Origin of the sequence: Methanothermobacter wolfeii (assembly GCF_025397995.1) — an archaeon.
Classification (GTDB): Archaea; Methanobacteriota; Methanobacteria; order Methanobacteriales; family Methanothermobacteraceae; genus Methanothermobacter; species Methanothermobacter wolfei.
The window spans coordinates 967214-1023758 of sequence record NZ_CP104550.1 but is presented as its reverse complement, the minus strand read 5'-3'; the positions used below and the strand labels follow the sequence as shown (position 1 = coordinate 1023758).

Sequence of the window (56545 nt, the reverse complement as noted above, 5' to 3'; positions counted from 1 at the left end):
ATTTCCATCCAAAGATCATCCAGACCCTCAGTAACGCTATGGGGACCTGTTTCAGGAGCCTTAATCAACCCGAGTCTTCCTAAAAATTGTATTAACCTGTATACGCTGCCTTTGAAGGTCACAATGAGAACGTAATTTACCAGTGTGGGGAATGCTGCCTGCAGAGTCAGTACTATGGCGATTAATGTGATCAGACTCAGTGTAACGGGTTCCTTTGTGGGGTCAATGCGCGTGGCAGGGATGAACCATCCATACAGGTTGATGATGATGAAGATTAGAAGTGCGCTTATCGCCCCGGTACTCCTCCCGTACTTTTCCCGGGCTATCATGGTTTCGATGAACCCTGCAAGAAGAGGGGATATGATGTACATGATGTTGAATCCAAAGATAACAAGGCCCCAGATGATGCAGAGGTAGGCTGAGATGAACCCTGCAAGAAATCCGAGGATAACAGCTGCAAGCCCCCATCTCTTTTCAATCAAGACCCCTAAACTGGCCATGGAGTCACCCCTGCATCAGTCCCTGTGGGAAACCGCCGTCCCTGTGATGGTTACGAGTATAGTGTTCCCCATGGTACCCCCAAGGTTATGATAGGTCACGCGGGTCCCGATGACCGCAGTGGCACCCATATCCTCAGCCTTCCTGGCCATGCTCTCCATTGCAATTCTCCTGGCGGCTGCAAGTTCCTCCTCATACCTGGAGGTCCTCCCACCCACAACGTCCCTCACCCCGGAGAACATGTCCTTGTAGAGGTTTGCACCTATGAGGGCGTCTCCGGTTACAAGGCCATGATATCGGGTTATCTTTTTACCCTCTATGGTGGGTGTTGTCAGTATCAGCATATGATCCTCCCTTTACTCTAGTCCCCTGGAGATGAAAGTATCCTCCTGCGAGTATCAGCATATGATCCTCCCTTTACTCAGAATAAATGTTTATATTCTATCATGGTCCCTATATAAGAATTTTATACTTTTCTGACAAAATATAAATATTACCATGATTATATAATTAATATAGGACATCATTATATCATGGGGGTGGTGGATGATACGAGGGATGGATCCTTCTGGTGGTATACTGGAGTTGATTTTCCTATCTGAATTGAAGGGGGTGTAGGTTTTGCAGAAGAATGCTGCTGCACTGTTAATGGTGCTTCTGGGTCTCATAATACTGGCTTTCCCACTGCTCGGTATTGTTCCATTCAGTCTGATAAGTGGATTCATAGTACTCATGGTTGGTATCGGTCTCATGCTGGCCGGAATAGCTGAGATGGGTGAAAGTGCAGGTTTAGGTATACTGGAGCTTGCCCTGGGCCTCATAGCCCTTATAATCGGTCTTGGCTTCATATTCAACCCTGCCCTGTTCAGCTGGCTCATCGGATTCCTTGTCTGGATTGTGGGGCTTCTCATCATAGTTGCGGGTGTAGGTGCTGCTGTCACAGGATCCGCAGGTAGCAGATGGAATGGGGTTATAGCCATAGTAATAGGTCTCATATACATAATTGCAGGGACTTTCCTTGCCAACCCGCTTGTTCTGGGGACCCTTATAGGTTTATGGCTTATAATCAATGGTGCAGTCATGTTCATGGCCCGGGACTGAACCATGAACCTTTTTTATATTTTTTTAGAGTAACCGGTTTTCAGAGGAGGATGATCCCTTCCCGGCATCAATGGAAGTATTGTTGTGGAGTATCCTTTTATTTGGTTGTATGAGGATATCAAGCATAATGAATTGCTATATCACAATGGAAATATGATAATGAGGGGTGCTTTCACTTGTATTCGAAGAGGATGGAGAGGAATGTCCAGAGGATAGGTTACGCTGTAAACAGATTCAGGGGGAACCTTCTTCTTATAAGGGGAGGTACGGATCCTGAGGAAGTCAGGGATGAGTTTGCTGAGGTTGAACGCATCCTGAGGGATGTTTATGTGGATATAATGAATGAAACACCTGACCCTGGACTTGAAGGTATCCATAGAAAGATCCTTGAAGCTGCAGGGACCTATGTTGAGGCTGTTGAGGAGTTCATGAAGTTCTATGATGAACATGATGATGATCACTTCGTATACTCTGGCCTGAAAATAAATGAGGCGAATGAGCTCCTGAATCAGGCGGCTGCAATGTTCTAATCCTTTATAAGTTTTAAGTAGATTACCTCTATGAGCCTGCCGTAGATCCATGGTACGAGGATAAAGAGCAGTATCCCCACGGCCCCTGTAACCACGCCGGCGAACCATTCAGGGCGGAGTCCTGAACTGTAATTTCCGGTTATTGATGTCAGGGTGTTCACGGTCCCCGTTATTATGGCGAATACCAGTCCAGCCACCCAGTACCTTCCAAAGTGTTCTCCAGGTCCCATTTAAATCACGGATTTCATTTTTTTTCATTTTACAGGCCTTTCAGTGCACCTGGTTTCTTGGAATGAACTTCAGGGCCGCGGAGTTCATGCAGTACCTCTTCCCTGTGGGTTCAGGTCCATCATCAAAGACGTGCCCGAGGTGAGCACCGCACCTGGCACAGAGGACCTCGCAGCGCACCATCCCCAGGCTGAGGTCCTTCCTGAGTTCAACATTGTGAGGGGATATCACATCATAGAAACTCGGCCAGCCGGTCCCTGAATCAAACTTGGTCTCTGAGTCAAAGAGGTCCGTGCCGCAGCATATGCACCTGTAGATACCATCACCATGGAAGTCATGGTACTCACCTGTGAATGGTGGTTCTGTGCCGCCGCACCTTGCAACACGGAAGGCTTCAGGGTCGAGGATCTCACGCCACTCATCCACTGGGAGTTCAATCCTTTCAACCATCTCAACCCTGTTCCTGGCTGCAGAGAATATCGGGATTTTTTCTTGCATATATTAATTTAGGCCCTCAAAGTATATAATTTAATAAGCAGTGCCTGCGGGTTGATGGCAGTTAAACTTAACCACCATCCTTCAAGGTAAAACCGGGACTTCGGCCATAATAAAATAAATTATGGATTAAGATATAAGAGCCGCGAGCTCTTCAGGCAAATTCAATGGTGCTCGGTGGCTTATCACTTACAGAGAGCGCCACATGGGTTACCTCCGGTATCTCGGCGGTTATACGTTTTGAGATTGTTTTTATAAGGTCCCAGGGGAGTTCAGGGACGCTTGCAGTCATGGCGTCAAGGGATTCAACCATCCTTATAACCACAAGGTATCCGAAGTCCCTCACATCCCCCTTAACACCTGTGACCATCGTATCGGTGAGGACGGCGAAGTACTGCCACAGGCTCTCATGGAGGCCGCTACCTACAACCTCCTCCTCAACGATGGCATTGGCCCTCCGGCATATCTCGATCTTCTCCCGGGTTATCTCACCCACTATCCTCACTGCAAGTCCCGGACCTGGGAAGGGTTGCCTCCGGATCATCTCCTCTGGAAGTCCAAGTTCAAGTCCTATCTCCCTGACCTCATCCTTGTAGAGCTCCCTTATGGGCTCCACAATCTCAAGGACCAGTCCATGGGGGAGGGCAACGTTGTGGTGCGACTTTATCTGACCCTCACTCTCAATCCAGTCAGGGGCTATGGTGCCCTGGACAAGGTACTTTGCCCCTATCTCCTCGGCGACCCTCTCAAAGACCTCTATGAACACCCTCCCGATTATCTTACGCTTCTCCTCGGGGTCCGCGACTCCTTCAAGCTCCCTGAGGAACTCATCGGAGGCGTCAATGTAGCGGAAGTTGAGGCGCTCACTGAAGGTCCTCTTCACGTAATCTGCCTCACCTTCACGTAGCAGTCCGTGGTCAACGAATACTGCTGTCAGGTTGTCTCCAATGGCCTTACCTGCAAGTACTGAGGCCACCGAACTGTCAACCCCTCCTGACAGGGCTATTATAGCCTTTTCATTACCAACTGTTTTCCTTATCTCTTCTACCGCTTCCTCAATAAAATCAGACGGATTCAGCATGAATATCACCGATAAAAATGATTTATATAATATTGGATCTGGTGATATTTATATTATGAATGTTTTTCCATGATCCGGAATTCAATAAAAAATGAGGTGTCTGCAGGTAAGTGGGTTCATTCACCTTTAAGGGAGCTGCAGACTTCATGGAAGTTCTCAAAGACCATGTGGCCGTTCTCTGTATGGTGGACCTCGGGATGGAACTGTATACCATATACAGGCTTTTCATGGTGCTTCATGGCCTCAACATTACATATACTGGACCTTGCAAGGACATCGAATTCCAGGGGGAGCCTTCTGACCTCATCCCTGTGGGATGCCCATACATTCATCCTCGGGCCGAGACCCCTGAAGATGTCATCCTCGTCAAGTATCTCGATTTCTATGCGGGCATAGCTCTCTGCCTCGGCCGTTGCAACCTCTCCCCCGTAGGCCTTTGCAATGAGCTGGTGTCCAAGGCATATACCCAGGATGGGGATTTCAAGTTCCTGGATGTACTCCACACAGTTACCTGACCTTTCAAGGGACGGACCCCCACCCAGTATCAGGCCCACTGGATCCCTTGAAATGATCTCATCAAGGGGGGTTGTGTTGGGTACAAGCTCCGAGGGTATGCCCAGGTATCTCAGTGTCCGGTGTATCCTGTGATTGTACTGGCCATGGTTATTGATGATGAGTATCATGCATATTCTCCTAATTAATGGTTTTAGAGTTCTTAACCTGAAAATTATTTATAATGAATCATCTAATTAAGTATTATGGAGTCTGCTGATATAATCTACATCGTGGTGGCGGTGGTACTTGCTGTTGTGGCTTTCTATGTACTTATATGGATCCTCCCTGTTATAGTCATCCTGATAATTGCATATATCATCTACCTCTTTCTCAGGGACCGTGATTAGTGCTGATAGGTGCTGAGGGCGTTTGAGGGGGCTCTGTTCAGTACTTCTGTATCTCCCTGTAGGCATAGGTTGCTGCAACTGCACCCTCTGCACAGGCCGTGATCCACTGGTTGAGGCCGCCGGTTATGTCGCCTGCGGCGTAGACCCGTGGAATGCTGGTCCTCTGGAATTTATCCGTTATGATGTAGCCGGCGTCATCCACCTTAACCCCCATGTCCACTGCAAGCTGGTTGATGGGTTCCTCACCTATCGCTATGAATATCCCGTCAACCTCCAGCACAGTATCCTCGCCGGTGACCCTGTTGTGGATTACAACCTCCTCAACCCTGTCATGGCCCCTTATCTCCTTTACAACGGAGTTCCAGATTACAGGTATTTCTATTTCCTTCAGCTTTTCCTGCAGGTACCTGTCAGCCCTTAACTCATCCCTTCTGTGGACTATGCTGACGTCGCAGCCTATGTTCTTTAGAAAAACAGCTTCCTGGGCTGCGCTGTTACCCCCACCGACCATCAGCACCTTCCTGTCCTTGTAAAGGGGGCCGTCACATGTTGCACAGTAAGAGACTCCCCTCCCGAGGAGGTCGTTCTCACCAGGAACCCCCAGCTGCCTGTGTTTGCTTCCAGTTGCAAATATCACTGCATCTGCAGTGTATTTCTCCCTTGATGTCTCCACACTGAAGACATCATCCCGGTCCACCCTGTAGACTTCCTCCATCTCCCTGAGCTCAGCGACCTTCGTTGCCTGTTTTTTCATTTTGGTAACGAGGCTCATACCGGCTATCATCTCAAAGCCAGGGTAGTTCTCCATCATGTGGACCTCAAGGCCAAGTCCACCTGCGGGTCCCTTATCAAGCATCAGCACACTGCTGCCCTGCCTTCCACCGTATATCCCTGCGGTAAGACCTGCAGGTCCAGCACCAATAACGATTATATCATAGTGGGTCATGGGATTCACCTTATATCAGTATCTCTCTTTCATGTTTTCTGTATGTCTGCCAGTATCCTTTCCGTTAATTTACCCATATCAGTATCTCTCTTTTAGGGTATAAAATAAATTGGGGGGATGGTTCAGAGCCTCTCCTGGATCTTCTCCCGGAGTATCCTGTTAACCATCTGCCCGTCGGCCCTTCCACGGAGCCGGCCCATGGCCTGCCCCATGAGTGGCCCCATGGCACCCATACCCCTCTCGGAGATCATATCATGGTTGGCCTCGATGATCTCATCTATAACTGACTCAACCTCCTCCTGACTGAGGAGTAGCAGGTTCAGCCTCCCTGCAGCCTCCTCTGCAGCGGTTCCTTCATCTGCCATTGAGGCTATTATGTCCCTGAGGGCGTCCTTTGATACCTTACCGTCCTCCAGGAGTTTAAGGGCGTCCTCCAGGTCCACGGAGTCAACGTCATGCCCTTCCCTCCTGAGCTCCCTGAGGGTGTAGGCGAGCAGGGATGCGATGACGGTCCTGTCAACCCTGAACCGGCAGAGGGACTCGAAGTCCTCCACAAGGTTTCGTCTGACGAGCTGGGATGCGAGGTCATCACTTAACCCGTATTCCCTCATTATACGCTCCTTCTTCTCTGATGGCAGCTCGGGAAGGTTATCCCTCACCCTTTCAACGAATTCCGGTTCTATCCTGAATAGGGGTATGTCTGTTTCAAGGTACATCCTGCTTGATGTGGGAAGCGGCCTGAGGTACTGGGTGTTCCCATCGGAGAGGGCCTTCCTTGTCTCCTCAGGGACTCCCTTAATGGCAATCTCAGCACGCCTTATAACCTCCCTGAGGGCCTCCTCGGCCTTGTCACGGTCATGGGCAACCAGGACCACTGCGTCATCATCGGAGGCTTTCAGTTCTCTCCGGAGCTCCTTAACTTCATCCTCGCCTATCCCGTAGGCAGGGAGTTCATCGGTGTGGAATATGCCGCTAACACCCCTCTTTTTGGCATAGTCCGCCATCTCGGTTCCGAGGCGTCTTCCAGGCTGCAGTTCGGTTCCTATGATACCATCAAAGCCCCTGAGTTTAACAGCAAGGACAGACTCTGCTGAGGATATTATCCTTGATTCGGTGTCCCTGAATACTCCTGAAACATCATGGATTTCATCCAGGACCTCGGCACTCCTTTCCTGGAGTTTTCTGCTTATCTCGACGAGTTTCAGCTGCCTCTGAACCTCCCTTTCAACGATTTCAGGTATGAGGTCAAGGTCCTGGACACCCTTCACCTCCACCCTTGCACCGTCCCTTATGGATATGTTGAGGTCCTGCCTTATGGTCCCCAGGCCCCTCTTGACCCTGGTGCTTCTGAGGATCTGTCCTATCTGGTAGGCGACGTCCCTTAGCTGGTTGGGGTCCCTTATTGAGGGGTCGGTTGTTATCTCAACCAGGGGTATCCCCAGGCGGTCCAGTCTGAAGACCACGCCGTCCTCTGTTTCCATGATCCTCCTTGCAGCGTCCTCCTCGAGGCAGAGGTTCTCTATCTTCACACGTCCCCTAGGGGTCTCGAGGTGGCCGTCTGTTGCAACAAGACCTGTCCTCTGGAAGCCCCCGGTGTTGCTCCCATCGATCACCTGCTTCCTCATGGTGTGGAACTCATCAACAACCCTCATTTTAAGGAGGAGGGCCACGGTGACTGCGATTTCAAGGGCCTCCCTGTTGAGGGGGTGAGGTGGTTCCTCATCAGCCTCAACGAGACATGTGCCATCATTGTAGTTTTCATAGTGGAAGTGGAGCTTCCTCATGGCCTCCTCGAAGGCTGCCCTGTCAAATTTTCCAAGTTCACTCTGGGTTGGCCTCAGGTTCCTCTCTATTATATGGTCCGGTTCGGTGTCCATGAGTTCTGTGGGGCAGGGGCAGAAGAGTTTGGATTTACTGTCAAGCTGCTGGTGGATTTCAAGGCCCATCTTGAGTCCGATTTTCTCCCAGTCCACATGATCACCCCCTGAAGTAGGCTATGGAGGATCTATCCTGGAGTTCCCCTGCCATGTTCTTCATCATCATTTCCCTTACCTCATACTGGTCGTCTGTCTGTCCGAGGACCCAGCACATCTTCACGTAGGCCACCTCCGGGAGCATGTCACCGCAGGGTATAACACCGGCACCAAGAAGCCTGCGGCCTGTACTGTAGACGTTCATGTTAACCCGCCCGTTGAGGCACTGGGAGGTCATTGCAACGGGGACTCCCCTACTCTGGGCCTCCTCAAGGACGGGTATCAGGCTGTCGGGGCAGTGGCCGAGGCCGGTGCCCTCCACTACGATCCCCCTGTAGCCGTCTTCAAGGTACCATTCAATTATCTCGGGCTGTATGCCGGGGTAGCTCTTTATGAATGCCACCCTTTCTTCAATCCTGTCCATGATTTCGGGTTCCTCCGAGCTCCTTTCACGGTAGTTTCCATCGATTACCCTGATCTCATGGGGTGATACCTCTGCAAGGGGGAGTGAGTTTATGCTCCTGAAGGTGTCCCTCCTTGATGTGTGCATCTTCCTTGCCCTGACCCCCCTGTGGAGGTGGCAGGTCCTGTCATCCATGGTTGCATGCATGCAGAGGGTTACTTCGGCAATATCTGACGCAGCGGCCCTCACAGAGCACTGTATGTTGAGGGAGGCGTCCGATGATGGCCTGTCAGAGCTCCTCTGGGCCCCTGTGAAGACCACCGGGACCGGGGTTTTGAGGATGAAGCTGAGGGCTGCTGAGGTGTAGTGCATGGTGTCTGTTCCATGGGCGACCACAACTCCATCTGCACCATCCCTGATCTCCCTGAAGACGGCCCTTGCTGTTTCAACCCAGTACTCTGGTTTCATGTTTTCACTGAGGATGTTGAAGACGGCCCTGCCCCTTATGTTGGCGGTGTCCAGGAGTTCGGGGTTTGCCCTCAGGAGGTCATCGGCGGTGAAGGCGGGGTGCACGGCACCGGTACGGTAGTCTATTATGGATGCAACGGTACCACCCGTTGATATGATTGATATGTCAGGGAGTTCCGGGTTTTCGGTCACCTCAAGGGGCGGGAGCTCGATCTTCGGCGCGGAACCCCTTTCGAGGAGTTCTATGCTGGCGTCGCTGATCTCGACTCCGATGTTGTATCCGCTCCTGAGTTTCAGGACTATGTGCCTGTCGTCGGCATCATCTGCACGGTCCAGTACCATGCCCTCGTAGGTGACATCTGGTTTCTTTATCCTTACGGTGTCTCCGACCTCCACTGAGGCCGATTCAAGGAATCTTTTCGCTTCTCCATGGTAGCCCATCAATCAGCACCCCCACTTTCAATGTTTTCCCTGGCCCATTCTGCTCCTGCTTCGAGGATTTTGAGGTTCATATCTATGATTCTGTCCTTTCCTGAGAATGTGAATCTTATGGCGTCCCTGAATGAGTCTTCATCCAGTCCTGTGAGGTCCATGGCCATCAGCACCCCGAGCATGACGGTGTTGGCGGCCCTTACGGTCCCACCATCCTTCGCTATCATCAGGGCAGGCACCCCTATGGCCCTGACGTTCTCAGGGCCGGTGAATTCCACCGTTGTGGAGTCATAGATTATCACTCCCCCCTCACGGACTTCCCCTCTGAACTCCTCGAGGGAGGGCTGGTTGAAGGCGATGAGGACGTCGGGTCTGTCGACTGCAGGTGAACCTATCCTTTCACCTGATATCACGACACCGCAGCTTGAGGTACCTCCCCTCTGTTCGGGTCCATAGGCAGGGTACCATGATACGTGTCTTCCCTGGCTGCAGGCTGCCTGTGCAAGGGTGAGGCCCATGCTGAGGACTCCCTGACCCCCGAAGCCGGCGATCTTAACCCGGACCTCAGGGAATTCAGGGTCGTCCACGGGGTCGGGCACCGAGTCCTCATGGATCTGGAATATCTCATCAAGCCTCTCCTTTGAGAAGTCACTCTCCGCCCTATGGAGGGGTTCTGTTTCCCTTGAACGGTCTCTGAAGTTTTTAACAGGGAATTCCTTTTCCATTTCCTCTTTTATGAACCTTTCAGCCCCCTCGGCGTCCTGTCTCAGGTTTGTCGGGCAGGGCGCGAGCACTTCAACGAATGCGTAGCCCTTACCATCCCTCTGGATTTCGAGGGCGCGCTTAACAGCCCTTTTAGCCTTCCTTATGCTCTTTATGTCTGCAAGGGACACCCTTTCAATGAATACCGGTGCCTGGAGGTTGTCGAGGAGTTCGCACATGTGGAGGGGGTAACCTGCATAACGGGGGTCCCGGCCACCGGGGCATGTTACCGTGACCTCACCGACCAGGGTTGTGGGTGCCATCTGGCCCCCGGTCATCCCGTAGACCGTGTTGTTGACAAAGAAGACGGCCAGTTTCTCGCCGCGGTTAGCGGCCTGTATGGTTTCATTGAGTCCTATGGATGCAAGGTCCCCGTCGCCCTGGTAGAGTATGACGACAGCATCATCCTCTGCGCGTGATATTCCTGTCCCGACGGCGGGTGCGCGTCCATGGGCTACCTGGACGTTTCCACAGTCAAAGTAGTAGTAGGCGAAGACCGCGCACCCTACGGGGCTTATCATTATGCTGCGTTCCTGTATCCCCAGTTCATCAATCGCCTCTCCTATGAGCTTGTGAAGTATGCCGTGGCCGCAGCCTGCGCAGTAGTGGGTTGCTGTCGGGGCGTTTCCACCCTTCCTTTCAAAGACTTCATGGAGTGAGTCCGGTTTCCTGATGACCCTGTCCTTCATCTTCTATCCCCCGCAACTTTTCTGATCTTCTCAAGAACGTCCTTCAGTTCAATCATGTTACCGCCCATCCTGTTCACGAGTTCAACGTCCCTGCAGCCGGAGGCCATTTTAATGTCTTCCCTCATCTGACCGCTGCTCATCTCAACGGATATGAAGCTGCAGTTTCTCTCTGCAAGTTCAGCTATCCTTTCTGATGGGAAGGGGAAGAGCGTGATGGGCCTCAGGAGCCCGGCCCTTATACCCTCTGACCTTGCAGTGTCAACTGCGGTCTGGGAGACCCTGCTGCTTATACCGTAGGATACAAGGACTATCTCTGCATCATCCAGGAGGTATTCCTCGTACCTGACCTCCTTTTCCTCTATCTCACTGTACTTCCTCTGCAGACGGAAGTTGAACTCTTCGAGTTCATCGAAGTCAAGGAATATTGATGTGACCAGGTTCTTCATGGTCTCCCTGTTACCGCAGACAGCCCAGGATGTGTCTGGTTCATGTTCAACCGCCCTCTCCGGGAAACGGAGGGGTTCGGCCATCTGGCCCAGGACAGCGTCTGCCAGGACCACGGCCGGGTTCCTGTATCGGTCTGCAAGTTCAAAGGCTTCCATTGTCAGGTCACACATCTCCTGTACACTGTTTGGGGCCAGGACTATGTTCCTGTAGTTCCCGTGTCCCCCGCCCTTCACCAGCTGGTTGTAGTCTCCCTGTTCAGGGCCGATGTTACCGAGACCTGGACCTGCACGCATCACATCAACTATCACTGCAGGAAGCTCCGCGCCTGCAAGGAATGATATTCCCTCCTGTTTGAGGCTTATACCGGGACCGGAGGATGCTGTCATGACCCTGTGGCCTGCTGCTGCGGCACCGTAGACCATGTTTATGGCGGCCTCCTCTGATTCTGCCTGGACGAATTTACGCCCGACCATGGGGAAGTACCTTGAGGCTTCATGGAGTATCTCGCTTGCGGGTGTTATGGGGTATCCGAAGTAGCAGTCGCAGCCTGCGTACATGGCACCTATGATGACTGCGGTGTTGCCCTTAACCATCTGTGTTGCCATTATCACACCTCTCTATATGCTACTGTGCTGCCATTAGCAATCTGTGTTGCTATCATCACACCTCTCTATATGGACCTCGATTGCATTGATCTCGGGGCAGGTGTAGTAGCAGTTCCCGCACCCGTTGCAGCCATCGCCCCTGTATTCAACGTAGTGGTAGCCGCGTTCATTGATCTTACTGCTCATGTAAAGGACGTTCCGTGGGCATGCGATTATGCAGCGCTCGCAGGCCTTGCATTCGAGTTTGTTTATAAGAGGGTAAGCCTTCTTCATTGGTTTCCACCGTCTCCTTCAAGGTCATGCTCCCTTATCTCAACCCGCCTTATCTTACCGCTTATGGTCTTGGGGAGTTCATCCACAAATTCAACTATCCTGGGGTACTTGTAGGGGGCCGTCACCCTCTTCACATGGTCCTGTATCTCTTTTTTGAGTTCCTCTGAGGGTTCATAGCCCTTTGCAAGGACGATTGTTGCCTTGACGACCTGTCCCCTTATGGGGTCGGGGTAACCTGTAACCGCACATTCAAGGACAGAGGGGTGTGATATTATGGCGCTTTCAACCTCGAAGGGCCCTATACGGTAACCTGAGCTTTTGATTATATCGTCGGTCCTGCCAACAAACCACATGTACCCGTCCTCATCCATCCAGGCTGTGTCACCTGTATGGTAGTAGCCGTCATGCCAGACCTCCGATGTCTTCTCGGGGTTCCTGTAGTACCCGTTGAAGAGGCCTATGGGTTTCCCACTGGAGGTGTCTATAACTATCTCTCCTTCCTCACCCACGTCAACCGGGCTGCAGTCCCTGTCAACCAGTTCTATCCTGTAACCCGGGGATGGTTTTCCCATTGACCCTGGTTTAGGTTCCATCCATGGGAAGTTTGCGATGCAGACAACGCATTCTGTCTGACCGAAGCCCTCCATGAGCTTCAGGCCCGTGTGTTCCCTGAACCTGTTAAAGACCTCGGGGTTGAGGGGTTCGCCTGCTGTTACAGCGTACTCTATCCCTGAGAGGTCGTACCTTGAGAGGTCCTCCTTTATCAGGAACCTGTAGATGGTCGGGGGGGCGCAGAATGTTGTGATATCATATTTTTCCAGCTTTTCAAGCATCTTCTCGGGGTCGAAGCGGTCATAGTCATAGACGAACACGGCGCTTCCGGCTATCCACTGGCCGTAGATCTGACCCCACATGGCCTTGGCCCATCCGGTATCTGCAACGGTGTAGTGGAGGCCGTCCTCGCGGACGTTCTGCCAGTACTTTGCTGTTATTATATGCCCCAGGGGGTATGTGTGGTCGTGTTCTATCATCTTGGGCATCCCTGTAGTCCCTGATGAGAAGTATACAAGGAGGGTGTCGCTGCCGCCGGGATACTCATCCCCCTCGGGTTTCCTGAATTCGGAGGGGACAACTTCAAGTTCAGACCTCAGGTTGAGCCAGCCATCCCTGTCTGTTTCACCAACGATGACCCTTTTAACGTCGGCTCCAAGTTCGTTGATGGCTGTATCGAAGACCTCCGGGACTCCATTCTCTGCTATGCAGACAACCATCTTTATATCGGCTTCATGTATCCTGTAGATTATGTCCTTTTCCTTGAGCATGTGTGTTGCGGGTATGGCAATGGCGCCTATCCTGTGGAGTCCAAGGAGGCAGTACCAGAAGTCGTACCTTGCCTTGAGGGTTAGCATTACGGTGTCTCCCTTCTTGATACCCTCCCTTATGAAAAAGTTCGCGGTCCGCTCTGATTTCTCCCTGAGTTCCCTGAAGGTTATCCTTTTTTCATCGCCGCTGTCGTTGCACCAGACTATGGCGGTCTTTTCAGGTTCCATCTCAGCGTAGCGGTCCACAACATCATAGGCGAAGTTGAAGTTCTCAGGCACCTTTATCCTGAAGTTCTCATGGAAGTCCTCATATGAGTCGAATTCCACGCGGTTCACGAATTCATTGATTAGTGAAGTCATTGATACACCTCTACATGATTATTGCAAGGAATCTGGCCCTTTTACCGTCAAGGGCCTCCATTGCATGCTCATATGATGAGTCAAAGAATATTGAGTCTCCCTCGTTGAGTATTATCTCATTGTCGTGTATGTAGAACCTTATACGGCCCTCAAGCACGTAGTTGAATTCCTGGCCGGGGTGGCTGTTTGTTTTTGGCTTCCCATCCCTTGGTTCAACGGTGACTATGAAGGGTTCTGCCTTTTTGTGTATGAATTTCTCTGCAAGGTTTTCATAGCGGTACTGTTTTCTCCTTTCAACCTCCACTCCTTTACCCTTCCTTGTAACCGTGAAGATGTGCATCCTTGTCTCCTCGCCTGTGAGGAGAAGGCCCATGTCAACGCCAAGTTTGTGGGCTATCTCAAAGAGTATGCTTGCGGGTATGTCCTCCTCACCGCTCTCATATTTCATGTAGCTTTCAACGTCGATTTTGAGGTAATCAGCCATTTCCTCAGGGCTGATCTCGGAGAGTTCTCTGAGCTCCTTTATGCGGGAACCGATTTCCTTACTTTTCTCTTTCATGGTTACACCTCATCAGTGTCAGGAAAAAAATAATAATGATTATTAATGATAAATGTCTTTTTCTTTAAATATATTTCCCCACGTCCCATGGAGTGTTCCGTAATAGTTAATTGAATTCCAGTAATTTATATGTGTGAGTCGCCCCTTCTAAATAATCTATCATCATCCCAGAACTTTACCGGCCATCCATCTTCTGTTAAATAGGTTAAGCTTGTTTAAACTGGATCTATGGGTTCTCTGATCTTTTCATGATATCTTAAGCTTCACCTGAGCCTTCAATCAAAAAGTCCGGTTCCAAAGAAATCATCCAGACAGAAGCCATCCCCTCCCATATGCTCCAGGCAGTAACACATACCGCATACCATGCACCTTCCAATGGCGGGTTTGCCGCAGAAATCACATCTCTCACACTCTTGCTCCATGTTTACCATTCCTTTGAAGATCTGATGCATTAATAATTTAAGCCTCTGATAATAAATAATTCTTCACAGGAGGGGTTGACTTGGAGATAAAGAAGATAGGTATAGAACCCAGAGAGGATGTTAACATAATACTTGGACAGAGCCACTTCATCAAGACGGTGGAGGACATATACGAGGCAATCGTGAACACGGTGCCCCAGGCAAGATTCGGAATAGCCTTTGCAGAGGCCTCAGGGGACTGCCTTGTCAGGCATGAGGGGAACGATGAGGAACTTGAGGAACTGGCATCAGAGACCATGCTTGAAATCGCAGCGGGACACTCATTCATAGTGTTCCTCAGGAACGCCTTCCCAATAAATGTACTGCAGCGCATAAAGGACGTCCCGGAGGTCGTGAACATATACTGTGCAACAGCAAACCCCGTTGAAGTTATAATAGCAGAGACCGAACAGGGGAGGGGTATTATAGGTGTTGTGGACGGCCAGAGCCCCGGAGGAATCGAGGGCGAGGAGGACAAGGCGGAGAGAAAGGAGTTCCTGAGGGTTATAGGCTACAAGTTCTAGTCCAGTGGGATGTGCCGGTGTCCTTTGAGGTCCGTGCCGGGTCACGGTTTCCGGTAAATCATGGAAAGATGTGCCGGCTCATGAAGTCTAAAGATATATTAAACAGAAACTCCAATATTATTATCCGGGGTTGTTAAAATGTCAGAGAATGTTGTATTTGTTAGGGAGACCGGGAACAGGGGAGAGCAGACCTTTGAGATAAACCAGAACAGGGTGAGGATGAAGGAGAAACAGAAAGGAACCTACTCAATAACCTTCGAAAGCCCTGATAAGGAGGACATTGAGAGGGCCATGGCATTCTTCGAGTCAATGACAGACATTGAGCCACTCACAATGAACATTGCAGACACAGGTGAGATAAAGGCTTACTTCAAGGGCACAGCACCCTTCAGCCAGAAAAAGGAGGAAGGGATGACGGTATACACCTATGGTGTCACCATCCAGGAGATACAGTGAACATCCTATTTTTCTTCTTTGGGGTAGGTCCATTTCTCAAAGATCTTGTAGATATGGTGGGGGTCACTGAAAACCTCGGTGTCGTCCATCCTTGAGATCCTCTTAACGTGTTCCACATCCTCCCTTGTTATCTTCAGCTCAAGCTTTTTACCGTTGGGCAGTGTTGTTACAACAACCCCCTCACTGTAGTCTGATGGCATTATATAAACGGGCACGGAGGCCTTCTGGGCCATTATCACGGCGTTTGTTATGAGGGTATCCGCGATCCTCAGGGATATCTTGGCAGTGCTGTTGGATGTGCATGGAGCCACAAGCACGAAGTCGTACTTACCCAGCTGCACCTGCCCTGCAAGGAAGGGGGAGTTTGCGTTTATCTCAACCCATTTCCTGTCAAAGCTGGTTTCAAGGTCCCTGTAGAGGCCATAGTACTTTACAACCTGATCCCCTGCCTTTGAGATGAAAACGTTTATCTCAACCCTGTCACCGTAGAGGTTCTTTATGTCCTTCATTATGGCGTATGTTTCTGTCAGTTTCTCCCCAGCCCCGGTAATGCACCAGGCAACCTTCAGTTTTTCAGTCATGTAGCATAATTATATTGGAGGTTATTAATCAAGTTTTTGGAAAATCCAGCCGTTCCATGGGAACACCCACCAAAAAAGTGAATATTCCAGAAAAATGTTTATCAGACATGGTTTATTCAAAAAAATTTAAAGATGGTAGGGGAGTATGCAGTAGGTCTTATCTTTGACTTTAATCCCAATGATGAGGGAGCATGCACTAGGCATCATCGCTGATTATAACCCCATCCAGTATCCTGACTATCCTTGAGGCCATTGAGGCAACATCAGGGTCATGGGTAACCACAATGAGGGTCACGCCCTCATCCTCCTGAAGCTCCCTTAGACCCTCCAGTATACGCTTGCCTGTCCTTGAGTCAAGGGAGCCTGTTGGTTCATCTGCAAGGATTATTGATGGATCGTTTGCAAGGGCCCTTGCAATGGCAACCCTCTGCCTCTCACCACCCGAGAGCTCTGTTGGTTTCCTGTCAGCCTTATCTGCAAGACCAACATAGTCAAGGAGTTCCATGGCCCTCCCCTCCATATCATCCCATTTAACTGCAAACATGGGTATCTCAACGTTCTCAAGGGCCGTCAGGTTGGGTATGAGGTTGTGGAGCTGGAAAACAAATCCTATCTCCTCAGCCCTTAAACGGCTTAGATCCCTTTCATCCTTAAGGTCCCTTCCAGCAACCTTCACCGTCCCTGAGTCGGGCACGTCAAGTGCGCCTATCATGTTAAGGAGTGTTGATTTCCCTGACCCTGAGGGACCCATGATTGAGACGAACTCACCATGGTCAACGTCGAGGTCAACACCGTTAAGGGCTTTTATCCTCCCACCGTCAAAGCTCTTCCTGAGGCTCCTTATCTCGATGATCCTTTCCATGATATCACCTACTCGTATCTGAGGGCCTCTGTGGGGGCGAGCCTGGATGCCCTGTATGCAGGGTAAAGTCCTCCAAGGATGCCCACACTGAAGGCAACCCCGAAGGCCCTTATGAATATCTCAGGGGTATAGACGGGTTCAATGAACCCCTTCATCCCCAGTTCAAGGAGTACCTGTATCGCTGCAACACCAAGGACGGATCCTGCAATGGCTGCGATGACGGTGATAACTACAGATTCACCGAGTATCATGGCCAGTATGCGTCTGTCCTTCCAGCCAACTGCCTTGAGCACCCCTATCTCACGGGTCCTCTCGAACACGGACATTATCATGGTGTTTATAACACCTATCCCTCCGATGATTATTGCAAGGAGGGATATGGCCCAGGTGGCGGTGTCAACTGTCTGAAGCCCCTGGTCAACGCTCTGGAGGTCCTCAAGGGATGCTATGGTTGTAAGGTCACCGTATTTCTCCTCAATCCTTTCTGTAACATCATCCACATCTGCATTTTTATCTATCTTCACGTAGATCATGGTGACCTTATCCTCCTTCTCTTCAATCTCCTGAAGCTTTTTGAGGGATATGAAGGCGCCGGCGTCTTGCTGCATGTCACCGGACTCGAATATACCCACAACAGTGTAATCATGGTTCTTTATCTTTATGGTGTCCCCAACGCTCCTGTTGTGGTTCTCTGCAGCAACCTTACCCAGTATCACCTCATCAGCGTCAGGATCGGTGAGGGTCCTTCCTGAGGTCACCTTTATCTGGCTCATGTTGATCTTTGAGGGTTCAATTCCTATGAGCACGAAGTATGGGTTGTCGTCAAGGGGCTGCACCGCCATGAGGATCCCGACGGCATCCTCAACACCGCTCACGTTCCTGACCCGGTCCACGTATTCCTGGTCTATCTTACTGAAGAACATGTCCGAGACATTGGACTCCACAATGGTAAAATCAGCTCCACCAGCCTTGAGGGTGTTCTCGGTTGACGTCTTGAGCCCCTCTGTTATCACACCGAGGGTTACTATGGTTGCAATCCCTATCGCGATCCCTGTAACTGCAAGGAGAGTCCTTGCACGGTTTCTGAAGGGATTCTTGAGGATGAGTGTTATGAATCTTATGGAGTCCATTATGATGTTAAGGGGTATTAATGGTTTGCATGGAGTTTCTCTTCCTTTAATTCTCTGAAATTATTATTCACGGTATTCATGAACATGGTTCCATCATGTCTGAACTGTATATAGGTGAGAAAGAGGACACTTTATGAACTCATCATGATATAAAGAGGGCTATGGGGTTACTCTAAAAATGAAGATGGGGTTCGGGACGATATGAAGAGGGTCATGAGGTTACTTTAAAAATAAAGATGGGGTTCAGGACATTTTACCTGCCCTTAAAACCTCGAATGCATCCATTTCAACAGCTCCAAGGATACCGTAACGTTCTGGTTCATCCATCCCTTCAAGTTCGTCCCTGCTCACGTACTTCATCCTGTCAAGACCCTGAATAAAGTACTTGAATTCTGTTCCAAGCATTTCCCTGAGCCTGTAACCCCTTCCAATGTTTATGAAGTGCCTCTTCTGCACCTCATATTCGCCTGTAAGATCCTCAATCTTCTCCATCAGTTTCCTTGTAGGGTGCCTGTAGGTCCCGTTTTCCATGGCTATCACTATATCAGGGGGTACTCCGAGTTCATCGGCAAGTTCCCTCTGAGTTTTGCCGGAATGGACCCTGTAGCCCAGGATCAGGAATTTGAGGTCGTCTTCCCTCACATTTCCACCTCCATTTATTCACTGGATATACCTATGAACACCATCATATAAATATATTTTGAGATTAATTTATTACTAAATATCATTTTTACAGATAAATAATATTAAATATAAATTAAAATTTATTAAAACAGTATATCTATGTTAAGGACCAATCTATTATCAGGGAACAAAAACAAAAGTAATAATAAAGCATCTGCAGATTATTATAACAGTGGTGGGAAAATGTCGCCGGATTCATGGATTATAATAGCAGCCATCTGCCTGATAGGGGAGATGCTCACAACAGGATTCTTCCTGTTATGGTTTGCATTTGGTGCCATAGCAGCAGCGGTACTCAACTACCTTGGATTTGACACGACGGTACAGTTCACAGGCTTCATCTTGGTGTCAGTCATACTCCTCGGAGTATCAAGGCCCTTTGCAGCAAGGATAACAGGTGAACCATCAAAGAAGGCAGCATCAGACCGCCTGATAGGTAAGGAAGCAACGGTGACCCTGGAGATCACCCCGGATACATCTGGACTTGTTAAGGTTGATGGGGAAACATGGAGGGCCCGATCCAGTCAGAGGATAGCTGAGGGTGAAAGGGTCCGGGTGGCTGCCATTGAAGGCGTGAAACTGGTCGTTGAAAGGATAATGGAGGAATGTGATTGATACTTGAAATCATAATAGTACTGGTTCTTCTTGTACTCGCCTTTAAGAGTTTAAAGATACTCCGGCCCTATGAGAAGGGTGTTGTTGAGAGGCTGGGTAAATACCAGAGGACCGTTGAAAGCGGACTTGTAGTCATAATACCCTTCATTGAGGCCATAAAGAAGGTTGACATGAGGGAGCAGGTGGTTGATGTACCTCCCCAGGAGGTCATAACAAAGGACAACACGGTGGTTGTTGTTGACTGTGTAATATTCTATGAGGTCGTGGACCCCTTCAATGCAGTCTACAACGTGGTTGACTTCTACCAGGCAATAACAAAACTCGCCCAGACCAACCTCAGGAACATAATAGGTGACCTTGAACTCGACCAGACCCTCACATCAAGGGAGATGATCAACACACAGCTAAGGGAGGTCCTTGATGAAGCCACAGACAAATGGGGAACCCGCGTTGTACGTGTTGAGATACAGCGTATCGAGCCTCCAGGAGACATCGTTGAGGCCATGTCAAAGCAGATGAAGGCAGAAAGGATGAAGAGGGCCGCCATCCTCGAGGCAGAGGGATACAAGCAGTCAGAGATAAAGAGGGCTGAGGGTGACAAGCAGGCAGCCATCCTTGAGGCAGAGGGTAAGGCCGAGGCCATAAAGAAGGTTGCAGATGCAAACAAGTACCAGGAGATAGCCATAGCAGAGGGTCAGGCAAAGGCCATACTTTCAGTATTCAGGGCCATGCATGAGGGGGACCCTACCAGTGACATAATAGCCCTGAAGTACCTTGAAGCACTTGAAAAGGTTGCCGATGGAAGGGCAACGAAGATACTTCTACCTGTAGAGGCCACAGGAATCCTCGGATCAATTGCGGGTATAGCAGAGATGCTCTCCGATCCTGAAGCCCAGAAGCTTGTTCAGGAGAAACCTGAAGAAAAGACAGGTAAATCTGTTCAGAAAAAACCTTAAGGCATCATGAATTGATCAGAACCCCGGTCCAGGGGCATATATTTCCTTTTAAGTTTTTTATCTGTCTGGTTGCAGAGGATCCCTTCTAATCTCCAGTTAGCTATATAAATCATCCATGACATACATAAAGGTGGAGGTATTTATATGAAGGAAGACGTTTTCTATGGAAAGGGAATGGTCCATGTTAAGAAGGACTACCCCGACATCTATGAGGCTGTTGTTAAGCTCAACGAGGCAGCCTACACAGGGAAGGCCCTGGACTATAAGACACAGAAGCTGATAGCCCTGGGTATAACCGCTGCAAACTCCGATGACCGTGCGGTTAAAAAGCAGATACAGAGCGCCATAAACGAGTTCGGTGTTACAAGGGATGAGATAGTGGACGTGCTGAGGGTCGTGCTCCTCACATCAGGCAACCCACCCTTTGTGAAGGCAATGAGGATACTCTACGAGGTCCTTGAGGACTGAAACAGCCCCTTCATTTTTTCCTCTTAAACCCATCATTTCTGGCAGCTGACAGCAACCTTTTTAAATGATTACTCTAAAACTAATATCACCTATTTTTCCGGGATCACGATCCCATGGATGTGGCGTAAAGCTGAACAGATAGAGGTGTAATTAATGTACAAGTATGTTAGAGACGCATGGAAAAACCCTAAAAAGTCCTATGTAAGGGAACTGATGTGGGAGAGAGCCCCACAGTGGAGAAGGGATCCTGTAATCAAGAGGATCGAAAGACCAACAAGAATAGACCGTGCAAGATCACTCGGTTACAAGGCAAAACCAGGATACATCGTTGTCAGGACACGCGTAAGGCGTGGAGGCAGGAGGAAGAGCCGTTTCAAGGCAGGTAGAAGGCCTAAGAGGATGGGTGTCAACAAGATAACCCCTGCAAAGAGCATTAAAAGGATTGCAGAGGAAAGGGTTGCCAGGAAGTACCCTAACATGGAGGTACTCAACTCCTACTGGGTATGGGAGGATGGAAAACACAAATTCTACGAGGTCATCCTTGTAGACCCGCACCACCCTGCAATAAAGAACGACCCCAACATAAACTGGATCTGTGAAAAACAGCACAGGGGAAGAGTATTCAGGGGCCTCACAAGTGAAGGTAAAAAGAACAGGGGCCTCCGAAACAGGGGTAAAGGGGCTGAAAAGGTAAGATAGGCCCCCCTTATAATTATTTTTTTTATCCTTACCGTCTGCTGAAAGGGTTCATGTCATGATCCATAACATTTCATACAGACTCATTGTCTATGGAACAGAGGACGAGGAGAAGGTCCTTGAGGCCCTCAGGAACATACTGCCAGGTGCAGCGCCTGAAAGGGAGGAGGCCGAGGGTTACCATGGAAACCCCATAACCGTGCTCAGGGGCAGGATAACCAGGAGGAGAGCCCTCAGGGAATTCATGGAATCCTTCAGGGAGATCTTCAGGGGTCGGATGGATGAACTGAAGGACAGGTTTGATGATAACGGCAACCTCTTCCTGAGACTTGACAAACAGGAGGCTCTGAAGGGGAAATGGCAGCCGGTGGAGCATGGTGATGCCATACACCTCAAGATCAAGGTCGAAGCCTACCCTGCAAGGAGGGAGGTTGCAGCAGAAAACATCAAAGGCTTCCTGGAATAATTATATTCTGATGATTAGATGAAGTTCCTTGACCTCCACATTAAGGGCAGCGACCATGACAAGGACCTCAGACTCCTCCTTGAGGCCTCCAGACTGGGATATGATGGCGCAGCCCTCATTTACCCCTCCACCAAATACAGGGAACTCAGGGAAACTGCAGAGAAGCTCAGGAATAACAGTGACCTGGACCTTGAAGTAGCCACCGGTGTGATGATAGATGCAGGAAACCCCTCCGAGATGAGGAGGGCCGTGAACAGGTTCAGGGGCAGGGTCGATATAATCCATGTATCCGGAGGCGACCTCAAGATAAACCGTGCAGCCTGTGAAAACTCCCGTGTTGACGTTCTTTCAGCCCCCTACGCATCAAGGAGGGATGCAGGTATAAACCACGTCCTTGCAAGGGAGGCTGCACGTAACAGTGTCGCTGTTGAGCTCAGACTGAGGGATGTGATCGGCTCATGGCTCAAGGTCAGGGCAAGGATTCTGGAGTACTTCAGGGACATCATAAAGCTCCACAGAAAGTTCGGGTTTCCACTGGCACTTACAAGCGGAGCATCAACAATATACGACCTCAGAAGACCGCGGGACATCATAAATTTCACAGGCTGCTTTGGCCTCAGGGAGGAGGAGGCTATAGCTGCACTTACATCCACCCCGTGGTCCATCCTGGAATACAACAGGAGGCGTCCCATGATGATTGCAGAGGGCGTGGTACTTCTGGACTCTGACGGTAGAGAAGGATCCCCTGGAGGCTCCAGATGAAGATGAAGATACTCCCGCCGACACTGAGAAACCCCAGAAGGTACATTGCCTTCGAACTTATCAGTGAGAAGGAACTTGGAAGGGATGAAATAATATCCGTGATCTGGGAGAGCTGCCTGAGGCTCCACGGTGAATGTGAAACATCAAATTTCAGGCTGTGGCTCATGAAGCTCTGGAGTTTCGATTTTCCCGACGCGGTTATGACCCTGGGTGTTCTCCAGTGCCAGAGGGGATACGAGGGGAAGGTGATGGCTGCACTTACCTCTGCACACCACCATGGCGGGAAGAGGCTGGCCTTCCATGTGCTCGGCATCTCAGGGACCATACGCTCCGCAACACAAAAGTTTATTAAACCTTTGGATAAAGATAAATACTGATTATTCACCCTTCACATGATGAATGTAATCAAGTAACTCAGAATTATTTTATCAATAAAGAGAGGTTAAAAAAATGCAACCACTTCAAAGTGCAGGATATGATAGGGCCATTACAGTATTCAGCCCGGATGGCCGGCTATTCCAGGTAGAATACGCAAGAGAGGCGGTTAAGAGAGGAACAACATCTCTTGGAGTTAAATCAAAGGATGGAATAGTTCTTGTTGTGGATAAGAGACCCACAAGCAAGCTGGTTGAACCAAAATCAATAGAAAAGATATTCCAGATCGATGAACACATAGGGGCTGCAACATCAGGGCTTGTGGCGGATGCAAGGGCAATAATTGAGAAGGCGAGACTGGAGGCGCAGATAAACAGGATAACCTATAACGAGCCAATAAGGGTTGAGAGCCTCGCCAAGAAGATATGTGACATGAAACAGATGTACACCCAGCACGGCGGTGTGAGGCCCTTTGGAACAGCCCTGATAATTGGAGGCGTCAATGGTAAGGGCTGCAGACTCTTCGAAACAGACCCTAGCGGTGCGCTAATAGAGTACAAGGCCACAGCCATAGGGGCTGGAAGACCCGCTGCAATGGAAGAGTTTGAGAAGAAATACCAGGAAGGAATGGACCTGAATCAGGCGATAGAACTGGCTCTTGACGCGGTTTATGAGGCCACAGAGGGTAAAACAACACCTGAGAGTGTTGAAATAGCAATTATAGATTCAGAGGAAGGCAGATACCGCAGGCTCAACGATGATGAGATCAAGGATCATGTTGAGGAACTCCTGATAAGGAAGGAGAAGGAGGAAGAGGAGTAGAAAAATGGTTAGCCTTGAAGATGCGGTTATCGCCCGTCTTGAATCCCATGGAGAAAGATTTGAGATCCTTGTAGACCCTGACCTGGCAGCTGAATTCCGGAGGGAAGACTCGGATGTTAGTGTGGAGGATGTCCTGGCAGTCCAGGAGGTCTTCAGGGACGCCAGGAAGGGTGATAAGGCATCTGAGGAGGCAATGAGGAAGGTCTTTGAAACCTCAGACCCCCTGGAGGTAACACCAATCATCCTTCAGAAGGGGACGATACAGCTCACTGCACAGCAGAGAAGGCAGATGATAGAGGATAAGCACAAAAAGATAGTCAGTAAAATAGCCCGTGAAGGTATAAACCCCCAGACAGGGCTTCCTCACCCTCCAAAGAGGATTGAAAGGGCGATGGAAGAAGCCAAGGTTCATGTTGATCCATTCAAAACGGTTGATGAGCAGGTCAACATAATCCTGAAGGCAATAAGGACAAAGATACCCATCAAATTTGAAAAGGTCAAGGTGGCCATAAAGATACCCGGTGAAAAGGCTGGTTCAGCCTACGGTGTAATATCCAGTTTCGGGAAAATAAAGAATGAGAAGTGGCAAAGCGACGGTTCATGGATAGCGGTGGTTGAGATACCAGGCGGCCTTCAGGACAGTTTCTATCAGAAGCTCAGTGAGCTGACCGGGGGCAACCTTGAAACAAGGATCATCAAATAAAACCTTCCTCTCCTTTTTTGCCTTCAAAAAACAGGGAGGCATAATGTGATACTTGTAAAGGATAAGGACCTGGTTGTTCCAGGTCAGATACTGGCAGAAAACGATTACTACCCTGGTATGGGCACCTTCAAGGAGGATAGCAGGATATGCTCCTCCCTTGTTGGACTCGTTTCTGTGAGGAATAAAAGGATAAACGTGATACCCCTCCAGAGCAAATACATCCCCAAGAGGGGCGACGTTATTATAGGTGAAATAACAGATATAAGGTTCTCAATGTGGGGCCTTGACATAAACTCCCCCTACACAGGCATGTTGCCGGCATCAGAGGTTTTTGGTAAGGATAAGAGGGAGCTTGAAAAGGTCTTTGAGATCGGCGACGTTCTTCTTTTAAGGGTAGTGGACGTTGATGAGGTTAAGAAGGTTAAACTCGGCCTTAAGGGAAGAGGTCTTGGGAAATTCAGGGACGGCATACTGGTCTACATAACACCCACCAAGGTGCCGAGGCTCATAGGTAAACGCGGCTCAATGATAAACATGGTAAAGGAGAAAACCGGCTGTGACATCGTCGTGGGCCAGAACGGTGTTGTCTGGATCAAGGGAGACCCCCAGATGGAGAGGATAGCTGAAAAGGTTATACTCATGATAGACCGTGAGGCCCATACATCAGGGCTCACAGACAGGATAAGGGAACTCCTTGATAAACTCACAGTGTCAGAGGAGGAAACTCCCACCGAACATGAAGGAGAAACTTATCATGAATCCGGGGAGGCTCCACCTGAACCTGAAAGCACTGAAGAGAAAATGGAAGAGGAAGAATCCCCTGATCTTGAGGAAAGGGATGAGGAGGAGACCTCTGAAGGGATAGAAGAGGATAGTAAGTCTGATGAGTAGAGGTGGTTCATATCATCACACAGGATCAATCAAAAACCCCTTCCGGTGTAAGGGAGGATGGAAGGGCCTTCGATGAACTCAGACCCATTAAAATCGAGGCAGGAATCCTTGAAAGGGCTGATGGTTCATCTTACATGGAATTTGGTGGTAACAAAATACTGGTAGCAGTCTATGGGCCAAGGGAAGCCCAGATAAGGAAACTGCAGCGACCCGACAGGGCTGTGATAAGGTGCAGATACAACATGGCACCCTTCTCTGTTGATGAGAGGAAGAGACCCGGCCCTGACAGGAGGTCCGTTGAAATCTCTAAGATAACTGCAGAGGCACTCAGGCCCGCACTGCTCCTTGAAAAATTCCCCAGATCAGTTATAGACGTCTTCATAGAGGTCCTTGAGGCAGAGGGAGGTACAAGGTGTGCGGGTATAACAGCAGCATCGGTGGCCCTTGCAGATGCAGGCATACCCATGAGGGACATGGTCGCTGCCTGCGCCGCGGGTAAGATAGATGACCAGGTAGTCCTTGACCCCTCTGAGAAGGAGGATAAGGAGGGCCAGGCAGACGTCCCCGTGGCCATACTTGCCAGGTCAAAGGAGATAACACTGCTCCAGAGCGATGGAAACCTCTCTGAGGATGAATTCGAAAGGGCCCTTGACCTTGCAGTTGAAGGTTGCCTCAGGATACATGAAGTGCAGAAAGAGGCCCTGAGAAAGAGGTATGGTGAGTAAAATGAATATAATACCCGAAATAACAAGGAAAAGCATAACCAACCTTATAAACAATAAGGAGAGGGCTGATGGAAGGTCACTTCATGAATTCAGGGACATATCCATTGAAACAGGCGTCATATCAAAGGCAGAGGGGTCTTCAAGGGTTAAACTGGGCAACACACAGATAATAGTTGGTGTGAAGCCCCAGATCAGAGAGCCCTTCCCTGACACCCCCCAGATGGGTGTTATACTCACAAATTCCGAGCTACTCCCCATGGCATCACCAACCTTTGAGCCGGGGCCACCCGATGAACGCTCGGTGGAACTCTCAAGGGTGGTTGACCGCTGCATAAGGGAGAGCCAGATGATAGACCTTGAGAAGCTCTGCATAGTTGAGGGTAGCAAGGTATGGATGCTGTTCCTTGATCTCCACATAATAGATTACGACGGCAACCTCTTTGACGCTGCCGTCCTTGCAACCGTGGCAGCCCTCCTTGATGCAAGAATACCCACAGCAAGGGTTGAGGACGGAGAGGTTGTCATTGACACCGAGGAAATGCAGCCGCTGCCCATCACAAGGAAGGCCCTCATGTGCACCTTTGCAAAGATCGGTAACGAGATAATCCTTGACCCCTGCCTTGAGGAGGAGGATATACTGACGGCAAGGCTATCCATAGGTGTAACCGCAGAGGGTAACATATGCGCCATGCAGAAGGGTGGTGAAGGCCCGCTGACACGCGATGATGTCCTCAGGGCGGTTTCAATTGCAAGGGAGAAGGTGCCCCAGCTCATAGAGTACCTTGAGAATTCCATGTCCCCCTGAGTCTCAGGGCATGATCCAGGATATCCATGGGGCCCTATGGCTCCCCAAATCTTAAATACTGATCTGACAATATCTATAACATCAGATTTACTGGAGTGATACAAATGGCAAGAACAAAGAAAGTAGGTATTACAGGACGTTTCGGTCCACGTTACGGTCGTAAAGCTAAAAGAGCAGTCAAGAAAATCGAAGAGGAGATGAAGAAGAAGCACATATGCCCGCGCTGTGACCGTCCCGGTGTTAAGAGGGAGAGCAGGGGCATATGGAAATGCAGAAAGTGCGGTGCTGTCTTCACAGGCGGCGCCTATCTGCCTGTAACCCCCTGGGTAAAACAGCAGCCCGTAACATCAAGAGGATAGTTGGAGGTAAATAGATTGTATAGATGCGCCCAGTGCGGAACCCTGATAGACCCCAAAAAGTACATGGAGAACAAGTGCCCGCGCTGCAGGTACAGGATCCTCTTCAAGGAGGTGCCTCCTGTTAAGAGGACCATAAGGGCACGGTAGGATGCTTCTTACAACCTCAAGGAAGCCATCCCAGCGCACAAGGTCCTTTGCCCAGAGGCTTGCAAGGATCCTCGGATGGACCTACATAAACAGGGGGAAGATGAACCTGCGCGAGGTCCTCATCGATGCAGGGGGTCCTGCCGCAATCCTCTTTGAGAGACATGGTAACCCTGCAAGGATAACATTCCTTGATGAAAGGGGCCATGAACTGGGTTACATCCTCTTCAACGCTTCCTTTGACCTTAAACCCGTCAGTCTCAGGGGCGCTGCCAGAAGTGCAAGGTCCTGTCCTGATGATCTCCACACAATCTGCCGGCTCATGGGCCTTGAACATGACCCGTCGGTTAGGGAGGGTGCATGGGATATAAGGCCTGCCGGTGATTACAGGGGTGTGATGGAACTCATTGATTCGGAGGGCAGGCCCTCTGGCTTTAAACTTATCATAAAGGATATCAGGATGGGTGAGTGACCTTGGCATTGAGGAGCATCCAGGGTGAAATCGAAGTTTCCACAGGGGACCCTGAGACGGCCCTTGTTATTTACAGGGCGGTTAAACCTGAAGTTGAGGATTCACCCTCTGAAAGGTCCTCAATGTCCATTGACCTTGATGATGACCTGATAACCATAAGTATAAGCGCCACTGATTCGGCGTCATTCAGGGCGGCCCTTAACTCATCAATCCGATGGGTTAAACTGTCCATGGAGATGATTGATACACTTAAATCCCTGGATTTATCCGATTAAATATTTGAAGGTGATATTATGGAACTTCCACAGAATGTACAGCATCAGCTGGCTCAGTTCCAGCAGCTGCAGCAGCAGGCACAGGCAATATCTGTGCAGAAACAGACGGTTGAAATGCAGATTAATGAGACACAGAAGGCCCTTGATGAACTTTCCAAGGCTGCAGATGATGCAGAGGTATTCAAGAGCTCAGGGAACATCCTCATCAAGGTTGATAAGGATGAGATTACAGAGGAGCTCCAGGAAAAACTTGAAACCCTACAGTTAAGGGAGAAGACCATTGAGAGGCAGGAAGAACGCGTCATGAAGAAACTCCAGGAGATGCAGGTTAACATCCAGGAGGCAATGAAGGGCGCTGGAATCAACCCGGGGATGGGTAATTAATTGACTCTGAGACGGTTATCCCGGAGGGATCTGGATGAGATATCCATTTTCCTCCATAACACTGTTTCTGAATACATATTACAGAGGGTGCCGAGGAAGGAAATAGTCGACCTTGACGTCTCTGTCAGGGTTGAATATGATGATGAACTCAGTGTTGATATCAGTGCTGAGGTCTACCTGGATGAACTCTCCGATGCAGATCCCTCCATAGTTGATGAGGCGGTTGACCTGGCCTATGAGAGGCTTGAGGACATCCTTGAGGATTACAGGGAATAATAAGTTTTTTTCCTTTAATCGGGGACGCTGCTTCTGATTTATAATTACTGAATTTTACCTTACTCTATCCCGGTGAATGGTTTAATACTGAAAACCTTTTCACTTAAAATGAGTAATAATTTTTTTTCAAAAAGTATTTATATATCCTCTGCCAAGTATATCTCTGAGCATGAATTCCTCCTAGGATATCAACGGAAGCCAGCTCAAACAGGGCATCAAGCAATCCTTTCGCTCAAAAAAATGTCATCTGATGCCCTGTTCCTCCTCTTTTTATGGTAGAACAGGTTCCACTGAAATCCTGGTTTCCCATTGAACTCCTGTTAAGGGACTTTTCCATGTGGACGGTTCCAAGTTCATTGTCAGTGTCAATAACTATGCTGTAACCCTTTGAGAGCCAGAATTCAAGGGCACCCTCAACGTGTTTATGAGTGTGAAGGTAGATACGGGTATAGCCCTTCTCTGCTGCAAAGGATTCTGCAATTTCCACAAGGTATGATGCAACACCCATCTTCCTGCAGTCCTCATGCACAAAGACCCTCCAGAGGCTGGCCGTCCTTTCAGGGTCGTAATTGAGGCCCTTGAATTCACGGTCATAGGCGCGGAGGCCGAGGGTTCCAACCAGCCTGTCACCAATGCAGGCAAGGAGGAAGGTGTTCCTTTCAGGTTCCAGGTAGTATTCTTCAAGGTTGACTATGTCCCTGTGGTACTCGGGTATGTAATCAAAACCGAACTCCCTCTTTATCATCCTGAAGAGAAATGCCCTGACTGATTTAGGATCCTATTCTTCTCCCGGTGTCGTTACTCTGATAATAAACACCACCCCAAAGTAATACTTTATCACGATTTTAAGGATTATATGTAATACTACATTCCTTGTGTATAATATGTATCCATATCTCCTATAAGTACCATGGCAAAACTAATATGTGCCGGCGAATAAAGGATGCCTGTTTATGATAACATAGGGGGTCTGTTATTAATTCAGATCTGGATGGGGGATCATCCATAAACCTTGGATCCGTTTATTAATCCAATTAAAGGAGCATCGTCCACAAACTACATGGAAGTATATTCATGAGCTGTTACATCTACTGGGATAGGATCAGGTCGATAGCATCAAGACTTGAGGGTATGGATTATGGGATACATGGGATGAACGTTGAAGCCGTAATCCCCCTCCTTGATGAGATTGAGGAGATAGCCCATGATGAGTCCATTGACTTTGAATCTGCAAAGCACATCCTTGATGATCCCGGGATGAATCATGCCCTCAGGGTAATAAGGAGATTCTACGTCAACCTCGGGATGAAACTTGAAATTGAAAAGGCTGAGGAGGTCCTTGCCTCAGAGGACCCGTGGAAGACGCTAGGGTCGTTCTACTTTTACCCTCGCTACATCGAGCTCCTTAAAAATGAGGCAACCCTTGGCAGGTACAGGGAGGGTGAAAGAATAGTCTTTATTGGGGGAGGGCCCCTCCCCTCACAGGGATTCTCCTGGCAAGTGTCCATGGCATGGGGGTGTCGGTTGTTGAAGTTGAACCCGAACTGGCGGAACTTGCAGGAAGGGTCATAGAGAAACTTGGACTTGAAGGGGATGTTAGGGTAATCAACGGTGATGAGACAGCAATAAGGGACCTTGAATTCGACATAGTGCTTGTGGCGGCCCTTGCAGAGCCAAAGGAGAGGGTTTTCAGGAACATCCACCGCTATGTTGATGGGGATACAAGGGTCATTTACAGGACCTACACCGGGATGAGGGCCATACTCTACTCACCTGTAGGTGATGAGGATGTAAGGGGTTTCAGGAGGGCAGGCATTGTTCTACCATCGGGTAAGGTTAACAATACATCTGTACTTGTATTCAAATCCCCTGATTAGGACCTTCAATCCAATCAAGCTCTCATGAGTTCAATTAAACTTCAGATGAGTTGATTATTACTGTGGAGTCCTCAGGAACCCATTAATTATTAATACAAATGAAATAGTAAGTGTTAAATACTCATCATATTTTAGATATAAGTGTAACACCAGTACGGTGTTGGATATTAAATTTTTCCCTCCAGCAATCAGTTCATGGGGTTTCCCCATGAATCCTTTTTTTATCAAGTAAAATTGAGTATTACTTTTATCCCTTCACGACAGGTAAAGGTATTAACGAAATGATTATATATGTTATTACTTCCATTATAGTTCTGTAAATTATTAATAATTAAAGATAAAAGGAGGTGAAAAGGTATGAGAAGACAGTATTTCATGGTTCTAATGGCTCTTCTCTTTGCTGTTGCACTGACGGGCTCTGCTTCAGCAGTAACGCCAGAATGTGAGGTGGGGGTGAATGTCACGTATGAATTCGCAGATGACAACACCCGCATCAATCCAGACATAAACTACATCAGTGATGAGAACGGTGAAAAGCTTAACTTCACAAAGAGGTTTGACCCGGCAAGCAACATGACAAAGATAACCTTCCAGCCCCCTGTGGTTACGGAAACAACCAGGTTCACAATAAAAATAACAGCCCCCGGCTACAAGGACATTTTACACCACTTCACACTATCCAGGAACCCCTACGATAACTCTGATCCGAACTACTATGCACACCTCTCATTCAAGATGAATGCAACCGACGCCTACAGGCTCGGAAGGGAAATAACAAAGAAGGCAGATGAGATCCTCAACTTCTCAAGTGGAAATGTCCTTGTAATCACAACAGCAGGCATTGTCAAGTACAGGGGCGACACATCAGAGGATGTGATTGAGGGCATACTGAATCAGGCACGAGGAATTGTCACCTATGGTAAGGGCAACCTCCTGATGATCAGGAAGACTCCCGTGGATCCCCTGGACACGTTCTTCATCCTCCAGAAGGGGAACACGTTAACTGGAGTGTTCTTCAAGAATGCAAGCACAACACCTGTTGTCATCAGAACAGTCAATGGGAAACCGATATACACCATCGACCTCTTAAAGAACATGACAGAGGCCAACTGGAACCTTCTTGTAAGTAAATACGGGGAACACGCATTCCCTGTTGCAAGCCTTGCCAATGCATGGATGCAGGATGCTCCAGCAGACCTCCTGAGGGCAGCGGCCTTCCACGGGCACATGTGCCTCGGTACCATAAGCGGTTACGCAATGAGCCTCACACTGCTCAAGTACTACCCACCGATCATGGACATCACATCACCGGGCTCTCCAGGTGAGATAACAAACTACATCACCATAGGTGTCCCGGGCGACTCAGACGATGACTCCCTGCTCATGTTCCTTGACACAACACCGGGTAAGGGAGGATCATACAGCGGTTTCAACACAACAGCCACAGGTGCGGACACAAACCTTGTTGGATTCATCAGATGGAACCCAAAAACCCTCAAGGGCGACCTTATAATCATGAAGTTCGACAAGGAAGCCCTGAGGCAGCAGTTCCAGCAGGAGACCGGTAAGAGGACAGAGCTTGAATTCAACGCATGGCTCATAAGTAAACTTAAACAGGACCCAACATCCCTCGTCACCATAGTAAGGGAACTTACCGACCTCAACGTAACCCACTACTACTATCTCCTTGGTTCAGCAAGCAACACAACAGTCAGGGATGCGAATGGAAATGTGTACAATATAAGCGCCCAGAGGGCCCATGGCCTTGACATGGCATACATTGACAGCCTGGGACTTCCAAATGCAACACGTGAAAACAATCCACTGCCACAGGGCACCCTGACCTACGAGCAGATAAAGAAGATCGGTGCTGATGCTGCAAACCTTGCTAAGCAGTTATTCCTTCAGGAAAAGGGTATAAACCTTGAGAAGGATGACAGGGACCTTGTTGTACTCACATCAGCAGGTTATTCAAGGCTCAACGGACAGGATACGAGCGCTGCATGGGATGGAATATTTGATGTTCTCGGATCAAGGCTCAGCAGGGCAACGCTCCTACCAATCCACAGGCCGCTCTGGAAGCCACTCTGGTTCACATTTGTACTCAGGGGCTATGATGGAGTTACAATGGATGCGGTGTACATCTACTATGACCCTGCAACAGGACAGCTAGTTGCAAGCAATGCATCAGACGGCAAATACGTGAACGACATTGGTCCAAGGACCCTTAACAGCACAGCGCTTACAGACAAGGTTTCAAAGGTCTTTGCAATGGATGGATGGTTCAATATCCAGACTATAGCAAACGCATGGAGACACGACCCGCCCTACGACCAGATACTCACATTCCTCTTCCATGACCATGCATGTCCAGGTGTATCACCGGGTTACATCATAACCGAGCACATATTCAACAACTACCCACTCAATGAGAACGAGAGCTACATCTACCTGGGTAACACCATCTACTGCAAGGACGATGCAATAGTCTACAGGCTGGGAGTCTCACCTGGACAGGGAACCTACTTCAACCTCAGGCTTCCAAGCGCAGATACCATGTCCGATGACGATGACTTTGGAGGTTCAATTGAAGGTATCCTGATCATCTGGGACAGTGTCAAAAAGGTTGGAAGGGCTGTTATCATCGGCTTCCAGTGGCCGCAGTTTGATGTGAGTGACTGCACAACCGATGAGGCCAAAAGAGAAAAACAGATAGCAGGTTTCATAAGCCTCTACAAGGGTGAAACACCATCTTACATGACAGCAGCCCCAGTCGTGAAAATAGAGGCAGAGAGATACATAACCGAATCTGAACTTCAGATGATACTTTCAGGTGCAGATGGTGGCAGTCCACTTGCCTTTGTTAAGGGCATACCTGCAGACAGGACACTTGCAGACATTCTACCTCAGGTACCTGTGGATGGCGGCAACCAGGGCGGAATTCCTGGCGGAGTTCCAGGAGGCCTTCCAGGTGGTTCAACCGGCGGTGTCCATGGGTCAACCGGAACTACAGGAAGGACAGGCGGTGTTTCACCTGGCCTTTCAGCAAGCGTGGCAGCACCTGCAGAGGTTGGCGCTGCTTCAGAATCCACAGAGGAACCAGCCCCTGCCAGGGCCTATGAGGTTGAAAACGTAACCTCCTCAGGTAGCGGCAGCGGTTCATCAGCATGGTACGTCTACGGTATCGTCGGGGTTCTTGTTGCAGCAGGTCTCGTGGCATTCGGATTCCTGAGAGGCGGAGCAGGAAAATAAAACCTCCCCTTTATTTTTTTTGTTTCAGTCCGATTATTACTTTTCTCAGGGAATTATATAAATTAAGTAATAATATGGATCTAATAATACTAATTTTTTATACATCCCTGATTCAGTAATAATAAATGTTTTTCTATGAGTACAGCATAATACCATATAAAAAAATGAAAGGAGGTGAAAAGTTATGAGAAAACATCTGATGACAGTAACAGCAGTTCTTCTCATGGCAATGCTCTGCCAGACCGTGGCAGCAGCAGACAACACTACGCAGGTTGATACAGATCCTTTGACAGTAAATGGCACGGATCAGATTAAAGACCCTGTGGTGCTTGTGATACATTCATCTACAAGTTCCAAGATGACCAATGACGCTGCAAAGAAGGTCATGGACCTCATAAATCCATCACAGCCGGGTTACGATCCAGAGAATAAATCTACATGGACGGTACGCTTTGAGGTGAGGACCACAGCGCAGATAGCCAGCATGAACCCCGAGGAACTCAGGGCGCTTATAGAATCCGCAGATATAGTGATTGCAGAGTGGCTCTTTGACTCAGGAAACTTCAGGAACGTCATGAATGCCTACCCTGAAATAGCATCCAATAGGTCAAACAAGATATTCATGGTCCTTGAAAGCGACCCTGACCTTACCAGCATGTCACAGATAAATGGAGTCAGAATATTTGACGGTATTCCATCATCAGTCATAGGAAACACCGACACGAAAAACACAATCCTGTACGACCTTAAAAACTCCAATGAATCCCGTCTAATGGCATACGTGAACACATACCCCTAGCTTGCCCCATGGGTAGCCTACGGTCTCTACTATGCAAAGAAGGGGACCATCAACTATGAAAACCAGTTCAAACTCCTTCTCAAGAACTTCACGGTGATGAATGGAGGGACCTGGCCCTCAGCATGGGAACCATCAGCACCCGTAACTCTCCCTGCAGAGATGCTCTACAGGGACGGCAGGGTCTTCACCAGCCTCGCAGAGTACCTTGCAGCATACCCCCTTAACCCATCAAGGCCCACCATTGGAATCGCGGGACTTGACAGCGTACTCCTCTTAGGGGACATGGCCCACTTTGACAGCATAATAGCAAAACTCACTGCACGTGGAATGAATGTCATACCCGTGGTGGGTGCCTATTCAGGTGTTAACGGGACACAGCCACTCAACATCTACTCAGCCATGGTCAAGTTCTTCACCTACGACCCGGCAGACCCATCAAGGGTTGTCACCGCAGCAGAATACGAGGCAAACCGTGATTACTACAGGTACAGGATAGATGCCCTTGTAAGCTTCACAACATTCACCCTTGGCTCAGGATTCGTCAATCAGACCGCTGCTCTACTTGAGAAGATGAATGTGCCTGTCTTCAGGGCCATGATATCAACCAAGAGGGAGGAGGGTGAATGGCTGCTCTCGGATGACGGGCTGCTCTGGAGCGACACCTACTACCAGATAGCGATACCCGAGACACAGGGGATCATTGAACCCATCTTCGTCGCAGCACCCGCAAAGAGCATTGACCCGGTAACAGGGGTTGAAATCGTCGCATACACTCCGATAGAGGAGCAGATGGATTACCTTGCAGACAGGATCGGTAACTGGGTCAGGCTGAAGTACCTCACCAACTCTGAGAAGAAGATAGCACTCATATACTACAACTATCCACCGGGAAAGGGTAACATAGGTGCAAGCTACCTCAACGTCCCGGAGACTATAGTTGAAATCCTTAAGGCATTGCAGAGTGCAGGGTACAGTGTTTCAGGGTTCCCTTCAACGGCTGATGACCTTGTCAGGCTCCTGGTTGAGAGGGGCATCAACGTTGCCATCTGGGCACCCGGCGAACTTGAAAGGCTTGCAGATGAACCCCAGATCATACTCTGGGACGCTGATGAGTACTATGCATGGTTCCAGACCCTCAACCCGGTTGCCCGTAAACAGGTAATCGAGGGACCCGTGGGCTACATTGAAGAGATGGTCAGACTTGCACTTGACTACATATCAAGTGACACGGCATACACCGCAGCCATCAAAACCATCGATAAATGGACCCCAGAGATGATATCCCTTGCAAACAGTTACCCTGAAAAGGCACAGCAGGCAGTTAGACTGATAGGAAATATGACAGAAGCACTTAAAGCAGTTTTGGAGAATGCAAAGACTGGTAAGAGCACTGAAGCATCATGGAACCTTTTCTATCAGTTTAAGAATGAATTCCAGAGCCTTTCAGTCCCTGGATTCAACGGATGGGGCGAGGCACCGGGAAACATCATGACTGTTGAAAGGAACGGTAAGAAGTACATCGTAATTCCAGGTATACTCTTTGGCAACGTCTTCATAGGACCGGAGCCCCAGCGTGGCTGGGAGGCGGATGTTGAGAAGCTCTACCACAGCACGGTCGTTGCACCACCACACCAGTACCTTGCATGGTACGCATGGGTTAACACGGTCTTCAATGCCGATGCACAGGTCCACATTGGAAGACACGCAACCTACGAGTGGCTCCCAAGGAAACAGGTAGCCCTGAGCAGCTTTGACTTCTCACAGATATGTGCCGGTACAAAGCCCTCAGTATACATATACATCGTGGACGGTGTGGGTGAGGGCATACAGTCCAAGAGAAGGGGATACGCCGTTATAGTTGACCATCTAACACCACCACTTAAGACAACCCAGCTCTACGGTGACCTCCTCGATCTCAGGGCACTTATAGACACCTACTCAAGAACACCGGATGCAAGCCCCCTTAAGGCTGAGTACCTTGAGTCCATAAGGAACATGGTTATAAAGCTAAACATCGCCCCGGAGATCAACATAAACCCTGAAAACTTCACAGAGGACGACGTTGAAAGGGTTGATGACTACCTTGTGATGCTCCAGCAGACCCTCATGCCTGTCGGGCTCCACACATTCGGCCTTACCTGGACCGATGAAGAGGTGGCTCTACTTGCAGCAGCCATGTATCCGCAGACGGAGGACCATCCAGTCCATCACTCCAGAGGCTTATAGCCTCCAGCATGGGCATGGACTTCGATAAACTCACGGCGATCCAGGCAGAAGAGGTTAACAACAGGACAGTGGACTGGATACTCCAGATAATAAGGGGAAGAGCACCGGAGACCCTAACAGACGATGCACAGATAATAGAACTCCTTAACAGGGCAAAGGGATACGCTTACCTTATAAATCAGAGCTTCGGTTCAGAGATGAACTCGCTTCTCGATGCCCTTAACGGGGGGTTCATAACACCACGTTCAGGTAACGACCCCATCAGGAAACCCCATGGCACTTCCAACAGGCAGTAACTTCTATGCGGTATCAGAGAACCTCATGCCGACAAGGACGGCATGGAACCTGGGTAAGAGGCTGGCTGACATGGCACTTGCACAGTTCGATGTCATACCTGAGAAGGTGGCTGCCGTTGTATGGTGTGTTGAAACTGTCCGTGATGACGGTACAATGGTATCCTTCGTACTCAGACTCATGGGTGTGGAGCCAACATGGTCATCAACGGGTTCGGCTGGAAGCATAAAGGCAACACCACTATCACAGCTACTCACGGATCTCAACACGGTACGTGCGGCTTCAGGGCTCCCTGCTCTGACAGAAAGACCCAGGGTGGACCCGATTGTAACAACCAGCGGACTCTTCAGGGACCTCTTCCCGAGGCTCCTCATAAACATGGACAGGGCCTACAGGGTTGCCCTTGCAGCCTCATACAGAAGGATTGTTGAGGAGCACCCGGAACTCAGGACATCCCTGGACTACGTGCTCCAGACCCTTGTTGATGCAAAGTACACCAACTTCAGGGGCAACGAGTCACTGGATACCAATTACATCGCAAAGCACTGGATCAACGATACCCTGAAATATATGGCCATGGGACTGAACGCCATAGAGGCCGGTGAAATAGCCATTACAAGGATCTTCGCCCCGCCTGTGGGTGACTATGGTGCGGGTGTCAGTAAGGGCGCCGAGATGTCATGGACCTGGAATGACAGGAGCGAACTTGCAGAGATCTACTTCAACAGGATGAGCCACGCCTACAGTGAACGTTCCTGGGGTGTTTCAATGCCTTATACATTTAAGGAACTGCTGAAGGGTGTTCAGACGGCTTACCACAGCAGGAGCACGAATCTGTATGGGGTGGCTGACAACGACGACTACTTCGACTACTTCGGCGGACTTTCAATGGCCATTGAAATGATGAACAATGGAAGGGCCCCTGATCTCTATGTGCTCAGATACTCCAACCCGGCAAACCCGGCAGTCATGACCCTGAAGCAGTTCATAGCGATGGAGTACAGGACAAGGTACCTCAACCCTGATTGGATAAGGAGCATCCTCAGTGAGGGCTACTCCGGACCAAGGACCATAGCGAAGTACACGTCCCACCTTGTGGGATGGGAGTACACCGTACCGGACCTACTTGACAGCGCCTTCTGGGACGCATACTTCGATGCAGTTGTTGCAGACAGGTATAACCTTGGAATCAGCGTGGCCTATTCAAGGAACCCCTACGCTGCAATGGATATCCTGGCCCACTTTGCTGAGATGGCGAACAGGGGCCAGTGGGATGCCAGTCCACAGAAACTCGCCTACATTGCAGAGGCCCTTGGATCCTATGTGGCTGAGCATGGTGTTTCATGTTCAGGGTCAATCTGTGGTGACAGGGAGCTCATGAAGTGGCTGAGCCAGTACATGTCCGCCGATGTTAAAGGGAAATTCACATCAGCACTGTATGCAGCAACCGGTGCGGCGATATTTGCCCCTGAACCTGCTTCAGATCCTGGTGAAAATCCAGTTACGGGTCCTGTCACCGGTCCTGTGAACCCATCACCTGGTGGTTCGTCAGGTGGAAGGACGGGTTCGTCGGCAGGTGCTTCAGAAGGTGGAACAGGTCCACAGAAATCCTATGAGGTTAAAGAGACTCCTGAAACACTAAATGAGAAGCAGGATTTCCCTGTTTACGGAGTCATAGGTATTGTGGCGCTCCTTGCCCTTGTAGGAGTGGGCTACTTCCTTGGACCTGGAAGGAGGTGAATACCTCCTTCACCAATTTTTTTCCGGAAAATATAAATATCAGTTTTATTTTATTTTTTATAAAAATTGATTGAATAAGGTTCCGGGTTCTTCCAGATGGGAGTATTAACTTCATCCTCTGATTCCTGGTTTGAGTAATAATTTAATTTATATACTAATTAATCATAAATGCTATGTGAAAGAGAAGGTGTGGATCATGGACATTGCAAACCTACTATGGCAGGCTGGAATACTCTCGGTTCTTCTGATATTTGGAGTTAAAATTGGGCTGGCAATGGGATTTGCCGGACTCTCAAAACGGATGGCGGCCCTTGTAACAGCAGGATACGGTCTTGGAGTTTTTGGTCTATCGGCCCTTGCAAACGCATACATCAGCTCAGTTCAGGGATTCTTCAACACCTACAGTTCACTGATAACCATAATCATGGCAGCGATCCTCATATTTGCAGGTGTACACACCCTCCGTGAATGGAAGGAACACCGGCGGGACACTGCAAGGACGGCATGCGTTGCAATGGTGGCTCCATGCCCCTGCTGCTTCGGGGCGGTGCTGGTCAGCATAATACTCATCTCACCCATAATCGGTGTTTCAGCGGTGACCCTCGGCAAATATTCAGGCGTCATACTCGCAGCATTCATAGCATTCTTCTATATCTTTGCCAATGGAATCTCCAGGGCCATAGATAAACCTTACCCTGTACTCCTAGGTAACTTCATGCTGTTTGCAGGCCTTTACTTCCTCACGGCCGCCATCGTACTTCCAAATGTCAACAGTGTCATGACAATGAAAATGACACCCCTCACGGTGCCGGGTATAGATACGATTATCTACGTTGTCCTGGGGACACTGGCACTTATAGGACTTGGAATCTACCTTAACAAGAAAAAAAGCACTTTTATAGAATGAGAGGTGAATTAGTATGGTTGCAGTACCAGGCAGTGAAATACTTAGCGGTGCCCTGCACGTTGTCTCCCAGAGCCTCCTCATACCTGTTATAGCAGGGCTTCTGGCATTCATGGTATACGCCATAGTAACACTGGGTGGCATGATCTCAGAGTACTCCGGAAGGATAAGGACAGATGTGAAGGAAATAGAATCCGCCATAAAGTCAATATCAAACCCGGGGACACCTGAAAGGATAATGGAAGTTGTTGATTCAATGAACATACCCCAGAGCCAGAAGGATGTTCTAAGGGACATTGTAAACACAGAAAATCTTGGAACAAAGTCAAGGGAGGCCCTTGCAAGGAAACTCATAGAGAATGAGGAGCTCAGGGCTGCCAAGAGCCTTGAGAAGACGGATATAGTAACAAGGCTTGGCCCGACCCTCGGGTTGATGGGTACCCTCATCCCCATGGGCCCCGGCCTTGCAGCCCTCGGGGCGGGTGACATAAACACACTGGCACAAGCCATCATAATAGCATTCGATACAACGGTCGTTGGACTCGCATCCGGTGGTATAGCCTATGTCATCTCCAAGGTCAGGAGGAGATGGTACGAGGAGTACATGTCAAACCTTGAGACCATGGCCGAAGCTGTACTGGAGGTGATGGAGAATGCCGCTGAGGCGCCGGCGAAGACTCCTGTCGGATCAAAATGAAGAGGATCCAATGGCAGGGAGCGCAAACCTTGTTGATGCAATGCTGGTACTCTCAGTCGGATTCCTCATATTCCTTGTGCTCTCCTGGAACATGCAGAACGTTGTCTTTGCAGACATGACACCACAGGAGAGGCAGGAGACCATGGAGGCCATGAAGAAGGCGGTGGAGGTCCAGAGGGGCCAGGAACTCAACGACACACCCCAGACCAGTTCGGGTTCAGGTCAGGGCTTCGTTGAGATGGGAACCGTCTACAGGGACCCAAAGACAGGTAAACTCATCATGGTGCAGGGTTAGAGATTCCCCCCTTCCTTTTTTCGCTGGAAAAGGTTTTTTTCTGGATCAAAACTATTTTTATCTCTTCAGAGCAGATAGTGTTCTGTTCATCGTCTGAGGTGATGGCGAGCATATTTTATTCCTTACCAGATTATACTATAAGTTACGGTGATACCATGGAGATCATACCCGTCCTTGACCTTATGAATGGAATGGCAGTATCCGGTAAATCAGGTGAACGTGAAAACTACAGGCCCCTTGAGACGGTCTTCTCAGACACACCGGACCCTGTGAGCATAGCCCTCTCCCTGAAGGCCATGGGTGCAGGATCGGTTTACATAGCTGACCTTGACGCCATTGAAGGTAAAGGCCACAACCTTGATGTGGTGGGGAGGGTGAACCATGTGCTCCCGGTAATCCTTGATGCGGGGGTTAAGGATTCTCAAACATTCGGATTCTTCCTTGAACACGCTTCCATGGTTGTGGCTGCAACCGAAACCCTATCATCATTTGAGGAACTTGAAGAGATAATCAGAAGGTACCCGCCTTCAAGGACCGTGATAAGCGTTGATGTGAAGGACATGGAGCTCTACTCAGCCGGCATTGACCTTGGACTTGAGGAGTTGAGGGACAGACTCCTCGGGATGGAGACCGGTGACATAATACTCCTTGATATCAGCTCGGTGGGTACGGGTGCAGGGTTTAACAGGGAACTCCTTGAGGTCTTCAGGCCGCTCATTGACAGGATCGTCCCTGGGGGAGGCGTGCTACCTGAGGAGATCCCTGAACTTGAGGCCATGGGGGTTAGAAGGGTCCTTGCTGGAAGGGCGCTCCATGAGGGGAGGTTGATGCCCGGTTGAAGGCAGGAGAGAGATACCTCCTTATCGGCCCCGTGAGCAGGGACCGGATAATAAGGGGGGAGAGGGTATCGTTAAGGACAGGTGGAGCTGTATACTATTACGCAAGGCTCCTGTCCTATCTCGGGGTGGAGCACACCGCCGTCGTGACCATTGCAGAGGAGGATCTTCACCTCCTTGAGGCTTTTCCAGAGGACACTGAAATCATCCCTGTATACAGGGAGGCAACGGTTGAATTTGAGAACATATACAGTGACGGGGACCCTGATGACAGGATCCAGAGATCAAACTTTGCTGAAAACCCTTTATATGTAGATGATATTGTGGAGATGGCGGGAGAGGGGTGGACCGCTGTCCTTGCAGGGCCACTGTTGCCATCGGACATACCCATCAGCACCCTTAAATTTCTGGGAGAAGGGCACAGCCTCTACACGGGACTGCAGGGCTACCTCAGATTCCAGGGGAACCCTGGTGTTTCACTTGGATTCAGCAGGAAAATCTGGAGTGTCCTTGACTGTTCAGATGCGGTCTTTCTTGATGTGAATGAGCTTGGAGTAATAGCAGATGAGAGGAGAAGGGCCCTTATGCTCATGGGTGAACATGTTGATGAGGCTGTGGTGACCCGAGGAAGCAGGGGTTCTTTTATATACCGCAGGGGCCGTTTAATGGAGGTAAAGGCTGTGGAGGCAGTCAGGGAACTTGAACCAACGGGCCTGGGGGATACCTACATGGCGGCTTACGTCTATATGAGGCAGCGGGCGGGGCCACTGGATGCAGGTAGATTCGCCTCAATGATGGCCACGGGAAAACTTGAAGGTAAAATTTAAAAAGAGCTGACTTTGTGCATGATAATAAACCGTTTACCCGGGATCAGATCCCGAGGATGAGGGGCAGTATGATGAATGGGAGGAGTCCCGCTGCAAAGAAGAGACCCACACCCCCAAGTAACTGTTCCCTGTTTTCATCCATGACCCCGTTACATATGAGCAGCATGCTGATGAATCCAAGGACTGCTGGGATTCCATGTGAGTAGATTACTGATCCTGTGAATGTTCCGGCAACCATTTCAACCACGCCAGTTTTTACATTTATATGTTGAGGGGTCCACTTAAATATTTTGGGATCCGCAATAGCTATTTAAAGACCGACATTCATAAATGTTAATGATTATTCTAATGGAGGAGATTGATCATGCTGCATGGTACAGAAGTACTCAAGAAAGGATTTGCAAAGATGACCAAGGGCGGCGTTATAATGGACGTTGTGAACGCTGAACAGGCAGCCATTGCAGAGGATTCCGGTGCAGTCGCTGTCATGGCCCTTGAGAAGGTCCCCGCTGATATAAGGGCCTCAGGTGGAGTTGCAAGGATGGCTGATCCCAACAAGGTCCAGGAGATAATGGACGCGGTGTCCATACCTGTCATGGCCAAGGTAAGGATAGGACACTTCGTTGAGGCCCAGGTCCTGGAGGCCCTCGGTGTTGACATGATAGACGAGAGTGAGGTTTTAACCCCTGCGGATGAACGCTTTCACATTGATAAGAAAAAATTTACCGTTCCATTTGTTTGCGGTGCAAGGAACCTCGGCGAGGCACTCCGGAGGATAGATGAGGGGGCTGCCATGATAAGGACCAAGGGCGAACCAGGGACAGGTAACATCGTTGAAGCCGTAAGGCACATGAGGATAATGATGAGTGAGATCAGGGAGATAGGGAACAAGGAGGAAGAGGAGCTCTGGGAATTCGCAAGAAAGATTGAAGCACCCCTTGAACTTGTCAGGGAAACAGCAAAGCTTGGTAAGCTTCCTGTGGTTAACTTTGCAGCAGGGGGTGTGGCAACACCTGCAGACGCGGCCCTCATGATGCAGCTTGGTGCAGACGGCGTCTTTGTGGGTTCAGGTATATTCAAGTCAGATAACCCTGAGGGTTATGCAAGGGCCATAGTTGAGGCAACAGCTCACTATGATGATCCCGAGGTTATAGCGGAGGTTTCAAGGGGCCTTGGAACCGCGATGAGGGGCCTTGAAATCAGTGAGATCCCTGATGAGGCCAGGATGCAGGACAGGGGATGGTAGTCTCCCCTAAAATTAATTTTTTTTAGATTGCCTGGTATATGATTCTGGTGCTGTATGTACCTGGATCTATGAAGGGTGGAACTGTTATATGGTAATTGATTGGTATTTCCACCTCTGTATTTCCATTTCTCTGCCAGAACAGGTAGGGTGTGGTTGTGAATGATTTTTTTTCCACCACTATCAGTCCATATGGGCTGTTATAATTTATGCTGTACTTTAGGTTTGATATGGGTATTTCCTGGTTATCTGTACTCATGAGACTGTCTGATTCTGAATAAACGTATAATCTAAGCTGGCCTCTCTGGGATGCGGTTAAAAATGTAACCTCATAGTAGCTTCTTTCGATACCATCTGGCTCCACTGTTCCAAGATCAAGGTAGGTAGGGTTTATGGTAATAGAGGCTTCAGTTGCCATTGGCTGAATCAGTGCATTGTTTCCTGTATTTTTAATGGTTACATTCTCTGCGGTGGTGTTCTCAGTTGTGTTGGCACCTGCACTGGTAAAAACTGTTATGAGAATGAATATCAGTATAAATGGTGTGATGTACCTCAAGTTATGTAATCCTTTTTGTTCATATGTCTGTATATGGATGGTAAAAAAGGTTTCTTTTTTGTCCCTGAAAAATTAAAAGAAAGAATAAGAATATAAAATACTTTTAAACAGCTTTTTTACCACTTTCACCTGTCCTTATCCTCACAACATCCTCCACACTGGATATGAATATCTTCCCGTCACCTATGTCCCCGGTCTGGGCGTTTTTGACTATTGTTTCAATCACCCTGTCGACTTCTTCATCGTTGACAACTATTTCGATCTTTGTTTTCGGGAGAAGGTCTATCCTGTAGTCCCTTCCACGGTAACTCTCTGTTACGCCGAGCTGCCTTCCCCGTCCCCTGACCTCTGTAACCGTCATTCCATGGCATCCTGCTTCTTCAAGGGCGTTTTTAACTTCTTCAAGTTTTTCAGGCCTTATGATGGCAACTATTTCCTTCATACTATCACCTAAATTCGGTAACCTGACTCCTCATGGAGGTTGGTGTCAAGACCCTCTATCTCTTCCCTGTCACTTACCCTGAGACCTACTGCAATGTCAAGGATTTTACCTATCACCAGTGTTACTATGAATGAGTATGCGGCCACCACGGCAACTGCTATTACCTGTGCTGTGAGCTGTCCTGGGTTACCGTAGAAGAGCCCTGTTCCAAGTTCATTTATGAAGGGGGCTGCGAAGAGTCCTGTTGCAACTGAACCCCATATACCTGACATTCCATGTATACCAAAGACGTCAAGGGCATCATCATATCCTACCCTTGGTTTGAGGTATGATACTGCAAGGTATGATACTATACTTGTTGCAAGCCCTATGATTATCGCTGCAGGTACTGTTACAAATCCTGCTGCAGGTGTTATTGCAACCAGACCCGCAACTGCGCCTGATATACCGCCAAGTACGGTGGCTTTACCTGTTTTAAGGTAGTCAAGAATTGCCCATGATACCATACCCGCGGCTGCAGCCGTGTTGGTCACAAGGAATGCTGATGCAGCCAGTCCTCCTGCTGTCAGGGCTGATCCTGCATTGAAACCGAACCAGCCGAACCATAGCAGTGCAGCGCCTATAACTGAGTATCCAAGGTTGTGTGGCAGCAGTCTTGTGTCCTTTCTCTTACCGAGGAGGTATACAAGTGCCAGTGCAGCCATACCTGAGTTTATATGGACAACCGTACCCCCTGCAAAGTCAAGTGCTCCCAGCTGGGCCAGAAATCCTCCACCCCACACCCAGTGGGCTACAGGGACATATACTAGGCTTACCCATAGTACTATGAAACCCAGCCATGCTGAGAATTTCATCCTTTCAACAACCGCACCTGATATCAGTGCTATTGTTATTGCAGCGAAGGTTAGCTGGAATGTTATGTAGATGAAGCTTGGGACTGTTGGTGCAAGTTCCGCGAGGTTCTCAACTCCTATTCCGTTCATGAAAAGATTCACGGGACTTCCTATGAATCCCATTATATCAGGTCCGAAGGCAAACTGGTAGCCGTAGAGGACCCATATGAGACTTGTCACTGAGAAGGCTATCAGTGACATGAACATCGTGTTTAAAACGTTTTCTTTTTTTGTTAAACCCCCATAGAAGAGAGCAACGCCTGGAACTGTCATGAGCATTACAAGGGCTGTTGATATGAGCAGCCAGGCCGTGTCCCCTGAGTTTAATACCGCGTCCATTAAATTCCTCCTTAACCAAATCAATACCGGAAAGCAGAAGCAATCTTCCGACAGTATGATGGTGGGTGATAATTCTATATAAACCTTTCGGTATTCTCTAATTATATTTTCAGAATATGATTCAATAAAAATTAATATATTCAGATAAAATAGAAGACTAATGAAATTAATTAACCTCTATTATGCTTACGTGTCAGATGGCTTTTTCTCCCCTTTCACCAGTCCTTATCCTCACAACATCCTCCACATCGGATATGAATATCTTGCCATCACCTATATCCCCTGTCCTGGCATTCTCAATTATTGTTTCAACTACCCTTTCAAGGTCCCCTGAATCTACAACGATCTCAAGTTCCACCTTGGGAAGAAGATCAACACAGTAATCCATTCCACGATAGCTCTCCCTTATCCCCATCTGCTGGCCCCTTCCCCTCACATCCGTAACCGTCATCCCCTCTATACCCTCAAGTTCAAGGGCATACTTAACATCCTCAAGTTTCTCTCGCCTGATAACAGCAGTGATCCTCTTCATGACAGTCACCTTTATGTTCCTCTATTGGATTAGATATTTAAGACTAGAGTCAGAGTCGCCTCCTAACATACCGTCTGAAGCCAACATTAAAATACAATAAAGTCAATAGAATCTTAAAGAGGTGTTAAGTTGAATTCAACAAAGAGGGGACGATTATTCGCGGTTCTCATGATTGCACTGATTGCCTATGGCTTTTCATCATCGGTATGCATGGTTCTGAAGCCATCCTTTGCGGTTGAAATCCCCACCCAGATCCTCCCGGCGGAAGAACGCATTGAAACAGCCGGTAACCCTGGCTTCCAGCCGGTAACCCTCAGGAAACACGTCATGAACATCACAAACAACACAACAGCCAATGAAACCCAGGAACTGATATACATAAACACCACTAAATCCCGCAATAACACCCGCTGGAACACGGACTAGGGTCCAACAGCAATTTTTTTAAAGGGATTATCCCAGAATATTAATTCAGATGCAAATTTTTAAGGTGATTGCGTGCCCGAGAACACGGTAGGAGAGAGAATAAAACAGCTCAGAGATAACCAGAACATCACTATCCAGGAACTCGCAGAGAGAAGTGGTGTTAACCAGGAACTCATAAGTAAAATAGAGGAGGGCGACGTTCTCCCCTCACTGACACCCCTCATAAAGATCTCAAGGACCCTCGGAGTCCGGCTTGGAACGCTCCTTGATGACAGGATACAGGATGAACCCATCATAGTCAGGAAGGGTAAGACCCGGAGGGTAATACACTTCTCAGGACGTGAAGATGAAACAGGATCAAGCAACCTCAACTTCCACTCCCTGGGAGCAGGCAAAAGTGACAGGCACATGGAACCCTTCATCATAGACGTTGAAATCCATGAGGACGACTTCAAACTATCATCCCATGAGGGTGAAGAGTTCATCTACGTCCTTGAGGGTGAAATCGAGGTAATCTACGGCCAGGACACCTACACCCTCCAGGCCGGTGACAGCATATACTACGACTCCATAGTACCGCACCACCTCCATGCAGCAGGAGAAGAAAAGGCAAGGATACTGGCAGTTGTTTACACACCATTCTAGATGGATGATAGGATGTTCAAAATAACAGTAACACCCCGCTTCGGGGATATTGATGGACTCAGGCACGTTAACAACACTGTTCTTGCAGTATGGTTTGAGAAGGGAAGGAACCCCATATTCAGGATGTTCACACCGGACCTGGACCTCAGCTATGAGAAATGGAAACTCATCCTCGTAAGGACAGAGTTCGATTTCCTTGCACAGATGTACTACGGGAGCGACGTTGAGATCAGAAGCTACATAACCCATATCGGAAACTCATCCTTCACCATCGGACATGAAGCCTGGCAGGACGGAGAGCTCAAGGCAAGGGGCAGGGCGGTCCTCGTTCACTATGACTTCATCGAGCAGAAGAAGAAACCGATACCTCCAGAGATAAGGGCTCAGCTGGAGGAACACCTTGTAGAGGAATGAAAGGGTGGATTTATGGTTTTCACAGAGGATACAATAGGAGAATTTTTTGAAAAACAGGTTGAAAGGTACGCTTATAAGGAATTCATAGTTTACCCAGACAGGGACCTTAGATTCACCTACAGGGAGTTCAATGACAGGGTCAACCTCATGGCCAAGGGCCTCCTGTCTATAGGAATAAAGAAGGGCGACCACGTGGGTATCTGGGCCACTAACGTTCCGGACTGGCTCACATTTCTCTTTGCAACAGCAAAGATCGGCGCCGTCCTTGTAACGGTAAACACAGCCTACAGGAGCCATGAACTGGAATACGTCATGAAACAGTCTGATATGAAGGCAATAGCAATCATAGACGGCTTCAGGGATGTTGACTACATTCAGACACTCTACGAGCTCGTCCCTGAACTTAAAACCCATGAAAGGGGCCACCTCAGGAGTGAAAGGTTCCCTGAACTCAGGAGCGTCATCTACATAGGCGCCCAGAAACACAGGGGAATGTACAACACCCACGAACTCATGCTCCTTGGAAGACACGTCCCTGACAGTAAACTTGAGGAGGCGGCTGCAGAACTCAGGAACACGGATGTGATCAACATGCAGTACACCTCAGGGACAACAGGGTTCCCCAAGGGGGTCATGCTGACACACAGGAACATACTCAACAACGGCTACTACATCGGTGAGAGACAGAGGTTCACAGAGGAGGACAGGCTCTGCCTCCCGGTCCCCCTCTTCCACTGCTTCGGGATAGTGCTGGGTGTGCTGGCCATCCTTACCCATGGAGGCACCCTGGTCATGATAGAACTCTTCGACCCCCTCCTGGTCCTTGCAGCTGTTGAGAAGGAGAAGTGCACGGCCCTCTACGGCGTTCCCACAATGTTCATAGCAGAATTCACACACCCGATGTTTGACATGTTCGACCTCTCATCACTCCGTACAGGGATCATGGCAGGTTCACCATGCCCCATCGAGGCAATGAAACGCGTCATGAACGACATGAACATGAAGGAGGTAACCATAGCCTACGGACTCACAGAGGCCTCACCTGTATTCACACAGACAAGTGTTGATGACCCCATAGAGAAACGTGTCGAAACCGTGGGGACACCCCTCCCCCACATAGAGGTCAAGATAGTTGACCCCGAGACCGGGGAGGAACTTGGACCCGGAGAGCCGGGTGAGATCTGCTGCCGCGGCTACAACGTCATGAAGGGCTACTACAAGATGCCCGAGATGACGGCCGAGGCCATAGACGAGGATGGATGGCTCCACAGCGGAGACCTTGCGGTGATGGATGAGGACGGCTACTACTCAATCGTGGGCCGTATAAAGGACATGATCATCCGCGGCGGCGAGAACATTTACCCCAGGGAGATCGAGGAATTCCTCCACACCATGCCGGGTGTAAAGGACGTGCAGGTAGTCGGTATACCCGATGAGAAGTACGGTGAAATAGTAGGGGCCTTCATCATAAAGGAGGATGACGCGGATCTCCTTGAAGAGGACGTCCGGGACTATGCGATCCAGAGGATAGCAAGGTACAAGGTCCCCAAGCACGTGTTCTTTGTGGATGAGTTCCCACTGACTGCAAGCGGGAAGGTCCAGAAGTTCAAACTCCGTGAAATGGCAGTTGAGCTTCTAAAGAAGAAGGAAACCTAATATTTTTTTCTTGAGCGGTAGAATGATAATTTTAAACAGGAGAAAAAGGTCAGTTGATTTTATCCCTGCAGGAAAACCCAGCGGAGCCCTCAACACCCGCAGGAAACCCCCATTCTGGGGGAGGTTAAAGGTCCAGAAGACAGGGTCCGGTCCAAGGATAGCGAGGTTCACCATAGAAAGGGATGGGAAGGAAAGCCTCAGGAAACCCTCAGAGGCACTTAAACTGATGAAGAAACAGGCAGTCTTCCTCACGGGCCATGATGAGGAACTCGAGGAACTCCTATCAGCCTACGGTATCAGGTACAGGCACACAAGGGTCTGCCAGCACTGCCTCCATGAGGGGTACGTTACTGTTGTGAATTCAAGGTCATCAACGGTGTACTCCGGCCAGAGGATATGCTCAAGGTGCGTTGATGAGGTGATCAAGAGGGAACTCAGGTACTCGGGCCTTGATGTCTTGGTATACAGGAATCTCAGGAGGCTCATCAGGAGGGGGATACCCCTCGAGGAGGTCCTTGAGGTCATATCACCCCGTTTTGACCCCCTTGATAACAGGAGATTAACCCTCTATGATACGGTCACCTCAGGGGCTGACAGGACACCACAGGTCCCGGTGGATAAACTGGGGATTCCCGAGGGATTCATAAGGATACTTAAAAGGGAGGGTAACCGTGTACTGAGGCCGGTGCAGGTACTTGCGGTTGATTCGGGCCTCCTTGAGGGTGAGGATCTCATGGTGGTATCTGCAACTGCAAGTGGAAAGACACTAATAGGTGAACTTGCAGGCATACCCCGGGCAATGGCCGGTGAAAGGTTCATATACCTCACACCCCTCGTGGCACTGGCAAACCAGAAATACAGGGACTTTAAGGGGAGATACTCACGTCTCGGTCTTAAAACAGCCATAAAGGTTGGTATGAGCAGGATAAGGGCCCGTGAAGAACTGAAGATTCCGGAAACCGATCCGTCATCTTCTGACATCATAGTGGGTACCTATGAGGGCTTTGATTATATCCTGAGGTCAGGAGGGGCTGAGAGACTTGGCAGGGTAGGGGTGGTTGTGGTGGATGAGATACACACCCTTGAGGATGAGGAGAGGGGTTCGAGGCTTAACGGGATGATAAGGAGGATAAAGGGGTTATTCCCTGAGGCCCAGATCATAGCACTCTCTGCAACCGTGAAGAACACTGAGGAGATAGCCTCGGATTTTGGTCTGAGACTCGTTGAGTATGATAGAAGACCCGTACCCCTTGAGAGGCACATTGTATTTTCAAGGAGCCCTGAGGAGAAGAAGAACCTCATACTCAGGCTTGCAGAGCGGGAGTTCTCCCTGAAGTCAGAGAGAGGATTCCATGGCCAGACCATAATCTTCACAAACTCACGGAGGAAGACGAGGCTCATTGCAGAATACCTTACAAGGAACAGGGTCAGTGCAGCTGCCTACCATGCGGGTCTATCCTACAGGGAAAGGCAGAGGATAGAGAAGGCGTTCGCCTCCCAGAAGCTTGCTGCCATTGTAACAACAGCCGCCCTTGCAGCTGGAGTTGATTTTCCAGCATCACAGGTTATTTTTGAGACGCTCCTTATGGGTAACCGGTGGCTGACGGCCAACGAGTTTTCACAGATGCTTGGAAGGGCCGGGAGGCCATCCTATCATGACAGGGGAATTGTATATGTCCTTGCAGAGGCTGGAATGGAATTTGATGGAGAAACAGAGGAGGTGAAGGCCCTTGAACTCCTTGAAAGCGGACCGGACCCTGTTGATGTCCACTATTCTGAGGAGGATGTTCTTGAACACATCCTTGCAGATGTAAGTTCAGGGGCACTCAGGAGGAGGTCCGATATCTCGGGGGATGGCTCATGGATCCTTGAACCCGGAAGAGCCCTTGAAATCCTTGAATCCTATGGTATGATCACCACAGAGAGTGGAATTGAGGTCACACCCTACGGTATGGCCGTATCAAGGTCCTTCATCAAACCAGGGGACGCCGAGTACATCAGGTCAAACCTCCAGGGGAACCCCCTTGACGTTGCCCTTGAAATGGAACCCTTCACATCAGCGTACCTTTCAGGGAGACTCCACAGGAAGCTGAGTCAGGCAGTGAAGGCTAAATTTTCAACGAGGCTGATGGCAGATTCAACCCTTGACATACTCTCAGGGGGGGATAACCTTGTTAAACTGGATAGCAGACTCCAGGAGGCTGTTCTGAAACTTCAGATGGACTTCCTATCATGTGAGTGCAGGGAAAGGCCCTTCTGTGGCTGTATCCAGAGTAAACTGTCCCGTCATATAATAGACAGGAGGCTGAGGGGGGAGGACCCTGCTGATATAAGCAGGGGACTTCTATCAGGATATCAGATCCAGGCCTATCCAGGGGATATATTCAGCTGGCTTGACTCAACCGTACGGACCCTTGAGGCGGTTAAAAGGATTGCATCAGCATTCCGGAAGAAAAAGACTGTAAGGGAGTGTTCAAGGATCATAAGGGGTATAGAGATGGGGCGGATATGATAATCTGCCTTATTTTTCTCTCCACACATCATCTTTCAATTAATGCTGCCTCATGATGCAATTTTATATGGAGTCCATATCTGCAGGAATTCTGCAAGGATCTCATCAGTATCTGCTCATGATGTAATTTTATATGGAGTCCATATCCATATTTAAGTCAGCATTCTGGAAGGTGTCATCATGTTAAATAGAGACCATGGTAAGTTCCTTTATATTATACCAGCATTATGCGCATTTATAATAGGAATCCTCGTCACGGTGAGGTATCAGTGGCCCATTGGATGGGATATATACTACCACATACACCTTGCAAGGGTTTACATGCTGGAGGGGCTGACGTTGCATGATCCTCTCTATAATGCTCCTTCAGGAAATATAATCAATTATCCTCCAATCTTCCACCTCACCCTGATCCTTGTATCATATATCCTTCAGACAGGTCTCTTCGAGGCCGCCAGGTTCATGCAGCCTGTTCTAATCTCAGCAATAGTCCTATCGGTTACCATCGTGGCTTCCAGGTTCTATGAGGACAGGTATACTGGTCTGGCCGCAGGGATACTCTTCATCTCAGGCTCCGTTGCCGTAAGATCCGTCTCACCCATACCCGAGAACATGGCCCTCATTATACTTCCCTTCAGTATCTACATGTACTATGAGTTTTTCAGGGAGGAAAGGGATAGATTAGTATCCGCCCTTTTATCAGGGGCTCTCATGGGCACCGTTGCACTTATACATCCTGCAGCAACTGTGTGCCTTGTATTTTCTGTTACATTAATAACAGCTGCAGTTGCAGTCGCGAATATTGTTTCAGGTAGTGTGGGTGCTCTTAAGAGGACGGCCACCGGCTACCTTGCATTTTTAATCGTAGGAATCATCATAGCATCCATCTGGTGGCTTCCGGCCCTTTATGTTAAGAGTACGGGTGGAGCTGGTGGTGTGAGCACGGGTCTTCAGTTTTCAAGGGGTATGAGTATTCTGCATTACCCCGGTGCATTCGGTTACCTTACTGCCCTCCTCTCAATTCCTGGATTGGTCGCTGCAGTCAGAAAACGAGGTTTAAGGGACCTTTTCATAGTATCATGGATCCTTTCCATGTTGATACTCTCAAAGGGATACTACATCGGTATCAATGTTATATCCTACAGGGTCCTCATTTACATGATGATCCCCCTCAGCATCCTGGGGGCAGCGGGACTCAGATACTGTTCAGGGATCATCGAGAGGAAGAGCAGGGTGGCTGCAGGAATATTTTTCGTATCAGTCCTCTTTGTGGCACTCTTCCAGGGATATGCACACATAACATCTCCAAAGACAGCTGATTATGGTGCAATGACGCCCTATGGGCGTATACAGATAGCCCCCCCATCCGAGTCTGAGTATGAACTTGCAGAATGGTTCAGGGAGCAGGGAGGAGTCGCAGCATTTTCTAACTACTATACCATGGGTTTTGTCGCGGCATACTCTGATCAGAAGGTTAACCCCATCCTGTTCACGGATCCCGATGCACTGAAACCATCCAAACTCCATGAGAAGAGAATAAAGTACCTTGTATTTGACAGGAGACTGAAGGCTGATGGGAACTTCACCTTCAGGGCCAGGGATAACTTCCTGTTCTATGGCAGCAAGACCCGGGTAGATAGACTTGAATATCCATACCTCAGGAAGGTCTATGAAAACGGGGATTTTGTTGTTTACCTTGTTACAGCCTGAAACTATTCCCATGAGTGAACCGGCGGTCTTCTAGCCGCCCCCGATATCTTTATAAACCACGGGTAATAAAATGGAAGGTGGAGGATTATGAAGGTTATATGGTGTCCATTTTATCACCTTCTAATAATCCTCCCATCTTACAACTGATTCAGGATATTCGTTCATGTTCTCTAATTGGGACATGTCATATCCCTGCAGGAACCTGCATACTCTGGAAACTGGAGAACCTCCTTCCTTTTACTGCCATACCTGTAGACGGTCACACCCTTACATCCAAGTCTGTATGCCGCCATGAACACCCTTTCAACGTCTGAGGGTGTTGCATTCTCCGGGAGGTTAACTGTTTTTGAGACGGCATTATCAACGTGTCTCTGGAAGGCCGCCTGCATTTTAACATGGAAGACGGGGTCTATCTCATGGGCGGTGACAAATAGCCTCCTCATTGATTCAGGTACGCCGGGCATGTCCCTGAGCGTTCCCTTTGAGACTATCCTCTTCAGGGTCCCGGTGTCAAGGCCCTCCCTCAGGGCCGCTTCCCTCAACAGGGGGTTAATTTCATGAAAAACCCTGCCCATGATGTTCCTTTTAAATGAAACCGCGAATAGGGGTTCAATGCCGCTGCTGACACCTGCTATTATACTGAGTGAACCGGTGGGTGCGATTGTTGTCAGTGTGGCGTTCCTCATACATTCAAATCCCTCAAGGTCCCATCTGCTCCCTGAGAATGCAGGGAAGGAACCCCTTTCCACTGCAAGTTTCATTGAAGCACTGCGGGCCTCCCTTTCTATGAAGGCCATAACCCTCCCGGCAACCCTGAGGGCGGCGTCTGAACTGTAGGGCACCCCGAGCCTTATCAGCATGTCGGCAAATCCCATAACACCAAGACCGATCTTCCTGGTCCTCCTGGTGGTCCTCTGTATCCTCCTCAGGGGGTAACTGTTAACATCAATCACGTTATCAAGGAAGTGCACGGCCCTGTGGACGGTCTTGGCAAGCCTGTCCCATTTAACACCCCCGGGCCCAGCCATTAACCCGAGGTTTATTGATCCCAGGTTGCATGATTCATAGGGGAGGAGCGGCTGCTCTCCACAGTTATGGACCAGGAATCCATTGGCAGCGAAGGCGTTGATGCCTGGGACACTTGCATCATAGACCTCCTCCACACCCCTACTTTTGAGTCCGGAGAAGGTGGAGAGGACCATCATTTCACCGGAACCTGGATCTTCATCCAGAAGGATGTTCCCGATGGATCCTTCACTTTCATGGGTCGCGGGCTCCTGTTTATCATTTATTGGTTTATGGTTCACAACAGGTAGGGTGGTGCGTACTGCCTCTACCAGCTCCTGTTTATCATTTATTGGTTCACGGTGCCCTGAATTTCCTGCAGCATTGAAGCTATTCACTTCATCCCTGCGTTCATGGTTCCATAAACCCCACCCAGCCGCCCTACTGTTCATGACAAGAAGGTCACCCCTTTCAAGGTCACCGGCAGCCCGCCAGACCGGACCATCATCCATTACAAGGATCCTGTGGTCATCTGTCAGTCTCAGACTGCAGCCCTCCCTGGTCCTGAGTTCATAGACATCCCGGACTCCCGTCTTAAAGAAACCTGAACTGCACGGGTACAGATAGCCGTTCACTTCAGCAAGGAATGGTCTTCCTATGAGTTCAGCGACCCTCAGGGGTCCTTCTCCTGTCATGACCATGGTTTCTGCTGTCACGCAGGGATTTGTGGCTTCTATCCTGCCAAGGGATGGGGTGGGGTTGTAACGGTTTATCCGGTCCTCAAATATAACCCCGGGGTCTCCGCACCTCCAGGCAGCCTTCACCATCGCCCTCAGTATGGTCCCTGAGGAAAGGGAGTCAACGGTTTCACCCGTCCGCGGGTTTATGAGGTCGACTCTGCCAGGCCTCTCCATGAAGCTGTCAGGTACGGAGACAGAGAGGTTGAAGTTACTGAGGGGTCCCTCGGATGTCTTGGCATCTATGAAACCGAGTATGTCAGGGTGGTTAACCCGCAGAACACCCATATTGGCACCCCTCCTGCGCCCGCCCTGTTTTATAACGTCAACTGCAACATCAAATATCCTCATAAATGAAACAGGACCTGAGGCCACACCCATGGTTGATGCAACAACATCGCCCTCAGGTCTCAGATCAGAGAAGGAGAAACCAACACCACCCCCTGACCTGTGGATTATGGCCATATCCCGGAGCGAGTCAAATATGCCCTCAATTGAATCAGGAACCGGGAGAACAAAACATGCTGAGAGCTGGTTGATGGATGTCCCTGCGTTCATGAGTGTGGGGGAGTTTGGGAGAAACTCCAGTCGGGACATCATGGAATAGAAGGTTTCCTCAGCCTTTCTGACATCCTCACCATAGAATTCATCTGCAAGTGCAACGGCCCCTGCAACCCTCCTGAACATGTCCTCGGGTGTCTCTACAATATCGCCATTCTCAT

General features: G+C 49.2%; 67 protein-coding genes and 1 pseudogene (2 of these 68 cut by a window edge). 42 read left to right on the top strand and 26 right to left on the bottom strand.

The features are described 5' to 3' along the window. Together N5910_RS05565 and N5910_RS05560 are read right to left on the bottom strand one after the other, a co-directional pair. A protein-coding gene (locus N5910_RS05565; protein WP_238337846.1) for a hypothetical protein crosses the window boundary here: on the bottom strand, nt 1–500 show its 5' portion. Its footprint begins 235 nt before the window's first position; 500 of the gene's 735 nt are visible here — the first part of the coding sequence; it begins with the start codon at nt 498–500; the stop codon falls past the left edge of the window. Between the two features lie 15 nt (nt 501–515). Then, nucleotides 516–842, bottom strand: a complete 327-nt coding sequence (locus tag N5910_RS05560; RefSeq protein WP_074359076.1) for a heavy metal-binding domain-containing protein — start codon at nt 840–842, stop codon at nt 516–518. A gap of 277 nt (nt 843–1119) precedes the next feature. Between N5910_RS05560 and N5910_RS05555 the strand changes: the two genes are divergently transcribed. Further along, nucleotides 1120–1599, top strand: coding sequence for a DUF308 domain-containing protein (locus N5910_RS05555; protein ID WP_084531224.1), 480 nt, complete (start codon nt 1120–1122; stop codon nt 1597–1599). Between the two features lie 176 nt (nt 1600–1775). Continuing rightward, nucleotides 1776–2129 (top strand): hypothetical protein, encoded by a 354-nt coding sequence (locus tag N5910_RS05550; RefSeq protein WP_074359075.1) that lies wholly within the window; start codon nt 1776–1778, stop codon nt 2127–2129. Here N5910_RS05550 and N5910_RS05545 read toward each other — a convergent pair. The 4 genes from N5910_RS05545 to N5910_RS05530 form a co-directional block, all read right to left on the bottom strand. Next, on the bottom strand, nt 2126–2359 hold the full coding sequence (locus N5910_RS05545; protein WP_191216020.1) for a hypothetical protein: 234 nt from the start codon (nt 2357–2359) through the stop codon (nt 2126–2128). The two genes, N5910_RS05550 and N5910_RS05545, sit on opposite strands and share 4 nt — an antisense overlap. 40 nt (nt 2360–2399) lie before the next feature. Next, complete coding sequence (msrB, locus tag N5910_RS05540; protein WP_074359073.1) at nt 2400–2855, bottom strand: peptide-methionine (R)-S-oxide reductase MsrB; 456 nt, start codon at nt 2853–2855, stop codon at nt 2400–2402. 151 nt (nt 2856–3006) lie between these two features. Then, entirely contained in the window at nt 3007–3933 is a 927-nt protein-coding gene (gene guaA / locus N5910_RS05535) for a glutamine-hydrolyzing GMP synthase (RefSeq protein ID WP_074359072.1), read from the bottom strand. A gap of 116 nt (nt 3934–4049) precedes the next feature. Next, nucleotides 4050–4616 (bottom strand): GMP synthase subunit A, encoded by a 567-nt coding sequence (locus N5910_RS05530; protein WP_074359071.1) that lies wholly within the window; start codon nt 4614–4616, stop codon nt 4050–4052. A 75-nt stretch (nt 4617–4691) separates the two neighbouring features. Here N5910_RS05530 and N5910_RS05525 point away from each other — a divergent pair, with 75 nt between their 5' ends. Next, complete coding sequence (locus tag N5910_RS05525) at nt 4692–4835, top strand: hypothetical protein (RefSeq protein ID WP_191216018.1); 144 nt, start codon at nt 4692–4694, stop codon at nt 4833–4835. Nucleotides 4836–4872: 37 nt separating this feature from the next. Here the strand turns inward: N5910_RS05525 and trxB are convergent, their stop codons facing one another. The 9 genes from trxB to N5910_RS05480 form a co-directional block, all read right to left on the bottom strand. After that, a complete protein-coding gene (trxB, locus tag N5910_RS05520) occupies nt 4873–5781 on the bottom strand; it encodes a thioredoxin-disulfide reductase (RefSeq protein WP_261599388.1) in 909 nt (302 codons plus the stop codon). 122 nt (nt 5782–5903) lie between these two features. Continuing rightward, the gene (gatE, locus tag N5910_RS05515) at nt 5904–7754 is read right to left on the bottom strand and encodes a Glu-tRNA(Gln) amidotransferase subunit GatE (protein ID WP_074359069.1); all 1851 of its coding nucleotides are present in this window, start codon (nt 7752–7754) and stop codon (nt 5904–5906) included. 4 nt (nt 7755–7758) lie between these two features. After that, the gene (gene gatD, locus N5910_RS05510) at nt 7759–9066 is read right to left on the bottom strand and encodes a Glu-tRNA(Gln) amidotransferase subunit GatD (protein WP_261599387.1); all 1308 of its coding nucleotides are present in this window, start codon (nt 9064–9066) and stop codon (nt 7759–7761) included. After that, nucleotides 9066–10508 (bottom strand): 2-oxoacid:acceptor oxidoreductase family protein, encoded by a 1443-nt coding sequence (locus N5910_RS05505; protein WP_261599386.1) that lies wholly within the window; start codon nt 10506–10508, stop codon nt 9066–9068. The genes gatD and N5910_RS05505 overlap by 1 nt, the downstream gene beginning before the upstream one ends. Then, entirely contained in the window at nt 10505–11560 is a 1056-nt protein-coding gene (gene vorB, locus N5910_RS05500) for a 3-methyl-2-oxobutanoate dehydrogenase subunit VorB (RefSeq protein WP_261599385.1), read from the bottom strand. The genes N5910_RS05505 and vorB overlap by 4 nt, the downstream gene beginning before the upstream one ends. A 33-nt stretch (nt 11561–11593) precedes the next feature. After that, on the bottom strand, nt 11594–11833 hold the full coding sequence (vorC, locus tag N5910_RS05495) for a 3-methyl-2-oxobutanoate dehydrogenase subunit VorC (protein WP_074359065.1): 240 nt from the start codon (nt 11831–11833) through the stop codon (nt 11594–11596). Continuing rightward, complete coding sequence (locus tag N5910_RS05490) at nt 11830–13515, bottom strand: AMP-binding protein (RefSeq protein ID WP_261599384.1); 1686 nt, start codon at nt 13513–13515, stop codon at nt 11830–11832. Before N5910_RS05490 ends, vorC begins: the two co-directional genes overlap by 4 nt. Before the next feature lie 10 nt (nt 13516–13525). Next, complete coding sequence (locus N5910_RS05485) at nt 13526–14074, bottom strand: helix-turn-helix domain-containing protein (protein WP_074359063.1); 549 nt, start codon at nt 14072–14074, stop codon at nt 13526–13528. A 275-nt stretch (nt 14075–14349) separates the two neighbouring features. Continuing rightward, nucleotides 14350–14496: a hypothetical protein gene (locus N5910_RS05480; RefSeq protein ID WP_191216012.1), complete on the bottom strand. Its 147-nt coding sequence runs from the start codon at nt 14494–14496 to the stop codon at nt 14350–14352. An 80-nt stretch (nt 14497–14576) separates the two neighbouring features. On the opposite strand from N5910_RS05480, the gene N5910_RS05475 reads away from it, so the two are divergent. Both N5910_RS05475 and N5910_RS05470 read left to right on the top strand, forming a co-directional pair. Then, entirely contained in the window at nt 14577–15059 is a 483-nt protein-coding gene (locus N5910_RS05475; RefSeq protein WP_261599383.1) for an adenosine-specific kinase, read from the top strand. 138 nt (nt 15060–15197) lie between these two features. Beyond that, entirely contained in the window at nt 15198–15515 is a 318-nt protein-coding gene (locus N5910_RS05470) for a hypothetical protein (RefSeq protein ID WP_074359061.1), read from the top strand. 5 nt (nt 15516–15520) lie between these two features. On the opposite strand, the gene afpA is transcribed toward N5910_RS05470, so the two are convergent. The 4 genes from afpA to N5910_RS05450 form a co-directional block, all read right to left on the bottom strand. Next, on the bottom strand, nt 15521–16096 hold the full coding sequence (gene afpA, locus N5910_RS05465; RefSeq protein WP_074359060.1) for an archaeoflavoprotein AfpA: 576 nt from the start codon (nt 16094–16096) through the stop codon (nt 15521–15523). A 196-nt stretch (nt 16097–16292) separates the two neighbouring features. Next, nucleotides 16293–16958, bottom strand: coding sequence for an ABC transporter ATP-binding protein (locus tag N5910_RS05460; RefSeq protein ID WP_160322777.1), 666 nt, complete (start codon nt 16956–16958; stop codon nt 16293–16295). Between the two features lie 8 nt (nt 16959–16966). Continuing rightward, entirely contained in the window at nt 16967–18088 is a 1122-nt protein-coding gene (locus N5910_RS05455) for an ABC transporter permease (RefSeq protein ID WP_261599382.1), read from the bottom strand. 243 nt (nt 18089–18331) lie between these two features. Further along, nucleotides 18332–18730 (bottom strand): helix-turn-helix domain-containing protein, encoded by a 399-nt coding sequence (locus N5910_RS05450; RefSeq protein WP_074359059.1) that lies wholly within the window; start codon nt 18728–18730, stop codon nt 18332–18334. Between the two features lie 225 nt (nt 18731–18955). Between N5910_RS05450 and N5910_RS05445 the strand changes: the two genes are divergently transcribed. The 18 genes and pseudogenes from N5910_RS05445 to N5910_RS05360 all read left to right on the top strand — a co-directional run bounded on the left by N5910_RS05445 (nt 18956) and on the right by N5910_RS05360 (nt 28966). Beyond that, on the top strand, nt 18956–19387 hold the full coding sequence (locus tag N5910_RS05445; RefSeq protein ID WP_074359058.1) for an NfeD family protein: 432 nt from the start codon (nt 18956–18958) through the stop codon (nt 19385–19387). Further along, nucleotides 19384–20343, top strand: a complete 960-nt coding sequence (locus N5910_RS05440; protein WP_074359057.1) for an SPFH domain-containing protein — start codon at nt 19384–19386, stop codon at nt 20341–20343. The genes N5910_RS05445 and N5910_RS05440 overlap by 4 nt, the downstream gene beginning before the upstream one ends. Nucleotides 20344–20487: 144 nt before the next feature. Further along, nucleotides 20488–20811, top strand: a complete 324-nt coding sequence (locus tag N5910_RS05435; RefSeq protein WP_074359056.1) for a carboxymuconolactone decarboxylase family protein — start codon at nt 20488–20490, stop codon at nt 20809–20811. 153 nt (nt 20812–20964) lie between these two features. Further along, nucleotides 20965–21510, top strand: coding sequence for a 50S ribosomal protein L15e (locus N5910_RS05430; RefSeq protein WP_074359055.1), 546 nt, complete (start codon nt 20965–20967; stop codon nt 21508–21510). 55 nt (nt 21511–21565) lie between these two features. Next, nucleotides 21566–21973, top strand: coding sequence for an RNA-binding protein (locus N5910_RS05425; RefSeq protein WP_074359054.1), 408 nt, complete (start codon nt 21566–21568; stop codon nt 21971–21973). 18 nt (nt 21974–21991) lie between these two features. Continuing rightward, complete coding sequence (rnp3, locus tag N5910_RS05420) at nt 21992–22735, top strand: ribonuclease P protein component 3 (RefSeq protein ID WP_191216011.1); 744 nt, start codon at nt 21992–21994, stop codon at nt 22733–22735. Next, nucleotides 22732–23112: a ribonuclease P protein component 2 gene (gene rnp2 / locus N5910_RS05415; protein ID WP_074359052.1), complete on the top strand. Its 381-nt coding sequence runs from the start codon at nt 22732–22734 to the stop codon at nt 23110–23112. The genes rnp3 and rnp2 overlap by 4 nt, the downstream gene beginning before the upstream one ends. A gap of 73 nt (nt 23113–23185) precedes the next feature. Then, the gene (gene psmA / locus N5910_RS05410; RefSeq protein WP_261599381.1) at nt 23186–23932 is read left to right on the top strand and encodes an archaeal proteasome endopeptidase complex subunit alpha; all 747 of its coding nucleotides are present in this window, start codon (nt 23186–23188) and stop codon (nt 23930–23932) included. 4 nt (nt 23933–23936) lie between these two features. Then, nucleotides 23937–24635: a ribosome assembly factor SBDS gene (locus N5910_RS05405; RefSeq protein WP_261599380.1), complete on the top strand. Its 699-nt coding sequence runs from the start codon at nt 23937–23939 to the stop codon at nt 24633–24635. A gap of 45 nt (nt 24636–24680) precedes the next feature. After that, entirely contained in the window at nt 24681–25526 is an 846-nt protein-coding gene (gene rrp4 / locus N5910_RS05400) for an exosome complex RNA-binding protein Rrp4 (RefSeq protein WP_191216010.1), read from the top strand. A 2-nt stretch (nt 25527–25528) separates the two neighbouring features. Next, nucleotides 25529–26251 (top strand): exosome complex exonuclease Rrp41, encoded by a 723-nt coding sequence (rrp41, locus tag N5910_RS05395; RefSeq protein ID WP_074359048.1) that lies wholly within the window; start codon nt 25529–25531, stop codon nt 26249–26251. A 1-nt stretch (nt 26252) separates the two neighbouring features. Continuing rightward, nucleotides 26253–27056 carry an exosome complex protein Rrp42 gene (gene rrp42, locus N5910_RS05390; protein WP_238337843.1) on the top strand — a complete coding sequence of 268 codons (804 nt, stop codon included), beginning with the start codon at nt 26253–26255 and terminating at the stop codon, nt 27054–27056. Between the two features lie 104 nt (nt 27057–27160). Then, nucleotides 27161–27429: pseudogene (gene rpl37A, locus N5910_RS05385) on the top strand (50S ribosomal protein L37Ae). Nucleotide 27430: 1 nt separating this feature from the next. Beyond that, complete coding sequence (locus N5910_RS05380; RefSeq protein ID WP_048901205.1) at nt 27431–27562, top strand: DNA-directed RNA polymerase subunit P; 132 nt, start codon at nt 27431–27433, stop codon at nt 27560–27562. A 1-nt stretch (nt 27563) separates the two neighbouring features. Next, nucleotides 27564–28031, top strand: coding sequence for a Brix domain-containing protein (locus N5910_RS05375; RefSeq protein ID WP_013295883.1), 468 nt, complete (start codon nt 27564–27566; stop codon nt 28029–28031). Then, entirely contained in the window at nt 28028–28306 is a 279-nt protein-coding gene (locus N5910_RS05370; protein ID WP_013295882.1) for a KEOPS complex subunit Pcc1, read from the top strand. The genes N5910_RS05375 and N5910_RS05370 overlap by 4 nt, the downstream gene beginning before the upstream one ends. An 18-nt stretch (nt 28307–28324) precedes the next feature. Beyond that, nucleotides 28325–28690, top strand: a complete 366-nt coding sequence (locus N5910_RS05365) for a prefoldin subunit beta (RefSeq protein ID WP_013295881.1) — start codon at nt 28325–28327, stop codon at nt 28688–28690. Then, nucleotides 28691–28966 carry a DUF3194 domain-containing protein gene (locus N5910_RS05360; RefSeq protein ID WP_013295880.1) on the top strand — a complete coding sequence of 92 codons (276 nt, stop codon included), beginning with the start codon at nt 28691–28693 and terminating at the stop codon, nt 28964–28966. Nucleotides 28967–29198: 232 nt separating this feature from the next. Here N5910_RS05360 and N5910_RS05355 read toward each other — a convergent pair whose 3' ends face one another. Beyond that, complete coding sequence (locus tag N5910_RS05355; protein WP_261599379.1) at nt 29199–29711, bottom strand: GNAT family N-acetyltransferase; 513 nt, start codon at nt 29709–29711, stop codon at nt 29199–29201. A 329-nt stretch (nt 29712–30040) separates the two neighbouring features. On the opposite strand from N5910_RS05355, the gene N5910_RS05350 reads away from it, so the two are divergent. From N5910_RS05350 to N5910_RS05295, 12 genes are all read left to right on the top strand, one after another. Further along, nucleotides 30041–30538, top strand: coding sequence for a nicotianamine synthase family protein (locus N5910_RS05350; RefSeq protein WP_013295878.1), 498 nt, complete (start codon nt 30041–30043; stop codon nt 30536–30538). Continuing rightward, on the top strand, nt 30484–30843 hold the full coding sequence (locus N5910_RS05345) for a nicotianamine synthase family protein (RefSeq protein WP_242451210.1): 360 nt from the start codon (nt 30484–30486) through the stop codon (nt 30841–30843). The genes N5910_RS05350 and N5910_RS05345 overlap by 55 nt, the downstream gene beginning before the upstream one ends. A 357-nt stretch (nt 30844–31200) precedes the next feature. Then, nucleotides 31201–34095, top strand: a complete 2895-nt coding sequence (locus N5910_RS05340; protein ID WP_261599378.1) for an FmdE family protein — start codon at nt 31201–31203, stop codon at nt 34093–34095. A 184-nt stretch (nt 34096–34279) separates the two neighbouring features. Next, complete coding sequence (locus tag N5910_RS05335) at nt 34280–34894, top strand: hypothetical protein (RefSeq protein WP_261599377.1); 615 nt, start codon at nt 34280–34282, stop codon at nt 34892–34894. A 48-nt stretch (nt 34895–34942) separates the two neighbouring features. Next, the gene (locus tag N5910_RS05330; protein WP_261599884.1) at nt 34943–37120 is read left to right on the top strand and encodes a cobaltochelatase subunit CobN; all 2178 of its coding nucleotides are present in this window, start codon (nt 34943–34945) and stop codon (nt 37118–37120) included. 8 nt (nt 37121–37128) lie between these two features. Continuing rightward, on the top strand, nt 37129–37416 hold the full coding sequence (locus N5910_RS05325) for a cobaltochelatase subunit CobN (RefSeq protein ID WP_261599376.1): 288 nt from the start codon (nt 37129–37131) through the stop codon (nt 37414–37416). Next, entirely contained in the window at nt 37394–39154 is a 1761-nt protein-coding gene (locus tag N5910_RS05320) for a cobaltochelatase subunit CobN (RefSeq protein WP_261599375.1), read from the top strand. The genes N5910_RS05325 and N5910_RS05320 overlap by 23 nt, the downstream gene beginning before the upstream one ends. A 196-nt stretch (nt 39155–39350) precedes the next feature. Beyond that, a complete protein-coding gene (locus N5910_RS05315; protein ID WP_084531218.1) occupies nt 39351–40061 on the top strand; it encodes a DUF2162 domain-containing protein in 711 nt (236 codons plus the stop codon). 13 nt (nt 40062–40074) lie between these two features. Then, complete coding sequence (locus N5910_RS05310) at nt 40075–40755, top strand: MotA/TolQ/ExbB proton channel family protein (RefSeq protein ID WP_191216005.1); 681 nt, start codon at nt 40075–40077, stop codon at nt 40753–40755. Next, on the top strand, nt 40712–41050 hold the full coding sequence (locus N5910_RS05305) for a DUF2149 domain-containing protein (protein ID WP_074359039.1): 339 nt from the start codon (nt 40712–40714) through the stop codon (nt 41048–41050). Before N5910_RS05310 ends, N5910_RS05305 begins: the two co-directional genes overlap by 44 nt. A gap of 155 nt (nt 41051–41205) precedes the next feature. Beyond that, the gene (locus tag N5910_RS05300) at nt 41206–41889 is read left to right on the top strand and encodes a HisA/HisF family protein (RefSeq protein WP_074359038.1); all 684 of its coding nucleotides are present in this window, start codon (nt 41206–41208) and stop codon (nt 41887–41889) included. Next, nucleotides 41886–42713, top strand: coding sequence for a PfkB family carbohydrate kinase (locus tag N5910_RS05295; RefSeq protein WP_191216004.1), 828 nt, complete (start codon nt 41886–41888; stop codon nt 42711–42713). Before N5910_RS05300 ends, N5910_RS05295 begins: the two co-directional genes overlap by 4 nt. Before the next feature lie 43 nt (nt 42714–42756). Here the strand turns inward: N5910_RS05295 and N5910_RS05290 are convergent, their stop codons facing one another. After that, the gene (locus N5910_RS05290) at nt 42757–42951 is read right to left on the bottom strand and encodes a hypothetical protein (RefSeq protein ID WP_074359036.1); all 195 of its coding nucleotides are present in this window, start codon (nt 42949–42951) and stop codon (nt 42757–42759) included. A gap of 126 nt (nt 42952–43077) precedes the next feature. On the opposite strand from N5910_RS05290, the gene pdxS reads away from it, so the two are divergent. After that, nucleotides 43078–43959 carry a pyridoxal 5'-phosphate synthase lyase subunit PdxS gene (pdxS, locus tag N5910_RS05285; RefSeq protein ID WP_074359035.1) on the top strand — a complete coding sequence of 294 codons (882 nt, stop codon included), beginning with the start codon at nt 43078–43080 and terminating at the stop codon, nt 43957–43959. 22 nt (nt 43960–43981) lie between these two features. Here the strand turns inward: pdxS and N5910_RS05280 are convergent, their stop codons facing one another. The 4 genes from N5910_RS05280 to N5910_RS05265 all read right to left on the bottom strand — a co-directional run bounded on the left by N5910_RS05280 (nt 43982) and on the right by N5910_RS05265 (nt 46718). Continuing rightward, nucleotides 43982–44512: a hypothetical protein gene (locus N5910_RS05280; RefSeq protein WP_191216003.1), complete on the bottom strand. Its 531-nt coding sequence runs from the start codon at nt 44510–44512 to the stop codon at nt 43982–43984. A 103-nt stretch (nt 44513–44615) separates the two neighbouring features. Then, nucleotides 44616–44954 (bottom strand): P-II family nitrogen regulator, encoded by a 339-nt coding sequence (locus N5910_RS05275; protein WP_191216002.1) that lies wholly within the window; start codon nt 44952–44954, stop codon nt 44616–44618. A gap of 8 nt (nt 44955–44962) precedes the next feature. Further along, entirely contained in the window at nt 44963–46186 is a 1224-nt protein-coding gene (locus N5910_RS05270) for an ammonium transporter (protein ID WP_074359032.1), read from the bottom strand. A gap of 193 nt (nt 46187–46379) precedes the next feature. Then, nucleotides 46380–46718 carry a P-II family nitrogen regulator gene (locus N5910_RS05265; RefSeq protein WP_074359031.1) on the bottom strand — a complete coding sequence of 113 codons (339 nt, stop codon included), beginning with the start codon at nt 46716–46718 and terminating at the stop codon, nt 46380–46382. A gap of 129 nt (nt 46719–46847) precedes the next feature. Here N5910_RS05265 and N5910_RS05260 point away from each other — a divergent pair, with 129 nt between their 5' ends. The 6 genes from N5910_RS05260 (at nt 46848) to N5910_RS05235 (ending at nt 54081) form a co-directional block, all read left to right on the top strand. Beyond that, on the top strand, nt 46848–47144 hold the full coding sequence (locus N5910_RS05260) for a hypothetical protein (protein ID WP_074359030.1): 297 nt from the start codon (nt 46848–46850) through the stop codon (nt 47142–47144). Between the two features lie 72 nt (nt 47145–47216). Next, entirely contained in the window at nt 47217–47789 is a 573-nt protein-coding gene (locus N5910_RS05255; RefSeq protein ID WP_074359029.1) for a helix-turn-helix domain-containing protein, read from the top strand. A gap of 12 nt (nt 47790–47801) precedes the next feature. Next, complete coding sequence (locus tag N5910_RS05250; RefSeq protein WP_074359763.1) at nt 47802–48203, top strand: acyl-CoA thioesterase; 402 nt, start codon at nt 47802–47804, stop codon at nt 48201–48203. Nucleotides 48204–48215: 12 nt separating this feature from the next. After that, nucleotides 48216–49859, top strand: a complete 1644-nt coding sequence (locus tag N5910_RS05245; RefSeq protein WP_074359028.1) for an AMP-binding protein — start codon at nt 48216–48218, stop codon at nt 49857–49859. 22 nt (nt 49860–49881) lie between these two features. Beyond that, nucleotides 49882–52371 carry a DUF5814 domain-containing protein gene (locus tag N5910_RS05240; protein WP_074359027.1) on the top strand — a complete coding sequence of 830 codons (2490 nt, stop codon included), beginning with the start codon at nt 49882–49884 and terminating at the stop codon, nt 52369–52371. Between the two features lie 180 nt (nt 52372–52551). After that, nucleotides 52552–54081 (top strand): glycosyltransferase family protein, encoded by a 1530-nt coding sequence (locus N5910_RS05235; protein ID WP_261599374.1) that lies wholly within the window; start codon nt 52552–52554, stop codon nt 54079–54081. A 170-nt stretch (nt 54082–54251) separates the two neighbouring features. Here N5910_RS05235 and N5910_RS05230 read toward each other — a convergent pair whose 3' ends face one another. Then, nucleotides 54252–56545, bottom strand: the 3' portion of a protein-coding gene (locus N5910_RS05230) for a ribonucleotide reductase N-terminal alpha domain-containing protein (protein WP_191215999.1). 121 nt of this gene lie beyond the right edge of the window; only the last 2294 of its 2415 coding nucleotides appear in the window; its start codon lies off the right edge, out of view; its stop codon occupies nt 54252–54254.

What these genes read in the sequence shown, in the direction of transcription:
- N5910_RS05560 (WP_074359076.1), bottom strand. Translation starts at nt 842, where the DNA reads ATGCTGATACTGACAACACCCACCATAGAGGGTAAAAAGATAACCCGA.
- N5910_RS05545 (WP_191216020.1), bottom strand. Translation starts at nt 2,359, where the DNA reads ATGGGACCTGGAGAACACTTTGGAAGGTACTGGGTGGCTGGACTGGTA.
- msrB (WP_074359073.1), bottom strand. Translation starts at nt 2,855, where the DNA reads ATGCAAGAAAAAATCCCGATATTCTCTGCAGCCAGGAACAGGGTTGAG.
- guaA (WP_074359072.1), bottom strand. Translation starts at nt 3,933, where the DNA reads ATGCTGAATCCGTCTGATTTTATTGAGGAAGCGGTAGAAGAGATAAGG.
- N5910_RS05530 (WP_074359071.1), bottom strand. Translation starts at nt 4,616, where the DNA reads ATGATACTCATCATCAATAACCATGGCCAGTACAATCACAGGATACAC.
- N5910_RS05525 (WP_191216018.1), top strand. Translation starts at nt 4,692, where the DNA reads ATGGAGTCTGCTGATATAATCTACATCGTGGTGGCGGTGGTACTTGCT.
- trxB (WP_261599388.1), bottom strand. Translation starts at nt 5,781, where the DNA reads ATGACCCACTATGATATAATCGTTATTGGTGCTGGACCTGCAGGTCTT.
- gatD (WP_261599387.1), bottom strand. Translation starts at nt 9,066, where the DNA reads ATGGGCTACCATGGAGAAGCGAAAAGATTCCTTGAATCGGCCTCAGTG.
- N5910_RS05505 (WP_261599386.1), bottom strand. Translation starts at nt 10,508, where the DNA reads ATGAAGGACAGGGTCATCAGGAAACCGGACTCACTCCATGAAGTCTTT.
- vorB (WP_261599385.1), bottom strand. Translation starts at nt 11,560, where the DNA reads ATGGCAACACAGATGGTTAAGGGCAACACCGCAGTCATCATAGGTGCC.
- vorC (WP_074359065.1), bottom strand. Translation starts at nt 11,833, where the DNA reads ATGAAGAAGGCTTACCCTCTTATAAACAAACTCGAATGCAAGGCCTGC.
- N5910_RS05490 (WP_261599384.1), bottom strand. Translation starts at nt 13,515, where the DNA reads ATGACTTCACTAATCAATGAATTCGTGAACCGCGTGGAATTCGACTCA.
- N5910_RS05485 (WP_074359063.1), bottom strand. Translation starts at nt 14,074, where the DNA reads ATGAAAGAGAAAAGTAAGGAAATCGGTTCCCGCATAAAGGAGCTCAGA.
- N5910_RS05480 (WP_191216012.1), bottom strand. Translation starts at nt 14,496, where the DNA reads ATGGAGCAAGAGTGTGAGAGATGTGATTTCTGCGGCAAACCCGCCATT.
- N5910_RS05470 (WP_074359061.1), top strand. Translation starts at nt 15,198, where the DNA reads ATGTCAGAGAATGTTGTATTTGTTAGGGAGACCGGGAACAGGGGAGAG.
- afpA (WP_074359060.1), bottom strand. Translation starts at nt 16,096, where the DNA reads ATGACTGAAAAACTGAAGGTTGCCTGGTGCATTACCGGGGCTGGGGAG.
- N5910_RS05460 (WP_160322777.1), bottom strand. Translation starts at nt 16,958, where the DNA reads ATGGAAAGGATCATCGAGATAAGGAGCCTCAGGAAGAGCTTTGACGGT.
- N5910_RS05455 (WP_261599382.1), bottom strand. Translation starts at nt 18,088, where the DNA reads ATGGACTCCATAAGATTCATAACACTCATCCTCAAGAATCCCTTCAGA.
- N5910_RS05445 (WP_074359058.1), top strand. Translation starts at nt 18,956, where the DNA reads ATGTCGCCGGATTCATGGATTATAATAGCAGCCATCTGCCTGATAGGG.
- N5910_RS05435 (WP_074359056.1), top strand. Translation starts at nt 20,488, where the DNA reads ATGAAGGAAGACGTTTTCTATGGAAAGGGAATGGTCCATGTTAAGAAG.
- N5910_RS05430 (WP_074359055.1), top strand. Translation starts at nt 20,965, where the DNA reads ATGTACAAGTATGTTAGAGACGCATGGAAAAACCCTAAAAAGTCCTAT.
- N5910_RS05425 (WP_074359054.1), top strand. Translation starts at nt 21,566, where the DNA reads ATGATCCATAACATTTCATACAGACTCATTGTCTATGGAACAGAGGAC.
- rnp3 (WP_191216011.1), top strand. Translation starts at nt 21,992, where the DNA reads ATGAAGTTCCTTGACCTCCACATTAAGGGCAGCGACCATGACAAGGAC.
- rnp2 (WP_074359052.1), top strand. Translation starts at nt 22,732, where the DNA reads ATGAAGATGAAGATACTCCCGCCGACACTGAGAAACCCCAGAAGGTAC.
- psmA (WP_261599381.1), top strand. Translation starts at nt 23,186, where the DNA reads ATGCAACCACTTCAAAGTGCAGGATATGATAGGGCCATTACAGTATTC.
- N5910_RS05405 (WP_261599380.1), top strand. Translation starts at nt 23,937, where the DNA reads ATGGTTAGCCTTGAAGATGCGGTTATCGCCCGTCTTGAATCCCATGGA.
- rrp42 (WP_238337843.1), top strand. Translation starts at nt 26,253, where the DNA reads ATGAATATAATACCCGAAATAACAAGGAAAAGCATAACCAACCTTATA.
- N5910_RS05375 (WP_013295883.1), top strand. Translation starts at nt 27,564, where the DNA reads ATGCTTCTTACAACCTCAAGGAAGCCATCCCAGCGCACAAGGTCCTTT.
- N5910_RS05365 (WP_013295881.1), top strand. Translation starts at nt 28,325, where the DNA reads ATGGAACTTCCACAGAATGTACAGCATCAGCTGGCTCAGTTCCAGCAG.
- N5910_RS05355 (WP_261599379.1), bottom strand. Translation starts at nt 29,711, where the DNA reads ATGATAAAGAGGGAGTTCGGTTTTGATTACATACCCGAGTACCACAGG.
- N5910_RS05350 (WP_013295878.1), top strand. Translation starts at nt 30,041, where the DNA reads ATGAGCTGTTACATCTACTGGGATAGGATCAGGTCGATAGCATCAAGA.
- N5910_RS05340 (WP_261599378.1), top strand. Translation starts at nt 31,201, where the DNA reads ATGAGAAGACAGTATTTCATGGTTCTAATGGCTCTTCTCTTTGCTGTT.
- N5910_RS05335 (WP_261599377.1), top strand. Translation starts at nt 34,280, where the DNA reads ATGAGAAAACATCTGATGACAGTAACAGCAGTTCTTCTCATGGCAATG.
- N5910_RS05325 (WP_261599376.1), top strand. Translation starts at nt 37,129, where the DNA reads ATGGGCATGGACTTCGATAAACTCACGGCGATCCAGGCAGAAGAGGTT.
- N5910_RS05320 (WP_261599375.1), top strand. Translation starts at nt 37,394, where the DNA reads ATGGCACTTCCAACAGGCAGTAACTTCTATGCGGTATCAGAGAACCTC.
- N5910_RS05315 (WP_084531218.1), top strand. Translation starts at nt 39,351, where the DNA reads ATGGACATTGCAAACCTACTATGGCAGGCTGGAATACTCTCGGTTCTT.
- N5910_RS05310 (WP_191216005.1), top strand. Translation starts at nt 40,075, where the DNA reads ATGGTTGCAGTACCAGGCAGTGAAATACTTAGCGGTGCCCTGCACGTT.
- N5910_RS05305 (WP_074359039.1), top strand. Translation starts at nt 40,712, where the DNA reads ATGCCGCTGAGGCGCCGGCGAAGACTCCTGTCGGATCAAAATGAAGAG.
- N5910_RS05300 (WP_074359038.1), top strand. Translation starts at nt 41,206, where the DNA reads ATGGAGATCATACCCGTCCTTGACCTTATGAATGGAATGGCAGTATCC.
- N5910_RS05290 (WP_074359036.1), bottom strand. Translation starts at nt 42,951, where the DNA reads ATGGTTGCCGGAACATTCACAGGATCAGTAATCTACTCACATGGAATC.
- pdxS (WP_074359035.1), top strand. Translation starts at nt 43,078, where the DNA reads ATGCTGCATGGTACAGAAGTACTCAAGAAAGGATTTGCAAAGATGACC.
- N5910_RS05275 (WP_191216002.1), bottom strand. Translation starts at nt 44,954, where the DNA reads ATGAAGGAAATAGTTGCCATCATAAGGCCTGAAAAACTTGAAGAAGTT.
- N5910_RS05270 (WP_074359032.1), bottom strand. Translation starts at nt 46,186, where the DNA reads ATGGACGCGGTATTAAACTCAGGGGACACGGCCTGGCTGCTCATATCA.
- N5910_RS05265 (WP_074359031.1), bottom strand. Translation starts at nt 46,718, where the DNA reads ATGAAGAGGATCACTGCTGTTATCAGGCGAGAGAAACTTGAGGATGTT.
- N5910_RS05250 (WP_074359763.1), top strand. Translation starts at nt 47,802, where the DNA reads ATGTTCAAAATAACAGTAACACCCCGCTTCGGGGATATTGATGGACTC.
- N5910_RS05245 (WP_074359028.1), top strand. Translation starts at nt 48,216, where the DNA reads ATGGTTTTCACAGAGGATACAATAGGAGAATTTTTTGAAAAACAGGTT.
- N5910_RS05240 (WP_074359027.1), top strand. Translation starts at nt 49,882, where the DNA reads ATGATAATTTTAAACAGGAGAAAAAGGTCAGTTGATTTTATCCCTGCA.
- N5910_RS05235 (WP_261599374.1), top strand. Translation starts at nt 52,552, where the DNA reads ATGTTAAATAGAGACCATGGTAAGTTCCTTTATATTATACCAGCATTA.